Source organism: Saccharolobus solfataricus, assembly GCF_900079115.1.
Taxonomy (GTDB): Archaea; Thermoproteota; Thermoprotei_A; order Sulfolobales; family Sulfolobaceae; genus Saccharolobus; species Saccharolobus solfataricus.
Map to the genome: position 1 here is coordinate 628,414 of NZ_LT549890.1, position 56,190 is coordinate 684,603.

72 protein-coding genes and 8 tRNA genes (1 of these 80 only partly in view) are annotated in these 56,190 nt (G+C 34.7%); 22 read left to right on the plus strand and 58 right to left on the minus strand.

What is annotated here, in order from left to right; genetic code table 11:
• The 10 genes from SSOP1_RS03705 to SSOP1_RS03750 all read right to left on the minus strand — a co-directional run.
• Positions 1-463 carry the 5' portion of a 50S ribosomal protein L22 gene (locus tag SSOP1_RS03705; RefSeq protein ID WP_009991277.1) on the minus strand. The gene continues 11 nt to the left of window position 1, outside the view, so 463 of the gene's 474 nt are visible here — the first part of the coding sequence; it begins with the start codon at positions 461-463; the stop codon falls past the left edge of the window.
• A 6-nt stretch (positions 464-469) separates the two neighbouring features.
• On the minus strand, positions 470-892 hold the full coding sequence (locus SSOP1_RS03710; RefSeq protein WP_009991278.1) for a 30S ribosomal protein S19: 423 nt from the start codon (positions 890-892) through the stop codon (positions 470-472).
• A 35-nt stretch (positions 893-927) separates the two neighbouring features.
• Positions 928-1,644 (minus strand): 50S ribosomal protein L2, encoded by a 717-nt coding sequence (locus SSOP1_RS03715; protein ID WP_009991279.1) that lies wholly within the window; start codon positions 1,642-1,644, stop codon positions 928-930.
• A gap of 11 nt (positions 1,645-1,655) precedes the next feature.
• Positions 1,656-1,901, minus strand: a complete 246-nt coding sequence (locus SSOP1_RS03720; protein WP_009991280.1) for a 50S ribosomal protein L23 — start codon at positions 1,899-1,901, stop codon at positions 1,656-1,658.
• A gap of 1 nt (position 1,902) precedes the next feature.
• The gene (gene rpl4p / locus SSOP1_RS03725; protein ID WP_009991281.1) at positions 1,903-2,706 is read right to left on the minus strand and encodes a 50S ribosomal protein L4; all 804 of its coding nucleotides are present in this window, start codon (positions 2,704-2,706) and stop codon (positions 1,903-1,905) included.
• Positions 2,707-2,712: 6 nt separating this feature from the next.
• Positions 2,713-3,768 carry a 50S ribosomal protein L3 gene (locus SSOP1_RS03730; protein WP_009991283.1) on the minus strand — a complete coding sequence of 352 codons (1,056 nt, stop codon included), beginning with the start codon at positions 3,766-3,768 and terminating at the stop codon, positions 2,713-2,715.
• 50 nt (positions 3,769-3,818) lie between these two features.
• Entirely contained in the window at positions 3,819-4,568 is a 750-nt protein-coding gene (locus SSOP1_RS03735) for an RNA methyltransferase (protein WP_029552575.1), read from the minus strand.
• On the minus strand, positions 4,565-7,714 hold the full coding sequence (gene ileS, locus SSOP1_RS03740) for an isoleucine--tRNA ligase (protein WP_081225707.1): 3,150 nt from the start codon (positions 7,712-7,714) through the stop codon (positions 4,565-4,567). The genes SSOP1_RS03735 and ileS overlap by 4 nt, the downstream gene beginning before the upstream one ends.
• Positions 7,715-7,813: 99 nt before the next feature.
• Entirely contained in the window at positions 7,814-8,824 is a 1,011-nt protein-coding gene (locus SSOP1_RS03745) for an isocitrate/isopropylmalate dehydrogenase family protein (protein ID WP_009991286.1), read from the minus strand.
• Positions 8,825-8,836: 12 nt separating this feature from the next.
• A complete protein-coding gene (locus SSOP1_RS03750; RefSeq protein ID WP_009991288.1) occupies positions 8,837-9,424 on the minus strand; it encodes a DUF447 domain-containing protein in 588 nt (195 codons plus the stop codon).
• A gap of 9 nt (positions 9,425-9,433) precedes the next feature.
• Between SSOP1_RS03750 and SSOP1_RS03755 the strand changes: the two genes are divergently transcribed.
• The gene (locus tag SSOP1_RS03755) at positions 9,434-10,900 is read left to right on the plus strand and encodes a M28 family peptidase (RefSeq protein ID WP_009991290.1); all 1,467 of its coding nucleotides are present in this window, start codon (positions 9,434-9,436) and stop codon (positions 10,898-10,900) included.
• Here the strand turns inward: SSOP1_RS03755 and SSOP1_RS03760 are convergent.
• The 16 genes from SSOP1_RS03760 to SSOP1_RS03835 form a co-directional block, all read right to left on the minus strand.
• Positions 10,883-11,611 carry an HAD family hydrolase gene (locus SSOP1_RS03760; protein ID WP_009991291.1) on the minus strand — a complete coding sequence of 243 codons (729 nt, stop codon included), beginning with the start codon at positions 11,609-11,611 and terminating at the stop codon, positions 10,883-10,885. The genes SSOP1_RS03755 and SSOP1_RS03760 overlap by 18 nt on opposite strands.
• Before the next feature lie 6 nt (positions 11,612-11,617).
• Entirely contained in the window at positions 11,618-13,828 is a 2,211-nt protein-coding gene (locus tag SSOP1_RS03765; protein ID WP_009991295.1) for an elongation factor EF-2, read from the minus strand.
• 78 nt (positions 13,829-13,906) lie between these two features.
• Positions 13,907-14,608, minus strand: coding sequence for a 3'-flap repair endonuclease Xpf (gene xpf / locus SSOP1_RS03770; RefSeq protein ID WP_009991296.1), 702 nt, complete (start codon positions 14,606-14,608; stop codon positions 13,907-13,909).
• A gap of 21 nt (positions 14,609-14,629) precedes the next feature.
• Positions 14,630-15,010 (minus strand): prefoldin subunit beta, encoded by a 381-nt coding sequence (locus SSOP1_RS03775; RefSeq protein WP_009991297.1) that lies wholly within the window; start codon positions 15,008-15,010, stop codon positions 14,630-14,632.
• Positions 14,967-15,242 carry a KEOPS complex subunit Pcc1 gene (locus SSOP1_RS03780; RefSeq protein WP_009991299.1) on the minus strand — a complete coding sequence of 92 codons (276 nt, stop codon included), beginning with the start codon at positions 15,240-15,242 and terminating at the stop codon, positions 14,967-14,969. Before SSOP1_RS03780 ends, SSOP1_RS03775 begins: the two co-directional genes overlap by 44 nt.
• The gene (locus SSOP1_RS03785; protein ID WP_010923055.1) at positions 15,239-15,751 is read right to left on the minus strand and encodes a Brix domain-containing protein; all 513 of its coding nucleotides are present in this window, start codon (positions 15,749-15,751) and stop codon (positions 15,239-15,241) included. The genes SSOP1_RS03780 and SSOP1_RS03785 overlap by 4 nt, the downstream gene beginning before the upstream one ends.
• A complete protein-coding gene (locus tag SSOP1_RS03790; RefSeq protein WP_009991302.1) occupies positions 15,732-15,944 on the minus strand; it encodes a 50S ribosomal protein L37ae in 213 nt (70 codons plus the stop codon). The genes SSOP1_RS03785 and SSOP1_RS03790 overlap by 20 nt, the downstream gene beginning before the upstream one ends.
• 16 nt (positions 15,945-15,960) lie before the next feature.
• Entirely contained in the window at positions 15,961-16,788 is an 828-nt protein-coding gene (gene rrp42, locus SSOP1_RS03795) for an exosome complex protein Rrp42 (RefSeq protein ID WP_009991305.1), read from the minus strand.
• 2 nt (positions 16,789-16,790) lie between these two features.
• A complete protein-coding gene (rrp41, locus tag SSOP1_RS03800) occupies positions 16,791-17,528 on the minus strand; it encodes an exosome complex exonuclease Rrp41 (RefSeq protein ID WP_009991308.1) in 738 nt (245 codons plus the stop codon).
• Positions 17,494-18,237, minus strand: coding sequence for an exosome complex RNA-binding protein Rrp4 (gene rrp4 / locus SSOP1_RS03805; RefSeq protein WP_009991309.1), 744 nt, complete (start codon positions 18,235-18,237; stop codon positions 17,494-17,496). Before rrp4 ends, rrp41 begins: the two co-directional genes overlap by 35 nt.
• A 2-nt stretch (positions 18,238-18,239) precedes the next feature.
• A complete protein-coding gene (locus tag SSOP1_RS03810; RefSeq protein WP_009991311.1) occupies positions 18,240-18,941 on the minus strand; it encodes a ribosome assembly factor SBDS in 702 nt (233 codons plus the stop codon).
• Positions 18,942-18,958: 17 nt separating this feature from the next.
• Positions 18,959-19,684 (minus strand): archaeal proteasome endopeptidase complex subunit alpha, encoded by a 726-nt coding sequence (psmA, locus tag SSOP1_RS03815; RefSeq protein ID WP_009991312.1) that lies wholly within the window; start codon positions 19,682-19,684, stop codon positions 18,959-18,961.
• A 98-nt stretch (positions 19,685-19,782) separates the two neighbouring features.
• The gene (locus SSOP1_RS03820) at positions 19,783-20,214 is read right to left on the minus strand and encodes an Rpp14/Pop5 family protein (protein WP_009991313.1); all 432 of its coding nucleotides are present in this window, start codon (positions 20,212-20,214) and stop codon (positions 19,783-19,785) included.
• Entirely contained in the window at positions 20,189-20,749 is a 561-nt protein-coding gene (locus tag SSOP1_RS03825) for an RNase P subunit p30 family protein (RefSeq protein WP_009991314.1), read from the minus strand. Before SSOP1_RS03825 ends, SSOP1_RS03820 begins: the two co-directional genes overlap by 26 nt.
• Positions 20,715-21,164: an RNA-binding protein gene (locus SSOP1_RS03830; RefSeq protein WP_009991316.1), complete on the minus strand. Its 450-nt coding sequence runs from the start codon at positions 21,162-21,164 to the stop codon at positions 20,715-20,717. Before SSOP1_RS03830 ends, SSOP1_RS03825 begins: the two co-directional genes overlap by 35 nt.
• Before the next feature lie 2 nt (positions 21,165-21,166).
• Entirely contained in the window at positions 21,167-21,817 is a 651-nt protein-coding gene (locus tag SSOP1_RS03835) for a 50S ribosomal protein L15e (protein ID WP_009991318.1), read from the minus strand.
• A 61-nt stretch (positions 21,818-21,878) separates the two neighbouring features.
• Between SSOP1_RS03835 and SSOP1_RS03840 the strand changes: the two genes are divergently transcribed.
• Positions 21,879-23,084 carry a redox-regulated ATPase YchF gene (locus SSOP1_RS03840; protein ID WP_009991319.1) on the plus strand — a complete coding sequence of 402 codons (1,206 nt, stop codon included), beginning with the start codon at positions 21,879-21,881 and terminating at the stop codon, positions 23,082-23,084.
• Here SSOP1_RS03840 and spn read toward each other — a convergent pair.
• The 8 genes from spn to SSOP1_RS03880 are packed head-to-tail and all read right to left on the minus strand — an operon-like array spanning position 23,061 to position 28,107.
• A complete protein-coding gene (gene spn, locus SSOP1_RS03845) occupies positions 23,061-24,284 on the minus strand; it encodes a bifunctional sugar-1-phosphate nucleotidylyltransferase/acetyltransferase (protein WP_009991321.1) in 1,224 nt (407 codons plus the stop codon). The genes SSOP1_RS03840 and spn overlap by 24 nt on opposite strands.
• Positions 24,256-24,882, minus strand: a complete 627-nt coding sequence (locus tag SSOP1_RS03850; protein ID WP_009991323.1) for a 30S ribosomal protein S3ae — start codon at positions 24,880-24,882, stop codon at positions 24,256-24,258. The genes spn and SSOP1_RS03850 overlap by 29 nt, the downstream gene beginning before the upstream one ends.
• Complete coding sequence (gene trmJ, locus SSOP1_RS03855; protein ID WP_009991324.1) at positions 24,872-25,585, minus strand: tRNA (cytidine-2'-O-)-methyltransferase TrmJ; 714 nt, start codon at positions 25,583-25,585, stop codon at positions 24,872-24,874. Before trmJ ends, SSOP1_RS03850 begins: the two co-directional genes overlap by 11 nt.
• Complete coding sequence (locus tag SSOP1_RS03860; protein ID WP_009991325.1) at positions 25,557-26,180, minus strand: HemK2/MTQ2 family protein methyltransferase; 624 nt, start codon at positions 26,178-26,180, stop codon at positions 25,557-25,559. Before SSOP1_RS03860 ends, trmJ begins: the two co-directional genes overlap by 29 nt.
• Positions 26,144-26,728 carry a 16S ribosomal RNA methyltransferase A gene (locus tag SSOP1_RS03865; protein ID WP_009991326.1) on the minus strand — a complete coding sequence of 195 codons (585 nt, stop codon included), beginning with the start codon at positions 26,726-26,728 and terminating at the stop codon, positions 26,144-26,146. The genes SSOP1_RS03860 and SSOP1_RS03865 overlap by 37 nt, the downstream gene beginning before the upstream one ends.
• A 56-nt stretch (positions 26,729-26,784) precedes the next feature.
• Positions 26,785-27,411, minus strand: a complete 627-nt coding sequence (locus SSOP1_RS03870) for a DUF655 domain-containing protein (protein ID WP_009991328.1) — start codon at positions 27,409-27,411, stop codon at positions 26,785-26,787.
• Positions 27,412-27,452: 41 nt separating this feature from the next.
• Positions 27,453-27,794 (minus strand): DNA-directed RNA polymerase subunit F, encoded by a 342-nt coding sequence (locus tag SSOP1_RS03875; RefSeq protein WP_009991330.1) that lies wholly within the window; start codon positions 27,792-27,794, stop codon positions 27,453-27,455.
• 7 nt (positions 27,795-27,801) lie between these two features.
• On the minus strand, positions 27,802-28,107 hold the full coding sequence (locus SSOP1_RS03880; RefSeq protein ID WP_009991331.1) for a 50S ribosomal protein L21e: 306 nt from the start codon (positions 28,105-28,107) through the stop codon (positions 27,802-27,804).
• Between the two features lie 89 nt (positions 28,108-28,196).
• Between SSOP1_RS03880 and SSOP1_RS03885 the strand changes: the two genes are divergently transcribed.
• A tRNA-Leu gene (locus SSOP1_RS03885) sits at positions 28,197-28,296 on the plus strand.
• A gap of 54 nt (positions 28,297-28,350) precedes the next feature.
• Here SSOP1_RS03885 and SSOP1_RS17280 read toward each other — a convergent pair.
• Genes SSOP1_RS17280 through SSOP1_RS17520 form a run of 3 tightly spaced genes read right to left on the minus strand, consistent with a single transcriptional unit; the run spans position 28,351 to position 29,736 of the window.
• The gene (locus SSOP1_RS17280) at positions 28,351-28,620 is read right to left on the minus strand and encodes a hypothetical protein (protein WP_162009864.1); all 270 of its coding nucleotides are present in this window, start codon (positions 28,618-28,620) and stop codon (positions 28,351-28,353) included.
• Positions 28,621-28,626: 6 nt separating this feature from the next.
• Positions 28,627-29,043 carry a hypothetical protein gene (locus tag SSOP1_RS17515; protein WP_010923059.1) on the minus strand — a complete coding sequence of 139 codons (417 nt, stop codon included), beginning with the start codon at positions 29,041-29,043 and terminating at the stop codon, positions 28,627-28,629.
• A 3-nt stretch (positions 29,044-29,046) separates the two neighbouring features.
• On the minus strand, positions 29,047-29,736 hold the full coding sequence (locus SSOP1_RS17520; protein WP_231918201.1) for a hypothetical protein: 690 nt from the start codon (positions 29,734-29,736) through the stop codon (positions 29,047-29,049).
• 331 nt (positions 29,737-30,067) lie between these two features.
• Between SSOP1_RS17520 and SSOP1_RS03895 the strand changes: the two genes are divergently transcribed.
• From SSOP1_RS03895 to SSOP1_RS03905, 3 genes are all read left to right on the plus strand, one after another.
• A tRNA-Leu gene (locus SSOP1_RS03895) sits at positions 30,068-30,152 on the plus strand.
• A 75-nt stretch (positions 30,153-30,227) separates the two neighbouring features.
• Positions 30,228-31,481 carry an adenosylhomocysteinase gene (gene ahcY, locus SSOP1_RS03900; protein WP_009991332.1) on the plus strand — a complete coding sequence of 418 codons (1,254 nt, stop codon included), beginning with the start codon at positions 30,228-30,230 and terminating at the stop codon, positions 31,479-31,481.
• Between the two features lie 48 nt (positions 31,482-31,529).
• A tRNA-Ile gene (locus SSOP1_RS03905) sits at positions 31,530-31,603 on the plus strand.
• A gap of 360 nt (positions 31,604-31,963) precedes the next feature.
• Here the strand turns inward: SSOP1_RS03905 and SSOP1_RS03910 are convergent.
• The 5 genes from SSOP1_RS03910 to SSOP1_RS03925 all read right to left on the minus strand — a co-directional run bounded on the left by SSOP1_RS03910 (position 31,964) and on the right by SSOP1_RS03925 (position 33,585).
• Positions 31,964-32,071: transfer RNA gene (locus tag SSOP1_RS03910), tRNA-Ser, on the minus strand.
• A 32-nt stretch (positions 32,072-32,103) separates the two neighbouring features.
• Positions 32,104-33,009 carry a polyamine aminopropyltransferase gene (gene speE / locus SSOP1_RS03915; protein ID WP_009991336.1) on the minus strand — a complete coding sequence of 302 codons (906 nt, stop codon included), beginning with the start codon at positions 33,007-33,009 and terminating at the stop codon, positions 32,104-32,106.
• On the minus strand, positions 33,009-33,194 hold the full coding sequence (locus tag SSOP1_RS16170; RefSeq protein ID WP_009991337.1) for a 50S ribosomal protein L37e: 186 nt from the start codon (positions 33,192-33,194) through the stop codon (positions 33,009-33,011). Before SSOP1_RS16170 ends, speE begins: the two co-directional genes overlap by 1 nt.
• A 14-nt stretch (positions 33,195-33,208) precedes the next feature.
• Positions 33,209-33,439, minus strand: a complete 231-nt coding sequence (locus tag SSOP1_RS03920) for an LSM domain-containing protein (RefSeq protein ID WP_009991338.1) — start codon at positions 33,437-33,439, stop codon at positions 33,209-33,211.
• A gap of 57 nt (positions 33,440-33,496) precedes the next feature.
• Positions 33,497-33,585, minus strand: a tRNA-Tyr gene (locus tag SSOP1_RS03925).
• A gap of 327 nt (positions 33,586-33,912) precedes the next feature.
• Here SSOP1_RS03925 and SSOP1_RS03930 point away from each other — a divergent pair.
• Positions 33,913-34,620, plus strand: coding sequence for an FKBP-type peptidyl-prolyl cis-trans isomerase (locus tag SSOP1_RS03930; RefSeq protein WP_009991339.1), 708 nt, complete (start codon positions 33,913-33,915; stop codon positions 34,618-34,620).
• Here SSOP1_RS03930 and SSOP1_RS03935 read toward each other — a convergent pair.
• On the minus strand, positions 34,617-35,672 hold the full coding sequence (locus SSOP1_RS03935; RefSeq protein ID WP_009991342.1) for an NAD(P)-dependent glycerol-1-phosphate dehydrogenase: 1,056 nt from the start codon (positions 35,670-35,672) through the stop codon (positions 34,617-34,619). The genes SSOP1_RS03930 and SSOP1_RS03935 overlap by 4 nt on opposite strands.
• A 73-nt stretch (positions 35,673-35,745) precedes the next feature.
• Here SSOP1_RS03935 and SSOP1_RS03940 point away from each other — a divergent pair, with 73 nt between their 5' ends.
• Positions 35,746-37,662, plus strand: a complete 1,917-nt coding sequence (locus tag SSOP1_RS03940; protein ID WP_009991343.1) for a beta-CASP ribonuclease aCPSF1 — start codon at positions 35,746-35,748, stop codon at positions 37,660-37,662.
• Positions 37,663-37,855: 193 nt separating this feature from the next.
• A tRNA-Val gene (locus SSOP1_RS03945) sits at positions 37,856-37,930 on the plus strand.
• Here the strand turns inward: SSOP1_RS03945 and SSOP1_RS16175 are convergent.
• A complete protein-coding gene (locus SSOP1_RS16175; protein ID WP_009991345.1) occupies positions 37,890-38,111 on the minus strand; it encodes a putative integrase in 222 nt (73 codons plus the stop codon). The two genes, SSOP1_RS03945 and SSOP1_RS16175, sit on opposite strands and share 41 nt — an antisense overlap.
• Before the next feature lie 352 nt (positions 38,112-38,463).
• On the opposite strand from SSOP1_RS16175, the gene SSOP1_RS03950 reads away from it, so the two are divergent.
• A complete protein-coding gene (locus tag SSOP1_RS03950) occupies positions 38,464-38,691 on the plus strand; it encodes a hypothetical protein (RefSeq protein ID WP_009991348.1) in 228 nt (75 codons plus the stop codon).
• Positions 38,692-38,936: 245 nt separating this feature from the next.
• Here SSOP1_RS03950 and SSOP1_RS03955 read toward each other — a convergent pair whose 3' ends face one another.
• The 5 genes from SSOP1_RS03955 to SSOP1_RS03975 all read right to left on the minus strand — a co-directional run bounded on the left by SSOP1_RS03955 (position 38,937) and on the right by SSOP1_RS03975 (position 41,521).
• The gene (locus tag SSOP1_RS03955) at positions 38,937-39,158 is read right to left on the minus strand and encodes an integrase (RefSeq protein ID WP_231918203.1); all 222 of its coding nucleotides are present in this window, start codon (positions 39,156-39,158) and stop codon (positions 38,937-38,939) included.
• Between the two features lie 98 nt (positions 39,159-39,256).
• Positions 39,257-39,346, minus strand: a tRNA-Glu gene (locus tag SSOP1_RS03960).
• A 32-nt stretch (positions 39,347-39,378) separates the two neighbouring features.
• Entirely contained in the window at positions 39,379-39,867 is a 489-nt protein-coding gene (locus SSOP1_RS03965) for a hypothetical protein (protein WP_009991350.1), read from the minus strand.
• A gap of 11 nt (positions 39,868-39,878) precedes the next feature.
• Complete coding sequence (locus SSOP1_RS03970) at positions 39,879-40,493, minus strand: hypothetical protein (protein WP_009991351.1); 615 nt, start codon at positions 40,491-40,493, stop codon at positions 39,879-39,881.
• Positions 40,494-40,519: 26 nt separating this feature from the next.
• A complete protein-coding gene (locus SSOP1_RS03975; protein WP_009991352.1) occupies positions 40,520-41,521 on the minus strand; it encodes an acryloyl-CoA reductase in 1,002 nt (333 codons plus the stop codon).
• A gap of 207 nt (positions 41,522-41,728) precedes the next feature.
• On the opposite strand from SSOP1_RS03975, the gene SSOP1_RS03980 reads away from it, so the two are divergent.
• Genes SSOP1_RS03980 through SSOP1_RS04000 form a run of 5 tightly spaced genes read left to right on the plus strand, consistent with a single transcriptional unit; the run spans position 41,729 to position 46,331 of the window.
• On the plus strand, positions 41,729-42,925 hold the full coding sequence (locus SSOP1_RS03980) for an amidase (protein ID WP_009991353.1): 1,197 nt from the start codon (positions 41,729-41,731) through the stop codon (positions 42,923-42,925).
• 55 nt (positions 42,926-42,980) lie between these two features.
• Positions 42,981-43,616 carry an archaeal proteasome endopeptidase complex subunit beta gene (psmB, locus tag SSOP1_RS03985; RefSeq protein WP_029552577.1) on the plus strand — a complete coding sequence of 212 codons (636 nt, stop codon included), beginning with the start codon at positions 42,981-42,983 and terminating at the stop codon, positions 43,614-43,616.
• A 37-nt stretch (positions 43,617-43,653) separates the two neighbouring features.
• Positions 43,654-44,103, plus strand: a complete 450-nt coding sequence (locus SSOP1_RS03990; protein WP_009991356.1) for a YbhB/YbcL family Raf kinase inhibitor-like protein — start codon at positions 43,654-43,656, stop codon at positions 44,101-44,103.
• A 21-nt stretch (positions 44,104-44,124) separates the two neighbouring features.
• Entirely contained in the window at positions 44,125-45,117 is a 993-nt protein-coding gene (locus tag SSOP1_RS03995; RefSeq protein ID WP_009991357.1) for a replication factor C small subunit, read from the plus strand.
• Positions 45,114-46,331, plus strand: coding sequence for a replication factor C large subunit (locus SSOP1_RS04000; RefSeq protein ID WP_009991358.1), 1,218 nt, complete (start codon positions 45,114-45,116; stop codon positions 46,329-46,331). The genes SSOP1_RS03995 and SSOP1_RS04000 overlap by 4 nt, the downstream gene beginning before the upstream one ends.
• Here SSOP1_RS04000 and moaC read toward each other — a convergent pair.
• From moaC to SSOP1_RS04020, 4 genes are read right to left on the minus strand one after another with little or no spacing between them, the layout of a single operon-like run.
• Positions 46,328-46,777, minus strand: a complete 450-nt coding sequence (gene moaC / locus SSOP1_RS04005) for a cyclic pyranopterin monophosphate synthase MoaC (protein WP_009991359.1) — start codon at positions 46,775-46,777, stop codon at positions 46,328-46,330. The two genes, SSOP1_RS04000 and moaC, sit on opposite strands and share 4 nt — an antisense overlap.
• On the minus strand, positions 46,761-46,997 hold the full coding sequence (locus tag SSOP1_RS04010; RefSeq protein WP_009991360.1) for a hypothetical protein: 237 nt from the start codon (positions 46,995-46,997) through the stop codon (positions 46,761-46,763). The genes moaC and SSOP1_RS04010 overlap by 17 nt, the downstream gene beginning before the upstream one ends.
• Positions 46,998-47,014: 17 nt before the next feature.
• Positions 47,015-48,256: an ORC1-type DNA replication protein gene (locus SSOP1_RS04015; RefSeq protein ID WP_009991361.1), complete on the minus strand. Its 1,242-nt coding sequence runs from the start codon at positions 48,254-48,256 to the stop codon at positions 47,015-47,017.
• A gap of 35 nt (positions 48,257-48,291) precedes the next feature.
• The gene (locus tag SSOP1_RS04020) at positions 48,292-48,807 is read right to left on the minus strand and encodes a THUMP domain-containing protein (protein WP_009991362.1); all 516 of its coding nucleotides are present in this window, start codon (positions 48,805-48,807) and stop codon (positions 48,292-48,294) included.
• A gap of 35 nt (positions 48,808-48,842) precedes the next feature.
• On the opposite strand from SSOP1_RS04020, the gene gins23 reads away from it, so the two are divergent.
• Both gins23 and mcm read left to right on the plus strand, forming a co-directional pair.
• A complete protein-coding gene (gins23, locus tag SSOP1_RS04025) occupies positions 48,843-49,382 on the plus strand; it encodes a DNA replication protein Gins23 (protein WP_009991363.1) in 540 nt (179 codons plus the stop codon).
• Complete coding sequence (mcm, locus tag SSOP1_RS04030; protein ID WP_009991364.1) at positions 49,369-51,429, plus strand: minichromosome maintenance protein MCM; 2,061 nt, start codon at positions 49,369-49,371, stop codon at positions 51,427-51,429. Before gins23 ends, mcm begins: the two co-directional genes overlap by 14 nt.
• On the opposite strand, the gene SSOP1_RS04035 is transcribed toward mcm, so the two are convergent.
• The 4 genes from SSOP1_RS04035 to SSOP1_RS04050 are packed head-to-tail and all read right to left on the minus strand — an operon-like array spanning position 51,426 to position 53,013.
• Positions 51,426-51,644 carry a hypothetical protein gene (locus SSOP1_RS04035; RefSeq protein ID WP_009991365.1) on the minus strand — a complete coding sequence of 73 codons (219 nt, stop codon included), beginning with the start codon at positions 51,642-51,644 and terminating at the stop codon, positions 51,426-51,428. The genes mcm and SSOP1_RS04035 overlap by 4 nt on opposite strands.
• Positions 51,645-51,655: 11 nt before the next feature.
• A complete protein-coding gene (locus SSOP1_RS04040) occupies positions 51,656-51,985 on the minus strand; it encodes a hypothetical protein (protein ID WP_010923067.1) in 330 nt (109 codons plus the stop codon).
• Positions 51,986-51,994: 9 nt separating this feature from the next.
• Entirely contained in the window at positions 51,995-52,495 is a 501-nt protein-coding gene (locus SSOP1_RS04045) for a CDP-2,3-bis-(O-geranylgeranyl)-sn-glycerol synthase (RefSeq protein ID WP_010923068.1), read from the minus strand.
• Complete coding sequence (locus SSOP1_RS04050) at positions 52,486-53,013, minus strand: AAA family ATPase (protein WP_010923069.1); 528 nt, start codon at positions 53,011-53,013, stop codon at positions 52,486-52,488. Before SSOP1_RS04050 ends, SSOP1_RS04045 begins: the two co-directional genes overlap by 10 nt.
• Before the next feature lie 32 nt (positions 53,014-53,045).
• Here SSOP1_RS04050 and SSOP1_RS04055 point away from each other — a divergent pair, with 32 nt between their 5' ends.
• The 3 genes from SSOP1_RS04055 to tmk are packed head-to-tail and all read left to right on the plus strand — an operon-like array spanning position 53,046 to position 55,215.
• Positions 53,046-53,579 carry a hypothetical protein gene (locus tag SSOP1_RS04055; RefSeq protein ID WP_010923070.1) on the plus strand — a complete coding sequence of 178 codons (534 nt, stop codon included), beginning with the start codon at positions 53,046-53,048 and terminating at the stop codon, positions 53,577-53,579.
• The gene (locus SSOP1_RS04060) at positions 53,576-54,658 is read left to right on the plus strand and encodes a Clp1/GlmU family protein (protein ID WP_010923071.1); all 1,083 of its coding nucleotides are present in this window, start codon (positions 53,576-53,578) and stop codon (positions 54,656-54,658) included. Before SSOP1_RS04055 ends, SSOP1_RS04060 begins: the two co-directional genes overlap by 4 nt.
• The gene (tmk, locus tag SSOP1_RS04065) at positions 54,646-55,215 is read left to right on the plus strand and encodes a dTMP kinase (RefSeq protein WP_010923072.1); all 570 of its coding nucleotides are present in this window, start codon (positions 54,646-54,648) and stop codon (positions 55,213-55,215) included. Before SSOP1_RS04060 ends, tmk begins: the two co-directional genes overlap by 13 nt.
• Here tmk and SSOP1_RS04070 read toward each other — a convergent pair.
• Positions 55,193-55,549, minus strand: a complete 357-nt coding sequence (locus tag SSOP1_RS04070) for an Sjogren's syndrome/scleroderma autoantigen 1 family protein (protein ID WP_010923073.1) — start codon at positions 55,547-55,549, stop codon at positions 55,193-55,195. The genes tmk and SSOP1_RS04070 overlap by 23 nt on opposite strands.
• A gap of 50 nt (positions 55,550-55,599) precedes the next feature.
• Here SSOP1_RS04070 and SSOP1_RS04075 point away from each other — a divergent pair, with 50 nt between their 5' ends.
• Both SSOP1_RS04075 and SSOP1_RS04080 read left to right on the plus strand, forming a co-directional pair.
• Entirely contained in the window at positions 55,600-55,869 is a 270-nt protein-coding gene (locus tag SSOP1_RS04075; RefSeq protein WP_010923074.1) for a stationary phase-response protein, read from the plus strand.
• A 33-nt stretch (positions 55,870-55,902) separates the two neighbouring features.
• Positions 55,903-55,987 (plus strand) — tRNA-Leu (locus tag SSOP1_RS04080).
• The last annotated feature ends 203 nt before the right edge of the window (positions 55,988-56,190 follow it).

A 56,190-nucleotide genomic window follows, 5' to 3' on the forward strand; every position in this document is an offset into this window, starting at 1 on the left:
CCTCTAAGATTACTTCAATATTAGATGTCCTTCTATACTTTGCAGTAGCCCTCCCAAAAGCTCTTGGCATGTATCTTTGTAATGTTATACCTTTGTGGGCAGCTATATGTCTTATAATTAATTTATCAACATCTAGCCCTTTATTAGTCGCATTAGCCTCCGCATTTTCTAATACCTTCAACACTTGCCTTATAGCTTTCTTTGGATATCTACCAGCTTTTATTTTCCACTTGGCAGATATATTAGACTTGTGTGATGCACCTTTATTATATCTCCAGAAAGGTAAGGCTTCCTTCTCCTCTAAAACTCTATTTAGAAAATCTTTCGCATCATTAAGATACATTCCCCTAATAGCTTTACAAACATTATAAAGATCTCTTATAGATGCAGGAACATCTCTTATTACAGCCTTTGCAATTTTTAACTCGTCAACATCTAATTGAGGATACTTCCAACTAGCCATAATTGATCATCCTTTCATTGCTAAGAATAAACTTGATCTCGTAGCCTTTAATCCTGGTTCTCCATGTTCAACTTTCTTAGTTGTTATTGAATACTCTCCTAGATAATGACCTATCATCTCCGGCGTAACCGTAAACTCAACAAATTCCTTTCCGTTATATACAGCCATTTTAAGACCAATTAGCTCTGGCAATATAACTAAGTTTCTGACATGTGTCTTAATGGTTTTATTAAACTTTCCTTCTCTTCTGTACTTCCTTACTTTCTCTAGCAAGTGTCTTTGCGCATCAGTAAATCCACGCTTTAATGATCTTCTTTGCCTTGAAGGCAATAATTTGATAAACTCATCCATTGGCATATTTAGTAACTCATCTATACTCTTACCTCTGTATTTAAAGTTCTTCCATTCAGGTGGTATTTCTAATGACATCTATTATCACCTATTCCCCTTTTCATTTATAAAATTCACTTACCCTCCTTCCTACCCGTTCTCCTTGCTGCAATATGACCAACTTTTCTGCCTGGAGGAGCATTTCTAGATACCGTAGAAGGCCTACTTACACTCTGATGTAGCCCACCACCGTGAGGATGATCAACCACGTTCATTGCAACGCCCCTCACAATAGGCCATTTCTTAGCTTTTACTTTGTACTTCCAATAATTAGCTCCAGCCTTTAATAGTGGTTTTTCTATGACTCCACCTCCGGCTACTATACCCACAGTAGCTCTAGCCTTATTCGAAACTGCTTTTATTTTATCTGAAGGTAATCTAATTAGCACCCTATCACCGCTTTTGCCTACTACTACCGCATACGAACCGGCACTTCTAGCGTATTTACCTCCATCTCCAAAATTTTCTTCAACGTTACATACTATTGTACCCTCTGGTGCATCGCCTATTTCTATAACGTTGCCGTTAGCTATTGGAGATCCCTTACCAAATTCTATCTTCTGATTAACAACAAGCCCTTGAATCGCTTGCATTAAAAACTTAGTTCCATTTTCTAATTTCACTAAAGCAACGGGTGCATTCATACCTGGATTATGCACTATGTCTATTACCTTGCCTATAAAATGCCCAAAAATGTTAGGATATCTTACCTTACCTATTCTTAACCAGCCTGGATTTCTAAAAGTTGGAGAACCCTTGCCTGCCCTTTGCTGTAACAAATTCTTACCCATTTTATATCACCTCAAAATATGCCCAATTTATGGGCTATATCACTTGCCTTATATTCTGGTGCTAATTTTACATATGCCTTCTTGTAACCTTGAGGTGTTATAACTACGTTGACTTTTACCACCTTAACGTTAAATAATCTCTCTACAGATTTCTTAATGTCGTCTTTAGTATCACTCTTATCTACTATTAATGTAAGCGTATTATAGGACTCAATAAGTTTTAATGCCTTCTCTGTAGCTAAAGCCATTTGAATCATTCTAACTCACCACTCTCTTACTTAATCGTTCGTCTAAAATCTTTATACTACTTTCGGTATAAATAGTAAGTCTACCCGGATGAGCTCCGGGAGCCAAATGAATAACGCTTACGTCTTTAGCATTAACTACATCAACTCCAGCTAAGTTTCTTGCAGCCTTAATTATTGGGGAATTGCTGTCATGTACAATTATTAACGGACCTATTGGTTCCTTATACTTTCTTCCCCTCATTTTGCCCTTTCCAGCCCTTATCCTAATCCTTTCTTTCACTCTCTCTACATCATCGTAAACACCTATTTTCTTTAAAAACTCTTCCACCTCACTTGTGGTTTTTAGATTAACAATATCGTCAGTTACTACTATAGGGAAACGTACTGAATCTTTAAATACATGTCCCCTAGCTCTGACGAAAGCTATGTCCGCTGTAGCGCTTAGTGCACTAATTACAGCTAATCGTTTCTCCTTAACGTTTGCCTCTTCTGCAAGTTTTTTGTTTACTGAGGGGGGAAATGCTAATCTTCCGCCTACGGTATTAGGTGCTAAGGCAGCTTCACCAGAATTTTTAACTCTAGGAACTCTGGCCATACCAAGATTTATTCCAAAACTCTCAGCTGATGTCCTTTTGCCTGCATTAGGATCTCTACCTTTTGGTTGTAGCGAATGTGTAAACTCAGCTATAAATACTCTTCTTATTAGGTCTTTTCTTACTGGAAACGAAAAAATAATGGGTAATTCAACCTCTTTTATTCTATTTCCATCTTTATCCAAAATATCAGACTTCTTCTTAACTAGCTCTAAATACATTCACTTTCACCCTTGTTGACTTAAAAGGTTAACATAAGTTATCTTAGGAGGATTTTCAAAAACATAAGAAGGCCTAACGGGTTCTCTTAAGAATATTGGCCTCTTCTTTGAACCTAATATTGAGCCTTCTAACAAAACATATGTGTTCCTTACTATTCCATATCTTACAAAACCACCTGCAGGATTTATCTCTTTAGGCTCATCACCAATTTTTATAATCCTCTTATTATATTCAGTTCTCCTATGAAAACCTAACTGTCCAGGCTGAGGCGTATAACTAGGTGTTCCTAAAGATGGACCTCTAGTACCTATTTTCCTACTTCCTTTTCTATGCTTATGCCACCTAGGTAATTCTACCACACTATATCTTTTTATCACACCAGCAAAACCCTTACCCTTAGTAACTCCTACCACATCTATTAGTTGACCCTCTTTGAAAACGTCTCTAATTGTGATTTCTTTTCCTAGAATGTTTAATGCATAGTCCAATTGTGATTTCTTTTCTCCTCCACCTATCTGAATCTCTACTAAATCTGGCGCTTTTTTACCTAATGATGGTATCTTCCTAGGTTGAGTGGAGACCAAAAGCCTAAAGTAGACTATTCTATCTAGGTTAGATTTGATAAGATCCAACTTAGTATTAAATCTTTCATCGAACTTCTTTTTACTTTCATCATCTTTCAAAAAAGATGAAATTGAATGAATTCTTCTCGTAATATCCAAGAACTGTAAAGAGGAGGAAGACCAATACTCTGTTATTACGTTTGGTTCGCCTTTACCGTCAATTGCATAAGCTCTTAACGCCAACGGTATAATTGGAGGTACTTCTAAGACTGTAACCGGCATATATATCTCTTTACCATTAGTAGGAGAGTTAGGCCAATCGTCAATCATAAAAACGTGTGTCATGCCAACCTTATATCCTACAAAGCCTAACAATTTTGGATTCTGTGAATTTATTTGAGGCCATGTTCTAGGTGTTGGTAATAACTCGGATGATCTTTTTCTAGGTCTAAGACCAGCTGACCCACGTCTAGGTGAGGCTAACTTTCGATGACCCATTCTTAATCCCCACTAATTGCTATTTCACCTATCACTCAAGCATTATAAATCTAACTTAACAGAAGGTTTAGAATAGACAGAGAATAAGCTAATGCCTCTTCCGCCCTAATATCTGAAACTCCTTGTTTAATAACAAAGTTATACGACTTATCTAAGTATTGCTTACCTAATCTTTGTAATAGATTTCCAGTTGGTGGTCCAATCATCAAGGTAAGGCCATATTTATTGTACAAATTGGTTAGCTGTTCCTTAGCTTGTAAGGGATTTTTCCCACTCCTACTAGCAATTATAAGATTATCAAAATTAAATACCTTTTTAAAGTCTATAAACTCATTTTTTACTCCAGTATAATAGAAACCACGATAGTCGATATAACCAGCTTTTAGTGAGTCAGTAATTAAAATAGTCTTCGATGATGAATTTAATTTCTTGTTCAGACCAAAATCACCCTTATATCCTAATCTTATCTCACCTTCAACAGCTTGTTTAAAAATAAAGTGATACGGTATCCCTAGTGGACTCATTAAACCAACTTTCTTCAAATTACGACTAATAGGAACGTATTTTTTAAGATACGGTGGTAAAAGAGCATATTTAGTAATATCTGTAATTATTTTTTCTAGTTTTCTAGAATTTAGGGAATCTGTTATCCAGTAAATTTTATTCACTCTAAATGTAGTTGTGACTCTAAGTATAAATGAAAGTTTTAACGTAACTTCAAGAAGAGAATTTTCAACATCAAATATAGATAAAAAAAGGACAACATTTAAAGGTTTGTAACGTGGAAAAGGAAACATCATGTAGACTTCTTTATCCCTATTATATAAGATTCCCCTTCTATATCCCAATCCATTGTAATATCTCCCTTAGCTTCACCTAGAATTATGTTACTAGCCCTTGTCTCACTCTTAATAAATTCCTCCCATTTCTGAATAGTTTTTACTCTTTCTTCTGGTACCTTCATGCTAATCTCAATATAATCTAAAACATTTAGTTTTAGTTGTTTCCTCATGAATTGTATCCTCCTTATAATGTCCCTAATTAATCCCTCTTCCTCTTCACTCTCCGAAATTTCCTTACTTATAACCACAATACCCTTACTAAATTTAGATGAAATGAATCCTTCAACTGTTTCTTCTGAGATAATCACATACGAAGCATTAAGTATTATATCAAAATTATCTATCTTAGCGACATGCTGCTTTTTATTAAGTATATCCATAGCTATTATATCTCTATTATTCTCAATATATTCTACTATTTTTGGCGACATACTCTTATATTCCTTCCCTATGATCGACCTATTCGGCTCGACCTTATATTTACTGAAACTCTTAAATCCTTCTATTTTGCTTATTTCTATATCTTTAGCGTTTAGCATAGATATCAAGACATCTTTTATTCTACCAACCTTAGCCAATGTATCCTCGTTTTCTATGAAGATATAAACTTTAGCCAATGGCCATCTTAATTTTATTCCAGCTTTAGCTCGAGCGTTCAACGAAGCCTCGTTTATTTCTCTAGCAACTTCAAAGGCTCTTTCCAATTCATTATCGATAAATCTCTCATCATAATTGATACTAGATTCCATTGAAACTGATTCTTTAGCATTAACTACAAAGGATTTATATATTTTTTCAGAAATAAATGGAATTATAGTAGAAGCTAATATAATCCATTGTTTTAATATATAATAAAGAATATAATACATTGCTATCTTATCTTGAGTATTAGCTTCTATCCACGCCCTTTTTCTTATTAGCCTTATGTAAAACCTACTGACATCCTCAATTAGAAAGTTTATCAAGTAATTAGTCATTTCGTGAACCTTGTAATCCTTCATGGATTCATTTACTTTCTTTAGCATTGAGTTAAACCTTGATAATATCCATAAATCCTCTATCTTAGCATATTTTATAATATCATCAAGAGTATACTTATCGGGTTCAAAGTTATCTAAATTCATATACATTGACGCGAAGACGAATGTGTTCCAAATTATTTGTAAATCCCTTTTAGTTAGCTCTAACGCTTTCCATGAAAATTTTGCATCTTCCCATGTAGTATTCCTAAGTAACCATAAACGTAATATGTCTCTCCCATATTTTTCAACTACTACTGAAGGTTCAACATAATTACCTAGACTCTTATGCATTTCTCTACCTTGTTCGTCTAGCATAAATCCATGAACCAATACAGAAGTATATGGAGCTCTATCTAGTAATATTAGCCCAGATCTAAGCAAACTAAAGAACCAACCCCTCAACTGATCATGACCTTCTAGAACTAGATCTACTGGACCTAACTCCTTCCACTTCTCTTGCCAATCTTTACCTAAACTAGCAAAGAAAGCCACACCACTATCAAACCAAACATCTGCAACATCAGGGATTCTCTTAGCAACTCCACCACACTTGTTACATTTTACCCTTACATTATCTATCCACGGTCTATGTAAGTCATTAGGGACTGGATCTATTGCTATACTCTCTAATTCTTCTTTACTCCCAACTACCATAACATTATTACACCTTTCACAGATCCATATGGGAAGAGGAGTTCCCCAGAACCTTTGTCTACTTATAACCCAATCTCTGAGTTCCTTAACCATGTTAGATATTCTGGATTTACCCCAATCTGGAATCCAGTTTACTTTCTCTATTTCATTGAGCATTTTATCTTTTATTTTTGTAACTCTTATGAACCATTGATCAATAGCTCTAAGTATTAGTGGAGTCTTACATCTCCAACATACCGGATAACGATGAACTATTTTCCCTTCAAAGAACAACGTATTTTTAGATTTCAAATCGCTAATTATCGCCTTAGATGCGTCCCTAACTTTCAATCCTTTATATTTTCCACCTTCTTCAGTAAATTCTCCTCTATCGTTAACGAACATCACTACTGGAAAACCGTATTTCTGACCTACCGTGAAATCCTCTTCTCCATGTCCAGTAGCACTATGAACTAGACCGGTACCATCAGTTAATGTGACTATATTACCAGCATCAACGACTTGATGAAAGTCATCTAATTTAGTCTGGGCACTAACAAACTCTCTTAGGGGATGCTCGTACTTTATTCCTATTAACTCACTACCTTTATAGGTTCTGAGTATCTTATAATTAGTTATACTTGCCTCTTTCATAACAGCTTCTACACGATCCTTTGCAATTACGAGTATCTCACCATTAACCTCTACATCAGCATAATCATAGTCCTTATTTATCATTACAAAGACATTAGATGGTATAGTCCATGGTGTGGTAGTCCATATTAATAGATATCTGTTTTTCTCACCTTTGATTTTAAATTTGACATAAATGGAGGGATCCTCTAAGTCTCTATACTCAGACACCTCATAATCTGATAGAGTCGTTTCACATCTAGGACACCAATGCAATACTGCAGTGCCTTTATCTAGCATCCCTTTTTCATAAGCTTTCTTAATTACACTCCATGAAGAGCTTATATAAGAAGGGTCTAATGTATAGTAAGGCCTCTCCCAGTCCATAAAGACTCCAACGTTCTTGAAGTTCTGTGTCATTTTATCTGCATTGGATAATGCAAACTCTTTGCATTTATTAATGAAAGTTTCAACTCCGATTTTATCTATAATCTCTTGCTTATTTGATATTCCAAGTAGTTTTTCAGTTGCAACTTCTATAGGTAATCCATGTGTATCATATCCTGGCTGGTCATGAACCCTTTTGCCCAGAACCCTCTGATAACGCAGTATGCAATCCTTTATCACCTTATTCCAAATCGTCCCTATATGAGGAGTAGGACTTGAAGGGTATGGAGGACCATCTATAAATAGAAACTTTTCCCTTCTTTTGCTTACAATATCTTTTAGTTTATTGTAAATTTTATTCTCTTCCCAATACGAAATTATTTCTTCTTCAATCCTCTTAGGATCATAATTACCAGTAAGGGGCTTGATAACGGCAGATAATTCAACTCACCATACCCTATTAAACTTGACAAGTTTATAAAAATTAAACTTCGTTGTCAATTAAACTTTACATTATATACGTTCACGTTACATATATTTATAAATTTCATCCACCATATCCTTTAACTTAGCACTACCACCAACATCCTCCGTTAACTTATTCCCACTTTTGTAAGTCTCTATTATCGCATTCTCTAAAGACTTTGATGCCAGAATGTATTTATTCTCCTTAGATAACTCATACATTCTACTAAGCATCATGGAAACAGATAATAGAAATGCCGTAGGATTAGCTATCCCTTTTCCCGCAATATCAAAAGCAGCTCCATGAACTGGCTCGAACATAGATTTCCTATCTCCAATATTTGCAGATGGTGCTAGACCTAAACTTCCCGCTATTTGGCTGGCCTCATCGCTTAAAATATCACCATAAACGTTACTAGTTACTATTACATCAAACCGAGTTGGATCTCGTACTAAATTAGCTGCAGCTGCATCAACATACATCTCCTCAAAATTCACCTTACCTTTCAAAATTTCTCTGCAAACACTAGCGAAAAGTCCGTCTGTAACTCTCATAACATTAGCCTTATGGACGCATGTAACTTTACGACGTCTCATTAAAGCATAATTTAATGCCACGTTAACTATTCTTTTAGAGGCAAACTCAGTAGTTACTTTAATAGCTATTGTGACTCCAGTAGATGTAACGAATTCAAACCCCTTATATAGATCTTCTGTATTTTCCCTGACGATTACTAAATCAACGTTCGGATATTTCGACTGAACATTAGGCAGTGATTTAGCCGGTCTAATATTAGCGTACATATCATACATTTGCCTCAATTTAACTACAACATCCATTGCGGTCTCTCCAACCGGACCTTTTAGAATCATATCCGCCTTTTCTATAACGTCTAAGGTGTGTCTAGGTAAGGCTTCACCATATTTATTTAATGCGACATCTCCAGCTTCAACTTCAATTAAGTCTATATCAAGATTATATTTCTCTATTAACTTAGCTATAATTCTTTTACTTCCCTCATATAACTCAGGGCCTATTCCATCACCAGGAATTACAGCTACTCGAAAAGTCATATGTAAAGAAAACTAGTCTAGCTTAAAACCTTTTGATCTCATCTTATTTAATATCTCCTCTAAGAGACTAGAAGTATATTGAGATGTACGCTTTATAACACTCCACTCGTACTCTAGAATTCTAACAAGTTTTTCCAAATCTTCACCTTTGTATATATCTAATCTAGTATAATTCACTAGAAAATCAACCGAAATGTAATCTCCCCTATTATATGCTCTAGTTAAGTTAGAATTTATTTCCAAATCTAGCGGATTTATGGTAAATATTGACGGATCAGTACTAGAAGTTTTCATACACTCAGCGTAAATGACATTCAGATTCTTGAGAACTGGAACGTTATAATCACTATCTATACTAAAGGTTAGTTTATCTAGCATGGAAAGGATGAAAAACGTTGTATCTAAGGTTACATGTATAGAACATTTATTATTTTTTTCAAGATTAGAATAAGTTAGTGTGCTCTTGTATATTTTAGACCTAAGTTCATTTGCTTCAACTATTATGCCAAGTGGTTTTATTATAGGTTTTATCCCTGAAGTACCAACTAACACTTCGTATATTCCATCATGAGGAAAGAACATTTTTAAAAACTTCTTCATAAATGACTTGTGCTATTGCATTATCTAAAAACCTTATCTAATTACGGTGAAATAATAACGGGATCGAAGAATGAAACAAAATTAGTGAAAGAAATTAGAAAAATACTAGAAGATAATAGTGACGAAATTAGATTAATCCCAATTAGAGTGCTCAATTGGGAACAGAAAGAACTAATATTTGAATGCGAGTCAAAATTGATAGATGCCATTTCGCTACCCTATTCTTTGTCTACCGAGATTGAAGCAGATGTAGTAGATAACTTTAAAGATTGTAATGGTAGAAATTTAATTAAAGTTAGAATCCAAAATCTCTATGAAATAAATAAATTGTATATAGAGGCAGTAGAGAATAATTGTTTAGGAATTATCTTTTCACTAGACAATGAGAAAAGAAAATTCATGATAAAGTACGGAGATCTTCTAAGTCATAAACCCAGTTATCCACCACCAATACCAGCATTTTATGTTAAAGAGAACGATTTTCCCTATATAAAGGGTAAGTGCAGAATCTCGCTGAAAACTGACTTAAACCCTTTTGCGACAGGTTATATCGTAGAAGCCATAAGAAATTCTAGAAATGAAAATAAAATAATACATATTACTGCACATCACGATCATTGGTTTATAGGGGAGAGAGACAATCTTTTAGCAGTAGCTTTATTAAGACAATTTAGGTCTAATATCTATGAAACCCATTTAATCTCATTTACTGCAGAAGAATCCGGCTCTTTCAATTTCTCAACATTCTCATGGTCTCACGGTTCTAGAGAATTTTTGAAAAATTACAAAAACGTTGATGATATTCTGCTTAACATCAACATGGATAATATAAGTGAGGAAAGTTTAGTTTTAAAAACTGTACCTGGACTTCTAGAACTCTCTAGAAAATACTTTAAAAACGTTGTTGAAAGTCCAGAAATTTATAGCGATGGGTATTCATACATAAAAGCTGGAATTCCAAGCATTACAATAGAGAGTTTAGGAAATATCCACTATCATGGGGAATACGATATTATAGAAACTGATAAACCAAATGTATTTTCAAATGTAACTACAATATTAGATACAATTAATAAAATAATTAATGAAAATATAGAGTATAAAACACATGAAATGAGAGACCAACTTAAAAACAATCTTTGGGAATTACCAGCAGAACTAAAATCATACTTAGTGAATGTGAAGGACATACTCGATAAAAATTATACGGAGGTGTATAGAAAAATAGTAAAATTATACGGAGGCATACTAGCGTTTAATCAACCTTATTCTAAAGTTGAATTATTTCACAAAATTAAGGGACTAAATATAGCAAGAAAAAATGATGTTTGTATTGAGGATCTAGGATGTATTAAGAGACTAAGAAATGATGAAATATATAATAGGTTTTACTTATATTATATTAATGAATTAAAGGAATTAATAACTACAGAATATATTAATCAGCTTTATTTTATATTAAAGAAATTCTTCTAATTGCTTAAGACTGGATAACACGAAGTCTGCATAAAGTTCGGCGTCCTTCACTTTACCTTCTCTGTCTATTAGCACACTAATCATATTAGCCTTCTTAGCTGCTAAACAATCTTTTACTGGTTCATCTCCCACAAAAACACACGAACTAGGCTCCACTGAAAGCTTTTCGCATGATATTATAAACGGCTCTAGATTAGGCTTTGGTCTAATACCCCCCTCTCCAGCTATCAATATCAAATCGAATTTATCTATTAAAGGAAAAGTTCTTAATCTACTACTTTTATTCCCGCCTTCTCCATCACTATTTGTAACTAGACCAAGTTTATATCCCTTACTATCTAGATATTCTATTATTTCCTTTGCATCTTCATAAGGTTCAGTTTGACTTGCAATTGACCAATACAAACTAGTCCAATCATAGAGCTGAGACTTATCTATGTGAACGATGTTTAATGATTTTAGAATATTTTCCCACCATTTATTTCTATTATACTCTCCTTGACTATCTAATTTCCGACTTTCCTCTTCTACTAATTTTCTAATTATATTTATGTTAATCTCTTGTTGATAATTTTCCTTTATGTAAGTATATATATCCTTACTTACTGCATCTAATGCCTCTTTCGCCTTAGAACTAAAGTCAACTAATGTATCATCAAAATCAAAAAGCACTGCCTTTACATTGTTAAATAATTTGTAATTAATTGACAATTTGACTCACGACAAGAAATCTTCCACTTTTGGCAATTCTTTAGGTAACCCTTTCCTCTCTCTAATCTTAGTAACTACATCCAGTAAGATACTATCTGGAACTGGAGCCCATCTGCTAAACTCAGTACCCCAGAATGCTCTACCTCCAGTGGAACCTCTTAGCTCACTTGCCATATCATATGACTCCGAAACGGGGATCTCAGCAGTTATCCTAGACATGTTAGCTATTTGAGAAACATCAAGGATTTTACCTCTTTTTCTAGTTATGACTGCAGTGACGTTGCCTATAAGATCTGCAGGTACTCTTATATCTAGTTTCTGTATTGGCTCTAGTAAAGTCGGCCTTGAAGTTAAGAATCCAGCAAATATAGAGTTTCTAACTGCAGGATATATCTGTGCTGGTCCTCTATGGGCTGGATCTTCGTGTATTACAGCATCATGTAGGATAACCTTAACTCCCCTAATTGGCTCATGAGCTAAAGGACCTTCTTTCATAGCTAACCTAAATCCTTGAAGTACTGTATCCATAACTTCCCTCAAGTGCTGCACGCCACTAGTTAAATCTACAAACACGTTAACGTTTTCATCTATTGCAATAATCCTCTTAGCCTCATCATAGTCCCAACTGGCTTCATCTCTTAATATCTTTGCCATTTCTTTGCTATCCATATCCTCCCTTATCGTACCATTACTTATTAGCTCTATAGTCTTGTCATTCAAAGGCTCTACACTCAAATAGAACTTATTATGCTTATTTGGAGACTTCCCTTCAAATACTTGACTCTTGGCTCTTATACTTTCCCTATAAACAACAATTGGCGGAGTAGTAACTACATCAATACCGTAATTTTCACGTAATAATTGTAATGATACCTCCAAATGTAAGAAACCCATTCCAGATAGCAAGTATTCTCCAGTTTCTTCATTTATCTTAACCACTAAGTTTGGATCTTCGATACTAAGCTTCCTCAATGCATCAATCATCTTAGTTAAATCTTTAGGATTCTTAGGCTCTACAGCTATAGTAACCACGGGCTCAGATATGTAATGTAATCTTTCAAAACTTCCTTGGACATTACTGAAACCAACAGAAATTGCTGTCTCTCCGGATCTGGCCCTGTCTAAACCTAATACTGCCGCAATATTGCCTGCTGGAATTTCCTCCGCAAGTTCTCTAGTTGGACCCATGTATAAGCTTACTTGAAGTATCCTCTGTGAAGTCTTAGCGTTAACTAACCATAATTCCTCACCAGATCTAAGGGTACCTGAGAATACTCTACCTGTTGCCACTAACCCTGCATGAGGATCAACCTTCATATCGGTTATCATAAATACTATGGGACCATTCGGATCAGCATTTAACATTGCTTTAGCTAATTCATTATCTAGATCCCCTTTCCAGATTTTTGGAATCCTATACTTCTGCGCTTCAATAGGATTAGGAACGAACTTTATAGCAGCATCTAATAATGCTTCATTAATGGGAGCTTGTGCGGCTAATTCTTCAAGTTTAGACTTATCAGAAGCAGTGTACGCATCAATAACATTCTTCATATTAATTCCTTTTTTCTGTGCCATAGGTAAACTAAATCCCCATTTATCTTTTGCAGACCCAAATATCACATTTCCAGCTTGTGGATTAATCATCCATTTTTCTTTAAATTCCGGTTCTCCATACATATCAATTAAATTATTAACTTGTCTAATTATATCTAATAACCTATTTAACATTTCTTGGGGACTTAACTTTAGTTCCTTTACTAATCTATCTACTTTGTTTATAAATAGAATTGGTCTAACTCTCTCTTCTAAACTTTGCCTCAATACTGTCTCAGTTTGTGTCATAATTCCTTCTACTGCATCTACAACTACTATCGAACCATCTAAAACCCTTAGACTTCTTGTAACTCTTCCGCTGAAATCAACGTGCCCAGGAGTATCAATTAGATTAATGACGTAACCTTTACCCTCCGCTTCGTGATATAAACTAATGTTAGCAGCCTTTACTGTTATACCTCTCTGTTGCTCTACGTTTAAATAATCTAAAGCCAAAGCTTCGCCGGCTACTTTAGGAGATATTATACCTGATGCTGCCAGTAACGTATCGCTAGTTGTGGTTTTTCCGTGATCCACATGAGCAATTATACCTATATTTCTAACTCTTGTTCTATCTTTCATTAGGCTTAGAACTTGCTCTACTGTCTTATATCTAGGCAAATGAAATCACCAACTTCTTGCACTTAAACTTATTTAGACCCATATTAAAAGGTAATGCTAAAAAAGAGACTAAAAAATCTAAAGGAAATCAAATAAAGAGGTAGTTTTCTTACTATCATTATCTAAGTTAGTTTTAGAATAATGCGTCCTTAAAATTTTATAAATATCTTCAGCTTTTTTCCTACTACCTAGTGCTTTTTCCAGTTCTGATATAGATGCATTGCAAATATTCTGTATAGTTCCAAACTTAAGTAGTAGCCTTTCGGCTAGGATAGAACCAACATTAGGAAAAGACTCTACAATGTAAAGTTGTATATCAGAAACACTTTCCAATTTAGCCTTATTATGTAAACTAATTCGATTACTCTTGTTTTCACCAAATTGGAATTTTTCAGCTATTTTTTTCAAAACTTCTGCCGTATCTTTTTTGTCCCTAGAATAAAACACTTTAACATCATAATCAATTGTAGCAGAAATTAACGCATTGTTAATTGCTCTCCACTTTTCAGTTATCTTCCTAATATCATTAATATCGCCCTCTACGAGTAATATTGGAAAACGATAAACCTCTGAAAGCCTGCTAATTTGGTCAAAAAACCTTTTGTCAAAAACTGAATTTACTAGATCATTTACTGATTTCCTCTCTACTGCAACATCATCAGTTATTACATAATCAGCTACAGTAAGTTGAGAAAATATTACTGTAATTCCTAACTCCTTTAATAATTCTGGTATGCCACTAGCCTTTTCCCTATCATCAGCATAAATTCTAATTACCATAACACTAATAAGTTACTTTGCTTAAGCTTTTATACCTGTTTGGCCACCTTGCGGATAATACTTCGATAGCATGTCATTTATTTTAGCCTGCAAGTCTTCTAGTTGCTTTCTTAAAATACTTTCTTGCTTCTGATAAGTCCTCGATCTGAGTTCTAACAATTCCTTCCTATCATTAAGCTCCTTTTCTACTGATGTCTTATCTGACTTAACTAATAGATTCCCAACAATCTTATAAATGGTTGCATCTGCATTGAGAACGGATAACTCTTCCAATACCTTATTTATCTCCCTTAACTCATTCTCTATGGTAGACTTTTCTAACAATAATCTATCAAGCTGATCTTTTAACTGTTGAAACTTAGCTAGTTGAGCTTGAACTTCTGGAGGTAATTTCTCGGCCACTTTTTTCCACCTCTTCCAGTGACTTTAGAATTGTATAGATCCAAAGTATATAAGAGTTCATTATAGCCCTAGCTCTTGTAATTGATGGTGCATCTATCTCAATCTGCAAAGGAGATTTCCTAATTTTTACATATTTAGTATCTATCTTTTCAATTATTATTGAATTATATATAATTTCTTGTAGTTCGATCTTATTGGAATTATCTACATAGAGCGAAATCTGTATTTTCACGCTTCTAATATCATCTTCAAAAACTTAATATTTTTCGTAGTTAACATAAACAGAAGTTCACAAATATTGGTATGGATAAGCCTTGAGTTCACAACAACGTCACAATTATTTGTTAAGTTGTACATATTCATATCAACTAGAAAATCCCTTAGAAAATCACATTCGTTTAGTTTTATGCACACATTACTATGCCCTTTTATCTGGTTTAATGATACGTTGTAGTCAGAAGGTAACGACAAACCACTTAATTTAAAAAAGTATTTTATAGAGAGGCTCTCTAAATCATAAACAATTATCCTTAGTGGATTCCCATTCTTGGCTAATACGAACAATAAATATAATGCCCCTAAATTAATAGCCCTTTCAAATATTTCTATCTTACTTTTTTTACCACGCGTAATTTTAACTGAATCTGGCAATACAAAAGTTAAAACATTTAAAAAATTTCTTGTCCTAATACTAGGGTCTCTAGACGAAGTTATAACTATTCTAGTACGGTGTATATGCAAGACCTGCCCACTTAGAATTACATTTCTTGCAATACCATATCCCGGAAGCTAACCTGATAACCTTACCGGTAGTCTTACAATAGGGACATTGATGTTCATCGTACCTCTTCTCCATTATTTCTTTCCACTTTTTCCTTAGAGTAGATCCATATCTAGCTCCGAACCTTCCCGAAATTCCCGTGACTTTACCCATAATTGTCACCTAATAATTAGATTCCTAGATGCTTTTTAAGTTCTTCTAAAAGCTTAACTGCTGTTGATCTTGCTGTATTCTCAGCTTGATCAATGTCTTGTAAAGACATACTGCCCTTTCCACTCTTTTGAATCCCTACTATTTTTAGATCAGGAGTATAGGAAAAGGAAATTTTAGCATCCATTATTGATTCTTCATCCAAATCTGGATCTACTACCAAATATTTATCAACTTTTGCTACAGAAATTGTAACTACTGGATAGTTCAATGGTAATTTTCCCACAACCTCATTTTTATTAACGCTAATCCCGTTAGAATGTTGTTCTACCTTGTACACTTTAGTATTATACAATGCTGCAACTGAAGCTAACGTGCATGCGTCTAGTACATTTCCACCATAATCCAATACATAAACATCTAGCCACACTGTCCATACGCTTTTACCTGGTTCTATCACAAGTTTAGTTAGATCTAAAGCTTTGGAATCTCTTAAACTTCTATCTACTACTCTAGCTAATTCAATTGCATTCTCATCTGGAGGTCCAGGCTCGAAGGTCTCATAAGCTAACGGTAAAAGTTCAACGTTCACGATAAGGTTGCCTTGGTTAGGAGTATCTTCGTAAGGTTTGTCTATTTCGAGTTTGGTCCCAGCTAATACCATTGTTGTGCCTAACTTAACTAAAGCAGAACCATCAGCTTTTTTTGCGTAATCTAGTGTTATCGAAAGAGGCCTATAATCCGTTAATTTTCTTCCATCTTGCCTAATGCCTTTCTCAAAAAGACTTACTATACTTTCCTTTTTAATTATAGGTATAATATTCTGGTTTGATGGAGTAGAAGACAACGCTATACACCCTCTTCTTTAAACTCTACATACTTACTTTTTAGAGCCTCTCTCTCTAAATTATATATTATATTTATACCCTTAACTGCTAGATCAAAAGCTTGCCTAAACTCATCTGGTGTCATACTACCATTTAGTTGAAATAACGTTACTTGGTTTAAAGATGGCATCATTGCAATAGGCATGTCAGCCTCTCCCCACATATCCTCGGTTTCATTTAAATCTAGAATTATTACACCATCAGCCTTCCCTACAGCCACTCCAGCTATTAAATCCCTCATAGGAATTCCAGCATCTGCTAGTGCTAAGGAGGCGGCCATTAATGAAACTAATCTGGATCCAGCATCTGCTTGTAATATTTCAGTAAATACATCTATAGCAGTTCTAGGAAACAGCTCTACTAAAACTGCTGATTCTAAAGCCTCTCTTATAACCTTAGAAAGCTCAATCTCTCTTCTGCTAGGTGCTGGATTCTTTCTCTCATCCGTAGAGAATGGTGTCATGTGATATCTCACTCTAAGTACTGCCCTATCTGGAAGAGATAGGTGCCTTGGATGCATCTCCTTAGGACCGTAAACTGCAGCTATAGCCTTCGTATTTCCCATTTCAAAAATTGCCGAGCCATCAGCATTTTTGAGAACACCTAATTCTATCTTTATACTTCTTAATTCATCTGGCTTTCTACCATCTGTTCGCTTTCCATCATCAAGAATTAGTTTTGGTCTCTCCACTTGAAGCATTTCTCTCACCTAATTTTTCCTCAATGAATTGTTTTATTCTATCTGTTAATCCTTTTATATGTGACTCATTCTCGATCTTCCTAATTGCCTCAATTAAAATTTCTTCAGAAAAGCGTGAAGGGCAAGTAGCCCATATCCTACCATTGTTAGCAACAAAAATACTACATCCGCTTTTTGAGGTTAAGGTCTCATACATACTTTTATTCTTACCTATAACGCGTGGGACTTTAACTGGCATTATATCGATGACTATACCATTACTTACACGCCCTAGATCCTTGCCTTTAACGGATAAGACGGGATCTATTGACCTATCAAAATTTTCAATTCTAGCTATAACATAGTCACCTACATCTAAATATCTCCTTAAGTCCTCTCCAACATTAATAGACCTCCCTAAAAGATTTGAAGCTGGTAAGTAAGCCTTATAAGGTGCTTTTATATCAACCACCCAGCCATAGATCTCAACGTCCTCCACTAAACCTATTACTATGTCATTAATCTTAGGATAATAAAACGAGCCTTCCAAGGGAATTACCTCAAATTGAGTATCTTTTACATCAAAAAGCCCAACAACTGTGGAGTAGTATTTGCTGTTAATCTTTAGTATATAAGGAGACCAAGGAATCTGAAATTCGCCTTCTGCTAATAACTCACCAGGAACTACTATTGACCTTGGCTGTAAGACAATTTTCTGGGACTGACTCATGTTCATCTCACTTGCAATACTTTAACTTCAACTTCTCCTTTTGTAAGACTATTTAACTTATCTATAACGTCTTGCTGTGCACCGGCAGGTATTTCCAATTCCGCAAGTAGCGTACCATCTTCTAACCAATTGGCCTTTTTTACCTCCCCTAAGTTATGCAATTGAGATTTAACCTTAGAGCTATATTCTGATGGTACTTTAATACTAAGCAAAGCCCTTGCTATTTTAATTGGAATTATCTTAGAAATCTCCTTTACTATTTGCATAGCTTGTGCTTCCACGTCTTTGTTTAAATCGATTTGTATTCTAGCTTGTTCCATTGCCATCTCTAATCTGGTTGGCGGAATTGGCAAATTAGTTTTTGGATCAACTGCGTTCCTATGAATAAAATCAATTATTTGCTTTCTCTTAGTTTCTAGCATTTCTTTCCTTTGTTCTGCAGTTACTGGTAATTCACCTTTAAGTAAAATTTCTTTTACAATTGTCTCGAAATCGGTAGTACCAAAAACTTTTTTAAGTGATGCTGGAGACGCTTTTAAACCTTTCTTTACGTCCTTATAAATAGTATCAGAAACCACTACATCAGAAAGACTTATGCTCTTCCCACTTCTAAAAGCTAATGCTTCTTTTGGCTTAGCTAATATCTCAAACCTCTCTCCATGTGACTCATATTTAACTATTACATAATCACGCTCCTTCGTCATGAAAAAAATCCACCTTATTATAACTTCTGTAAATACATATTCTTATCTTCATTAGTCATTTTCAGAAATAACCCAGTCTGGGTTGAGGCATATCCTATTTCCACAGTATTTGGAGTTAACTTTTCATTAGGCTTTAGAGTAGCCGATAAGGCCTTTAAAGCAAGCAATATAGTCTCTTCCACATTCAAATCCTCCTTATAATTCTTCTCTAAAAACTCAGTAGCTGTATAGTAACCCTGCCCTATTGCAACAGCTTGATATGGCATATATTGCCCACTAGGTTCAGTCATAAATAATTTAGGAACTGATTTATCTATTCCCGCAATTACTAGGGCAACGCCAAATGGTCTAACTCCTCCATGTTGTGTATACATTTGCTTAACATCAGCAACTGATTTGGTTAGATAATCAATGCTAACTGGTTCATCATATATTAACCTGTGTTGTAATGCTATATTCCTTGCATAGTCTATTAAAACTCTTCCATCAGAAGCTAATCCAGCAAAACTGCACCCTACGTGATCGTCGATTAAAAATACTTTCTCTATGCTATCTACATCTAGTAAAGATTGAGCTTTCCTTTTCTCACTTGCAATAACAACACTAGACTTTGATTTAATACCAATTGCTGTCCATCCCTTTTTTACAGCTTCAAATGCATAGTCTACTTGATATAGTGATCCGTCGGGCGAGAATATGGTTATTGCCCTATCATATCCCATAGCGGCTGGTCCGAACGCCATATACTATTCACTCATGAAATACTGAGTAATCCCTAATTTTAAAAATATCGTTCAGCTCGTCGCAGAGAACATCATCGATACAGTCCGGAGCGGCTTCATCACTTTAATCCGATTAGTTTTTTCGCCTTTTTTAAGCTACCGGTTGTCCTTCTAGGAACTATTAGAATTTTATTATTATTAATTTCCTTAGCAAAGGGTAAACTAGCTAAAACTGCCTTGTAACCTACCCTATTAGTGGATATAATTCCTTCTTGAGTATCTTCTCGATAGGTAACAACTTTGGGGTTTGCAATGTTAAGCCACACACTACCTAATAAGTCCTTCAAGGAGTTGCGAATAACTCTCTCTAAATCATCGCCTTTTACTTTATATTCAGAGATTACATAAAATACTATATACCTTTTAGCTCTTATTATTTTCTTATTTTTTACAATATCAACATTTAATTGTCTTCTTTTAAAATATAATACAGTTAATATAAGAATCCATAATATTAATATAATGTCAATTATTAATTGAATTGAGTTCATTCAACAACTTTATGGGATTTATTATAACAAACTTATAAGCTTCCTCTTCATCAGCTCCCAGTACAGTCAAATAACTTATTTTGGAGATTGGACTCCAGATTTCATCAAAAGAGCTTGCATACGAGGAGAAAATAATATTAGGTATCCATTTATATGCAAACAGTATAGCGTTATATAATAACCCGCTAGAAGATTTAAGGGAAATCTCAACAAATTTGCCATAAGATCTTAACAGATTTAGCATGCTTTTCTTAAATATTCTAATATTATCATCATCTAATACCACAGCATTAACCCTCTTATTGATAACAGCGTACTTTAAGGCATCTATTGAAAGGGGTTTTACAAAAACCAAAACTTCCTTACTAACAAATTGCTTCTTAAACGCCTTTTTCAGTTGATTTCCATTTTCTACTTTTATAGTAACTCTTTTTATACCAACTAAACCATCTTCACTAAAAATCGTATTATAACCTAGCCTTTTTGCATAAGGAAACAGCTTAGAGTTTAGAATGCATGATTCGACTATTAACAAGTTTCTTTATCTCCTCCTTTATATTCTCCAAGGAAGTATTAAACGAAATTATACATTTAATGACATCATCGCCCTCTTTAAGAACAAGTCTATGCTCAGCAATTAAATATTGTTTATCGAATCTCAAATATAACTTACTTCCATCTATATGAGAATCTATAGTTGTAAGAATAAGCATTAGTTCTGATGTTTCAATTTTCTCCAATATTATTTTAAAAAATTGCTCCCCACTCTTCCTATCAAATCTGTATTCCAATATAATTATTTTATTACCGTAATGACCTTGAGCAGTTGTAACATTTTTCTTTGAGTTAGAGATAAGAGGAGAGAAAAAACTCTCTATAGTATTTACTATTTTATTGTAATCCTCAGTCTCATGAATAAAAACTGAAATTATTGCTTGATTTATTTTCATACTTACTTTCCTGGTATTTTATCATACTCTTGTAATTTATAATACTTACTTGCCTCATGTCTTTTCTTTTCTTCTCTTTCCTTCTGTTTTCTATTCCACTTATATCTTACGGTACCCTTAAGTCCTCTAGATTTCCTCAATCCCCTGACCTTCTTACCTGCAGACGTTAGACCTCTAAATACTCTATTTCTATTGCTAGGATCTTGAAGCCACTTATGCTTAGGATCACTCTTTATTACCGGGTGAGAAGGATCCACCATGACGATCTCATAATACTTATAGAGACCATCCTCTCCAACATAATAACTACCAAGTACCTCTAAATTGGGATATTTCCTTGCAGCCCTTTCCTCAGCTATCCATCTATATCCTTTAGCTGGACTATAACCATAAACACCCATTCTTTTTGGCCTTCTACCCTTATTTGGTCTAGGCTTATTTAGACCTCCTCTTCTAACTCTAACTCTAACTATAACAAACCCTTGCTTAGCCTTATAGCCTAAACTTCTAGCCCTATTTAGCCTAGTTGGTTTAGCTAACCTAACTATCGAAGGTTCTTTTCTCCATTTGATAAGTCTTTGCCTTAATACACTTTTTTTCCACTCTTCTGAATTCCATGTATTCTCTATATAGTGATACATTGATAATGCCATCTATTCTCAAAATACTATGCTAAGCATCTAATTAATAAATGTGTCCACTAAATCAGAACATATGATTACCATTGGAATTATAGGAAAGACCAATGTGGGTAAAAGTACGTTTTTTGCAGCAGCAACGCTAAAAGATGTGGAAATAGCTAATAGACCATTTGTAACTATAAATCCAAATGAAGGCATAGGATATGTAAAAGTAAAATGCGCTCATACTGAATTCAATGTGAAGTGTAATCCAAAAAATTCTATATGTATTGAAGATTACAGATTCATACCAGTAAAACTAGTAGATGTAGCTGGATTAATACCTGGCGCTCATGAAGGAAGAGGATTAGGAAATAAATTCTTGGATGATTTACGTCAAGCTGATGCACTAATACACGTAATCGACGCAAGTGGGTCCACAAATGAAGAGGGCGTCCCAGTAGAGCCCGGATCTAGAGACCCTGAAGAGGATATAAAATTTATAGAAAGTGAGCTAGATGAATGGTTTTATTCAATTATTAATAAAGATTGGGCTAAATTTGCCAGAACATCAGATTTATCTGGAAAAGATCTAGTAGACGCGTTATTAAGCAAACTATCCGGAGTATCTGTAAATAGATCACACATTATTGAGACTTTAAAAGTTACAAAATTGGAAAACCTAAAATTAATGCAGTGGACGGAACAAGATCTAAGAGTATTTGCTAAAACTTTACGATCAGTAAGTAAACCTATGATAATTGCTGCGAACAAGAGCGATCTACCGCAAGCTAGAAATAACATTAGGAGATTAAAAGAGAAATACAAGTGGGCTATTCCAACTAGTGCAGCATCAGAAATGGCTCTACGGAAAGCCGCAAAAGCTGGAATAATATCTTACATTCCCGGAGATAGTGATTTTACCATACTTAAACCATTAAACGAGAAACAAAAGAGCGCTCTAGAATATATTAGAACTAGTGTACTACAAGTATATGGAAGCACTGGAGTTCAGCAAGCAATAAATACAGCAATCTTTGATGCGTTAAACATGATTGTAACATATCCAGTTGAAGATGAGAGAAAACTAACTGACAAAAATGGAAATGTTTTGCCAGACGCAATACTCTTAAAGAAAGGGTCTACTCCAAAAGATTTAGCTAATGCCATACATACGGAACTAGCTAAAGGTTTCTTATACGCTATTGATGTGAAAAGAAAAATGAGAGTGGGAGAGAATTATCAACTACAGAATAATGATGTAATAAAGATTGTTTCAAGTACCGCTAGACCTTCTTAGGTAATATGGAACATATTTCTCTCCTTTCTCAACATCTCTATCAACAACAGCTCCTGGATAAATCCAAGCATATGCACCAATCTTTACCCCAGGCAATATTGATACATTAATCCCAGTTCTTACATGGGCACCTACTATTGCACCTAATTTCTTTCTACCACTGCTTACCCTTTCGTTTTTTATATTAACCTTAACTTCCTCTTCATCAAACCGCAAATTCGCGGTTATAGTTCCAGCTCCAAAATTTACACCCTCACAGATTACACTGTCTCCGACATAACTTAAATGCGGAATCTTTGCGTTTTCCATTATCACGCTTTCCTTTATCTCGTTAAACGCACCAACCTTAACGTTACTTCCTATCACACTATATGGCCTTATATACGCATTAGGTCCGATAACAGAATTTTTACCTATATAAACGGGACCCTCTATATAGGTACCAGATTTTATTATAACCCCATCTTCAATAACTACTTTACCTTTGATTTTAACATTTTCTTCGATTACACCTAGATTTCGATCCTTCTCCTTATCTAAAAGTACCTTATTAGCTTCTATTAAATCCCAAGGCCTTCCTATATCTAACCATATTCCATTGTACGTAACTACCTTAACCTTATTTCCGATAAGATTTACAGCATCTGTAAGCTCAAATTCACCTCTACTTGATAAACTTATTTTATCAATATATGAGAAAATATCATAGGTAAACTTATAGATACCTGCGTTAATTATATTTGACGGAGGATTCTCAGGCTTTTCGACTATTCTCACTAATCTATTTTCTGAGTCTTTCACTATAACTCCAAATTTTCTAGGATCTTCAGACTCTCTAGCTAGAATTGCCTCCCCCTCAGTATTTACTATTTTATCCAATGCATCTTCTTCAAAAAGAAGGTCTCCGTAAATTACTAAAAATTCTTCATCTCCCTCAAGATATTTCTCGGCTGCTCGTAAAGCTGCAGCGGTACCTTTTCCTTCAGTCTGTTCAACTAGACTAACTCCTTCAATAGTTTTGAAATAATCCTTATGGTTAGAGTTTATTACAATTATAATCTTATTTATATATTTCTTTAATATCCGAATATGCCTTAAAATTAAGGGAGTTTCAAGAACAGGAACAAAAGGTTTAGGTCTTGTATGGGTTATTGGTTCTAATCTCTCTCCTTTACCCGCTGCTAACACTACTGCTTTCAACTTGTTTACCTAAATTTTCTGGTACTTTAAGCACTTTAGTTTTTTCTATCTCAGCCTTCCTTAGTGGATATATCTTCTTTGCTGCTTCAAATATTTCGTTAGCTAATCTCCCAAATACTACCTCTTGCGTAAAATCATCGAAAGAAAGTTCACTGGCTTTTTTAGATACGGTCTCATTAATTATTTTTCTAATCGCTGTTTTTTGGGATTGATGGCATTTATACGTAGTCAGAACTAATCCCTTAACCCTTACCACATAACCATCCTTAGTAGTAACATCGAATATACTATTTATTTTAGAACTTTTTCTCCTAATTAAAGATCTTAAGTAATCCCTTGAGAGTTCATGCCCTACAAATCTTGTAATTAATCTATCCCCTTCATTACCTATAATTTTAAAATATAAGTGGACATAAACTTGGCTGAAATCACCAGTGAGATCGTATAGAGTCGTCTCAACTCTTCTTCCTATAGTTTGAGTTATGTCGTAGGCTGGGGTAGAGCCTAGCGAAACCTCTCCAAAGGCTTTAGGCGTTATTACGCTGTACCATTTCTTCATTTTCCACTTATCCTTAATTGCTCCTCCTTTAGCTGACATTATTCATCTCCTTTTCATTGTGGATTATTCTGGTATAAAGTTTTCTCAAAAAGTGCACGATGACCCTAGCCTCTTCCTCGTCCTTTACTCCCTTTATTATTGCGCGCTTTAGTGCTATATACATCTTATAATCATCATCAGACCTTTTAAGCAATTTATAAAGGATTTCAGTATATTTATCTATTAATTTTATGGATTGATCTGAAATTGTAGAAGTCTGAGGATTGGTCAATAATTCTCTATTTTTCCAAATTTCATATAATACTATGCCGACAGCATGTGAAAGATTAAGAACCGGATAACTAGGATTAGCTGGAATATAAAGAAGAAAATCGCATTTGAATATTTCTTCCCTAGTTAAACCAACGCTCTCTCTACCGAAAATTAATGCGATCTTCTTACCTTGAATTAAAGGCAATATTTCCCAAGGTCTTATGGACTTCCTTAAAATATCTCCATTATTATCTGCTATACTAGAAGTAGCTATCTTAATATCAACATCATTTATAGCTTTATCAAAAGTATTCACAATTTTAGCTTTCTCTAAGATCTCTCTCCCGCCAGCGGAAAACCTAAAAGCTTCGGAAATGTTAGCCCTTGGATTAACTATATAAAGTTCATCAACCAAAAAATTTTTACATAATCTAGCAACAAAACCAATATTGTATTCACCCTCAGGCTCCACTAATACTACCCTTATCATACTCCTTCACCAACTCTAATCCTATAAGTCTCTCATAACCGATAACCTTCTCGTACTTCTGTGAAATTTTGAATCTCCACTTATTAATAGCATATACTATCTTCTCTTCATCACTTAAAGAAGAATACAGAGTATAAATTCTATTAGCTTTTACAGTTTTCAAAAAATCAATAAGAACTTTACTTCCATCATTTCCACCAGACCAGCTATACTCTATCCACTCATTATATTCCTCCACTGGTAAATAGGGAGGATTAAAAATAGCTACATCGAAATCATATTTTCTGAGACAAGACAACAAATCGCAATTAAGAACACCGTAATAGTTTGGAGTATTATATAAATTATTAACTTTTAAGGAGCATAATGTAGATAATGTTGCATATGGATTTATATCAACAAACACTACCTTTCCTCCCATCATTAGAGACCATATTCCTAAAATCCCAGAACCAGATCCCATATCTAAGACCTTATCTCCTTTACCTACTCTGAGTAAGCTAAGGAGAATATCAGTATCGTCAGAAGGTTCGTATGTCTGATCATTTAAACATAATCTTATCCCACGGAATTCAATAATTCTAACACTTGCCAAGGTTTAAATTCCCTCACCTTTAAGTCGTTATTAGAACTAAAACCACACAACTTGGAGGCCTTTCTTAGGGTTTTATTCCTATATCTACTAATACACGAAAGTATGCTATCAACCTCCTTATCATATTCTCTTATCCTATTAAAAATTGTAATAATCGAATAGACTTTCGGACGAGGACTGAAACAACTTGGCGGAATTATGTCTTTGATTTGTATATTATAAATGTAGTTAAGCAAAAAAGAAATATAGGTAGAATCGTTAAAAATCTTATCTACAAAATCTTTTTGCAAAATTAATGTAAGTTTACGTATATTATTAAGTTTAATCACTTCTTTGAAAAAATCTGAAGTTATCTGATAAGGTAGAGAAGAAACTAATTGTCCCCTTAATACTGGTAAATATCTTGCATCAGCTATTACAAGATTGAAGTTTTTCAAATACTCTATCATTTTATCATCCAATTCGATACAAATATCCGGTTCTAAAAACCTTGTAATATTTCCCTTTCCACAGCCAATCTCTAAAATGGGCCTAATCCCATTATCCACATATGAAATAAACTTCCGTATAAAATTCTCATCAATAAGAAAAACTTGTGAAAGCCTTACTTTAGCTTTTCAATATAGCCCACATAAATGAATTGCTGCTCCAATCTTTTATTTTCATCTGGTATAAGAGGGTATACAAACAGATAGTATTTCTCTCCACCTTGCATCTCCTTTATTATCCTCTCTACTAGTATTGAAGCTACATCCTTAACACCTATTCGGGATTCTATATCTTTAAAACTCTCAAAGGGTTTTTTCTTTCTCTCCTCCAAAATTATCCTTAAAGTCTTTTTACCAATATTTGGCAGTAACTCTAATGCATGAAGCCTTAACGTTAATGGCTCAGCTTTATTAAAAATCTCTACGAAAACTTTTTCTTTCTCGAAAACAATTTTATATAAAATCTTAGGTAAATTATCCCTAGATACTGATGTAAGGTCTTCGTAAGAAATATGAGCGTCTACTTTAACGCTGGAATTTGAGTCTAACTCTATCTTATCCTCCGGAAGGAAATCTAAATTATAAGATAAGGGAGTTAGTTCAAGCAACAAGAAATAATCTTCACCTACGGCTTGAATGAGAGGCTTATCCCTATGAAACTTATGCTTATCTAATGGATTACCCTCTCTCATATAATCTAAAACATAAACTACTCGCTCTCTTACTATCCTTTTTCTTTGCAATTCTACTTCCCTAAGTAGTAATAGATTCTAAAAGTAAAAACTCAACTCTTGATGTATTTCCTAATTATATCAATTATTTTTTGTATATCCTCAGAAGTATATGTCTTATTAGTATCCATTACTAAAATACTCCTTACCTCATCAGATGTAGTAGGACAGATACTAGCTAGAATAGCTCTAACATCTTCTCTACTTACGATATTACTTAATTCTTCAATAACCTTCTGAGCAGACTCCGCATCACATTTCTCCACACTATTTAAATAATCATAAGTCCTTTGCAATAAATTAGACGAACCTCCAGATCTAATTACATCAGTTAGTAATTTTTTCGCTACTGAATAAGGAATATAATGCTCCTCAACTATATATACAGATGACAAATACTAATCACCCACTTGAATTAAAAGGAACTAAATGTTCCGGCCTAACAATTATCACCTTTTCCTTATCACCCAATGTAACCGAAACTAAATATGCTCTACCTCTTTTTCCAATAATCTTCCCTACTTTACCTTGATAACGCCTATGAGGCATACCTTGATGTACTGATGGATTTATCTTTACCACTACATTATCACCTTCCTTATATTCAACCATTAGCTTGCTTAGAGATGGAACTGCACCCCTTTCTCTAGGACTCTTTCTTAGTAGACTCCTTGACCTAGTCCGATAACCCTTCGAATGTTTAACCATAATATTCCCTCATACTCATTATATACCACATAATTAAGATTTTTGTTGGAAAAACATATAAGGTAAAACTGAACTCAGTATAATAGATTGCGGGGGTGCCCGAGCCTGGTCAAAGGGGGCGGACTTAAGACCCCCAAGTAAGAGATCCGCTGGCGAAGGCCTGCACGGGTTCAAATCCCGTCCCCCGCATGATAGTTCTATTCGTTCAATTTTTGGAAAAAGAGTAAATTAATACTACAAAAATTAACACGAAATCCCATGATTTGACAAGTAATTCGTGACCTCTTGTAGTAAATAATCCTTTAACTCGTTGGGACTCCAATCTGGATTTGCAAGTGGTAAAACGTCATTCAGATAATCCCTTACCATTTGCTCATACATTGTCTTCTGATTCCTAGTTAAACCGGGATAAGCTTCAATGCAGTCATTTATTGTAGATAAAACCTTATTATACACGTTTTGTAATTCCCTAGCCCTCTCCTCAGCTTGCCTATAACCCTCTTCATAAGACACTTCAGACTAATCAATGGCAAGTACAGCTAACTCAGCAATGGCTAATGGAAAAACTGCAGAAATCCCAGCAATAGCCTTTTTCTCCTTATTAAGGGCATCTATTATCACGCCAAATCCCTTGCTTATGTTCAGCTCCTTAGTGTAATTTGCGATACCAGCTGTAGTTAAATCAGTGGGAGGCTTAATAACGTCCAAAAAGACGAATTCTACTGGATATTGCAAATTATTACCAAGTGGCACATTAATAGCTCTTGTCGAGAAGGATTTGATTAGTCCCACTAATCCAAATTCTGAACAATAGGTCGCACAGAATTGTCTACTGAACAATGGAGCACCGATATCAATATCATTAAACTTGAAATCGAGAGTAAACGGTTGAAATACAGTTCCTACTACAATTCTTGTACAATACTCACTAGGCATGATTTAATTACAATTATTTAGGACCACATCAATTGGACCATTAACCGTAACTGCAAGATAATTTGATAAACCTAACCCACTAGCTACTTGCTTAAATGAGGCCAAAGCCAGATAGATGAAAGGATATTGATCAGAAATAGTACGAAGTTCATCAGAACTCTTTGCTCCTAACGAACTCCCTATGAGCGTTTTTGAAACATAATAACTACCACTACTACCGGGATAGACTAAATCATCTATACTTCTTGGAGAAGAAAGCGTTATTTCTGATGCTAAACTTGCAATTGCAACCACTAAAGCAACACCTACTGTAGTTATGTAATCCCAAATTGCACCAAGTAGACCTTGGCAAGATTTAAACCTAGCTGGATTGTACCATTCGATCTGTGCTGATACCCTTTTTAACGGTATAATTCCAATTTCTCCATTACTTATAAAAATATCCCTAGCCTTAGCAGGCAATTTTACTAAACCCCTAAACGCCGCACCACCTTGATATACTGCAATATTACTACCACCTATCCACACTGGTGATATTCCTCCAATGTAATAATATTCTCCAGTATCCTCAGTCCTAATCACAATGCCTTGTCTAAAAATCTTAGTTTTCAATTCATAAGCACTTGAACTGTTTGACACGGCAACAGCTAATATTCTTTCAGCAACAGCTATGGCAGGGTAAATCTCATACATCTTTTTGTTACCCTCTCTTTTATATTTATAATACTCTTTCAGTGAAATCATCTCACACTGTTGCTGTGCTATGTCTAATGAAGCACCTATTGCTCCAATAATCCCGCCTATTGTACTTAAGATTGAACTTAGAGATATTCTGGCCGCAGTTCCTATAGCTATATGAAATTTAACTGGTCAATGTTTAAATATTTTCTCATAACAATAGACAGTTGATATATATACGCATTCATCCATGTAACCATTAAAATCATGTTTAAAAGAAAAATGTAATCCTTCTGCAGTTATAATGGTAATAATTTATTACCAAAAACTTCTACTTTATTTAAGTGCGGGGGTGCCCGAGCTAGGTCGAAGGGGGTAGGCTCAGGCCCTACTGGTGAAGGCCTTCGCGGGTTCAAATCCCGCCCCCCGCAGTGATAAAATTTGCATACTTGGATAAACAGATAAAAATCCTAAGCTTTTTATGTTCTTTCGATAAAAAACTTCCGATGAGCTACAAAATAAAAGACCTTTCTCTCGCAAGTGAGGGAAAAAAGCAAATAGAATGGGCAGAAAGACACATGCCAACATTGATGGAAATAAGGAAGAGATTTAAAGCTGAAAAACCACTAAAAGGTATTAACATATCAGCAGTGCTTCACGTTACCAAGGAAACAGCAGCACTAGTTAAAACACTTAAAATAGGTGGAGCTAACGTTGCTTTAGCTGGAAGTAATCCCCTTTCAACTCAAGATGATGTAGCAGCAGCCTTAGTAGAGGAAGGAATCTCAGTATTCGCATGGAAAGGAGAAAATGAGACAGAATATTATTCCAATATTGAAAGTATTGTAAAGATTCACGAGCCAAATATTGTAATGGATGATGGTGCTGATTTACACGCTTACATTCATGAAAAGGTAAGTTCTAAACTTGATATTTATGGCGGAACTGAAGAAACCACAACTGGTGTTATTAGACTTAAGGCAATGGAGAAGGACGGTGTCCTTAAGTATCCTCTCGTCGCAGTAAACAACGCGTATACCAAGTACCTTTTCGATAATAGATATGGAACTGGACAAAGTGCCATAGATGGAATACTTAGGGCTACAAACATTCTAATTGCAGGGAAAATTGCAGTTGTAGCTGGATATGGATGGGTAGGCAGGGGCATAGCTAATAGATTAAGAGGAATGGGCGCTAGAGTCATAGTAACTGAAGTAGATCCAATAAGAGCTCTTGAAGCAGTGATGGACGGCTTTGACGTTATGCCTATTGCAGAGGCCTCAAAGGTTGGTGACATATTCGTAACAGCTACCGGAAATACAAAGGCTATAAGAGTAGAGCACATGCTCAATATGAAAGATGGCGCAATATTATCTAATGCAGGTCACTTTAACGTAGAGGTGGACGTAAAAGGGTTAAAGGAGACTGCGGTTAAGGTAAGAAACATAAGACCTTATGTTGATGAATATACTTTACCTAACGGTAAGAGAGTATACTTGTTAGCAGATGGTAGGTTAGTGAATTTAGCTGCAGCAGAGGGTCATCCTAGCGAAGTAATGGATATGAGCTTTGCCAATCAAGCTTTAGCTGTAGAATACCTAGTTAAGAATAGAGGAAAATTGGAGAAGAAAGTATACAATATGCCAATGGAGTTGGATTATGAAGTGGCTAGAATAAAGTTGAAATCTATGGGCATTCAAATTGATGAGTTAACAGAGGAGCAAAAAGAGTACTTGGAACAATGGAAATCAGGAACCTAAAGGTTTAAACGCAAGTCTTAAAAACAGTTTTTCGGTTATTGTATATGTGGGCCCGTAGCTTAGCTCGGTAGAGCGCTCGGCTCATAACCGAGTGGTCAGGGGTTCAAATCCCCTCGGGCCCATGAAATTTTTACTTTGAATTTGCTACTACACTGCTTGCAAATAAGAAGATTAAACCTAAGGCTAAATTAGGAAAAGATTATAAATTAAGATTTACAAGTTTCAAATTTCAATTGGACTCTCGGAGAGGCTGAAAAATCATCCGTTAGATGTTGCCAACTATTATTTTGTGTGTTATAGAATAGAATATTTTAAAAAGTAGAGAGTAGGCGGTGGTTAGACTAAAACTCATTGCTAAATACGATAAGATCTGTTAAATGGAAAAATAGGATTATAACAATGAGGTAAAGAGGAACTATTACCTTAAATGTCATGCATAATTGTGACCTTATCATTTTAAAAATTCTATAGGAATTGATATACGCCGGGGACGGGATTCGAACCCGTGTGCCTCAGAGAGGCAGTAGGTCCCTCGCAGTAACGCTGGAAAGGTCTCGAGCCTACCCCCTTGACCGCTCGGGCACCCCGGCAATTAAATATATATCGATAAAAATTTAAAAAATTAAGCAGGAACGTAAATCGGATCTTTTTCTGTGGATATTTTAGTTATCTTCTGGAATTCACTTTTTATATTCTTAGGCAAACTAAACGAAATCTTATGAGAATAGCCGTCATAGAATCTTAGCTGTCCATCAATACGTTCGTTTATTTTGGAATCTACTTCATCCTCCGAAAGTAGGTCTGGCCTTACTCCTCCATAGACGAATCCCCATAATCCATCAAAGGATGCCATATAGGTGTATGAAGCTGATGCTTCCTTAAATACCTCCTTTATAGTGTTATAAATCGTCACATATACTTCTAGAGAAAATGATGGAGATGTGGCTTGTGTTACTATGCCTCCTCTCTCATTCAATATTTCTCTTAATTTCTCATAGAACTCCTTAGTATAAAGCATATATGATGTAGAATTCTTGATTGGATCTGTTAGGTCTAGAATTATTGCATCATATTTCTCCTTTGTTTCTTTTATAAACTTTAAACCATCAGTAATTACTAGGTTAGTCCTCTTATCCTCAAAAGCTCCCTGATGCCACTCATATAGATACTTCTTAGCAAACTCTATAACCTTCTCGTCTATATCAACCATTACTGCTTTTTCTACAGACTTATACTTAAGAACTTCTCTAAGCGTTGCTCCTTCTCCACCGCCTAAAATTAACACACTCTTAGGAGGTTTTGTTAATGATAGTAATAATGGATGAACTAATAATTCATGATAAATATGCTCATCATATAGTGTTGATTGCACTTTTCCATCTATGATAAGCCCTTTTCCAAACCTAGTGAATTCAACTAATGTAACATGCTGATATGGAGTCTTCTCTTCAGCTAATACTTTTTCTATTAGGTGACCGTGAAACTCATATGGCGTTTGCCATTCTAGGAGCCAATGCCAACCAAACATTATCTTATTCTGACCCCATTAACCTTCTTATTTTGCCAGCTATATCTCCTTATCTTCTTCGTCCTTCCAAATCCACAAGCTGCACAGTAGTGCTTACTTACATTATAAGCGTTCCGGCCACATCTTCTGCATCTTATGTGAGTGTGAGATTTGTTCATCTTTCCAAAGGACGGTGTACCTTTCACTTTAGCTCACCTAACTAAGAAGTTTGTAGAGGAGAAATTAAAATTACATTATCTCCTCTTATTACTATAGTCCCTAATTTTTTACCACTACCATCACTTTGTATCTCTTCTGAGTCTGATAGGACTAAATTCATATGTTGATCATAGCTCCTTAACATACCTCTTACTTCCTTATTTCCCTTTAGTTTGACTAATACTAAGTTGTTTAATGACTCTGCTAACACCTTATGCGCTGTTTCTGCCAAAAAATTCACCTATCAAAATCATCTTGAGCCGGATTTAAAAATTATTGGGTAAAGAAGTCCCGCCGCGGGGACTTGAACCCCGGACCACCCGGTTACTGTCCCCTATCTACAGCCGGGCGCTCTAAACCGGGCTGAGCTACGGCGGGTCTAATTAGAGTTATTTAAGTTATCAATTATAAGTTTTATTGCCGTCTTGTACATGAGAAACGTTAATATATTTTGAAAAGAATACTAAGGTATTGTCAGCTACTTTTTTAATATGTTATGGTTTCTAACTCTAGAAAGGCAATATTCTATAACATCATAATAAAAAGTTCTTTAATTTCCCTAAAGGTGTTCAAGAGTTTAGATGATCTTCACATTACCTTATAGTATTTACTTATCTTGAGGGCTTCTGCCTTGTAGAGACATTTTGCTGGTTGTTTTTCAGTAGTTTTAAAAACTAACTCAGAATGTATTTTTAGGGCTGGATAATGTTTAAGAATAACGACTTTATTTATATAGAATATACTGCAAAAATCAAGGATACTGGAGAAATTGTTGATACAACTAATGAAGAGGAGGCAAAAAAGGCTAATATCTACGACGAGACTAGAAACTATGGTCCTAGGCTTGTGATTTTAGGTGAAAATAGATTAATTAAGGGATTAGAAGAGGCTTTATATAATTTTAATTTAAACGAAGAGAAAACAATAGAAATCCCGCCGGAGAAGGCATATGGAGAGAGAGATAACAGCAAAATTAAGATTGTACCTCTGGGGGAACTAAGAAGGCAAGGTATAACAGCAGTTCCAAACAGAGTGTTAAGATTAAGCGATGGTAGTCTTGCAGTAATAAGGAGCGTAAGTGGAGGTAGGGTGGTCTTAGATCTAAATCACCCGCTGGCCGGAAGAACTTTAGTTTACAATGTTAAGGTCGTTAAGGTTCTTAATAACGCTAAGGATAAGATTATGGCTTTGATAGAGCGTAGGTTTTCCTCAAAATACGCAAATGGTTTTAACGTTGAGTTAGATGATGGAAAGAAGAGTGTTAGAATTACTATACCAAAGGATCTTTACTTAGTAGAGGACTTACAGATTAATGTTTACTCTTTAGCTTATGAGATAGTAAACTATGTTCTTGCAGATTATACTGTTGAGGTTTTACAGCAATATAATAAAAGTACTTTCTCTTCCTCTTAATCTATAATTTTTGTTACTCTTGCTATTTTTTCTGCAGAACTCCAAGTTAGACCCCTATCCCCTAAAATTGTGTACCTCTCTGGTCTTATTGTATGGGCTATTGTTAAGGCCTTTATCACTTCCTCATCAGAAAGACCTAAGTCTTTCGCTTTCACTGGGAATCCTATTTTTTTAAGTCTATTTCTTATTATTTTCCAATTTATACCATGCAAGTAAGCCATAATAATTGTTCCTAAACCAACTAGTTCACCATGCAAAATTCCCTCTGGATGTATTAACTCAACTGCATGGGCAAATAGATGTTCAGAACCACTTGCTGGTCTGGTGCTTCCAGCCATTCCCATGGCTACTCCGCTACTTATTAACGCTTCCATTAACATTCTTACCCCGTATTTTATGTCCTTATTAATAATCTTAGTGCATTGAAACGCGTGTTTAGCAGACATTAATGCTAAAGACGCTGTGTAATCACCATAATATTCTCCTCTTAACTTAGCCGCTAACTTCCAATCTCTCACTGCTATTATCTTCCCTATTGTATCACCTATTCCTGCATTGATTAATCTTCTTGGGGAGAGGCTTAGAATTTCTATGTCCGCAATAATTGCTAATGGTTCTTTTGCCTTTACTGAAACTGGCTTCTGTAACCCCTTTATGGAAGCAAATGGCGATGTAATTCCATCATGTGATGGAGAAGTAGGTATACTAACGAATTCTAAGCTATTTCTAAATGCAGCATATTTCGTGACATCTATAACTTTACCCCCACCTATACCTAGCAGTAAACTAGGACTAATCCTCTTGATAACTTCCTCTACCATATATACATCGTCTAAAGTAGCACTATCTATTTCGACTACCTCATATTTAGCATCTTTTGGGAGATTTTCTATGACTTTATCCGCTATTTTTTTAGTATATTTTGTTCCAGTCACTATTAGAAATGGAGGAGTTACACCTAGTTGTGAGAAGTAGATAGAAATGTCATATACTATATCATGTCCTACGAAAACCCTTCTCGGTAGACTAATCACGTGTTCTTTTACATTCACATATAAAAGGAGAAGATTTAAATATTAAAAATTAGCATAGATAAGTTCAGTTGTAGCTATTTCTTAAAAGTTGGTGAATAGGTTGGCATCTCTGGATAGGTTTAACAGAATATCGTTAATATATTCTGAACTAAAGGAATTAGGGATAACCAGAATTGAATATGAAGGACCGACAATAGCTGTGTATGTAAAGAAACCAGCACTGATAACAGAAAAGGGAGAAGTAATAAAGAAAATTGCAAAGGATATTAAAAAGAGAATAGTAATAAAAGCCGACCCTTCAGTAAGGAAAGATAAGAAGGAAGCCGTTGAAATAATAAAGAACCTTGTACCCGCCGAAGCTGAAATTGTAGATATAAAATTTGATGATGACTTAGGTGAGGTATTAATAAAGGCAAAGAAACCAGGATTAGTAATAGGAAAAGGTGGCTCATTACAGCAAAGAATATTTGCTGAAACCTTTTGGAAGGCGGAAATAGTTAGAGAACCACCAATAAAATCTAGAACATATGATAGTATCTTAGAGCATATTTACAATGAGACTGAATATAGAGCTAAAATACTAAAGGTTTTTGGAGAAAGGATACACAGAGAGACGATATTTCAAGATAAGTACGTAAGAATTACGGCATTAGGAGGCTTTCTAGAAGTTGGTCGGTCTGCAGTATTAGTAGAAACTCCAGAAAGCAAAGTATTGCTAGATGTGGGACTTAACCCTAGCGCGAATATGTTTGGAGAGAAATTATTCCCTAAGCTTGACATTGACCAGTTGAAGATGGAGGAATTGGATGCTGTAGTTATCACACATGCACATTTAGATCATTGCGGAATGGTGCCTTTTCTATTTAAGTATGGATATGAAGGGCCAGTATACACTACTGTACCAACTAGGGATATAATGGCATTAATGCAATTAGACTCGCTTGACGTTGCAGAAAAAGAAGGCAAACCCATACCTTACTCCGCAAAAGAGGTAAGAAAGGAGTTATTACACACAATAACGTTAGATTATGGAGAAGTTACTGATATTGCACCTGACATAAGATTAACATTCTACAACGCTGGCCACATATTGGGATCTGGGATGGCTCATTTACACATTGGAGATGGAAAACATAACATAGTCTATACTGGTGACTTCAAATATGCAAAAACTAAACTGCTTGATAAGGCAAACACGGAATTTCCAAGAGTTGACACGTTAATTATGGAAACTACTTATGGTGCACAAGATCAGCCAAATAGAGAGGAATCGGAATTAGAGTTGCTAGAGATTATAAATAAAACACTTAATAAAGGAGGAAAAGTCCTAATTCCAGTACTAGCTGTAGGAAGAGGACAAGAAATTATGCTCATAATAAACGATTTTATGAAAAAGAAGCTAATTCCAGAGGTACCGGTTTACGTAACGGGATTAGTTGATGAAGTTACAGCTATACATAATGCGTATCCAGAGTGGTTAGGAAGAGAAGTGAGAGAAGAAATATTGTATAAAGATGAAAATCCGTTTACCTCAGAACACTTTAAGAGAATTGAAGGATATAAAGAGGATATAGCAAAAGGTGAGCCATCTATAATTTTAGCAACTTCTGGAATGTTAAACGGAGGACCCGCTGTGGAATTCTTCAAGACCATGGCACCAGATCCTAAAAATGCAATAATATTTGTAAGTTATCAAGCAGAAGGTACATTAGGTAGAAAAGTGAGAGACGGCGCAAAAGAAGTACAAATTCTTGATAGGGACGGAAGAGTAGAGTCAATACAAATAAATATGGAAGTCGAGGCAGTTGAAGGGTTTTCTGGACACTCCGATAAAAGACAACTCCTTAACTTCCTTAGAAATATCGAACCTAAGCCCAAAAATGTAATATTAAATCACGGAGAAGCATCTTCAATAAGAGCTTTTGCAAACTATATAAGAGAAGATAGATTAGGGTATAAGCCCAATATATATACACCAGCTATATTGGATAGCCTAAGAGTAGCCTAAATGCTTTATTAACCTATTGAATGTTTTTCCACTAAAGACTATATTATTTTCCTTTCAATAATGATCAATAATGATTAGATGCATAATTTCTTTTCTTCACACCTCTTAACTCTCTGTGAAAATTCAACAAGTCCGCAAAGCATAGCCCAAAGAAAACTTTTAAAGTGAAATCGTTATTAATCAAATAACTAGTGGGCCCGTCGTCTAGCCTGGTTAGGACGCTGCCCTTACGAGGCAGAGGTCCTGGGTTCAAATCCCAGCGGGCCCATTGTGGGGGATACCCACACTCCATTTTCTTTCAATTTTTCATATGTTTTGACTACGTCAACTAAAGGACCAACGTAAGTTTCCTTTACCTCACCGTTTATCGTTTCCAATTTATAGACGTAATACCTACCTTTTCTTTCCCTTATTATATCGCCATATTTATAACGCGACGTCTCTTTCACATTTCCACGTCCAGCATTATAGTTGCCAAAACGCGTTTATAAGCTATTGGCAATCGTTAATTTTTGTCGTTAAAAATCGTTGAATTGAAAGTAGACGGCAAAAATTCCTTAGTTTCGCAAAAATTCAGATAGAATTAAGAAACACCTCGCTAACTAACGCCTCATGCCCGTCTTTGCGGATTAGATAATAAACACCAGGCCGATATTTCCCTCCGTCGTAGATAAACCCGCCGTCGCTCGTCATTTGAGCCCGCTATGTACCATATTGTACTTTAACATATTTAAATTTTGTGGTAATTTGTGGTACATTAAAGTTTTTATATTGAAGTACAATAAAGTATATTGAGGTAAAATGCCCAGGCCAGGTTATAAGTCGGTCTACTTCCCAGATGAGGAGCTATGGAAGAAAATAGTGGATGAGGCAGAAAAAAGGAAAGTAAGTGTATATGAGGTGTTAAAAGACGCTTTCAATTGCTATATAAGGGAAAAGGAAGGGAATAAGGTAAGTATGGAGGAAATAGTAAAAGAGCTCCAGGAATTGAAGAAGAGGGTTGAGGAACTGGAAAAGAAAGTTAAATAGAATTTTTTATTGATAAACTGGGGAGTTAACTAATCTTCTTATTCAAATAATAATTCTATAGGGATACTAACTTAGTATAAATAAAAACAGAAAGATTTTCAAATCCCAAAAAATAAGAACTAAATTGGGGAGCGGGGAAATGATGAGGGTTCCAGAGCTGAAGCGTGATGAATGGTTGACACGCTGACCCCGCTCCCCTAATTTCCTTTGAGTTAGTGACAATAAAGTTTTCTCAATTCACTATATTATCTTCCTTTTCTATTTCTAGAAGAAGCCCTGCTTACTATGTCGTCCGGGACTTTCCTTATTTTACCCACAACATACCTGTATAGAGTACTCCTACCTATACCTAACTTCTGTGCAACATAACTCAGCTTGTACTTTTCTACTACCTTTTTGAGTACCCGAATTTTTTGCTCATTATCGAGTCTATCTAAGTCAATCTTTACCATAATCTCATATACCAATATTAAATGGTGAGAGTGTTGCAAAAATATCCTTTGCTGTTGCAAATCTCTTATCTCTGTAGAGAACGTAATTTTCTTTCAAATTATCATAAAATTAGTGCCGCGGCCGGGATTTGAACCCGGGTCACGGGCTCGAGAGGCCCGCATTCTTTCGGTGCCTGCGCTTGACCGGGCTAAACCACCGCGGCGTTTTCGCTATAAAATAAGTAGAGGATGTAATTTAAAGTTTAGTGTTTTTTAGTATCTCGTTAATAACATCGTCTTTGTTACCTTCAAAGAACTCTGCATATATTATTTCGTCGTAAAGAATTAGATATCCTTTTGCACTAGTCAGCAGAGAATATTTATATCCTCTACATCCCTCACAATAACCTCTAACCTCTTTAACTAGTAAATGTTCAATCACAGATAGTTTAATATTTCCTTTTTCAATTATTTCTATATCATTATCTTTTTTAACTGATAATCTCTTAGCTAAATAATAAAGTGCGACCTGAATTAGGTCGGTAGTATTTATACTTTCTTCCCTTAGTTTTTTAGATATCTTGTATTCTCTATCCGCTTTCTTTAATACTTCCTTTACTTTTCTCCTTATCTCCACAGAATCTGAAAGAAGTTGCATACATTCCCTTGCTAATTCACTTGCTGTTTTATAATCTCCAATCCACGTTAAGATATAAGCCTTATGAAGATTCTCAATACAGTTCATTTTTTCTCACTTTACGGTTTTATTAATATCATTAGATCATATAGTTGATTATTGTATTTTATAATGTAAGAAATTAGACCGTAATTGTCTGGATACCTCAGATTTTCTATTGTAACTAAACTTTTTGATATCGTATTAACGATTTGTGATCTCCTAAAGGTCATTGTTGCCTTAGCTTCTACAAATAGTAAACCACTCTTAGCATTTAAAAATTTTCTTAATGTATCGTATTTTTCTATATTTATAGCCAAATCCGATATTGTTCCTAGGAACTTTACATTTCTAAATGGTAATATATCATTAATACTTATGTTAAACAACTGATTTAGAAGAGCATATGTTATGGTTTCTCCTATAACAGTGACTACGTCTCCGGATAATAGCTTACCCCATCTTCCCATTTCGTAAATTCTTATTGACTTTGGAATGTCTTGTAGTAGTTTTGATGAGAAAATAGAAGTTATTGTCAATATTTTATCATCCAATTCGATTTCTTCTGAGTGCCCTCCTATTTCGAAGGCCTCAAGAATTTCGTTACTTATCAATTTTAGATCTTCTGGGGAGTCTAAATCTGAATGTGGTAATAAATCTTGACTAAGCTCTATCCATGAAATTTTAAGTTTCACAGTAACTTATAGAAAGGTTTAAAAATTTAAGGCTTTACTAGTACCTTCCCAATCTTATGCTTATCCTTTAGTATTTCATATCCCTTATCTATCTCATCTAACCCTACTGTTGCTGCTATTACGGGATTTATTTTCCCTTCTCCAGTTAACTTGAGAGTTTCTTCTGCATCCCTCTTAGTTGCAGAGGCATGACCTATTATCGCTATATCTTTCAATATGACGTAGCCTAACCTTAGTTGATATATTTGAGTTGGATCTACGTTACCTATTTGTACCAGTCTACCTCCCATCCACAAACTTTTCAGACTTTCATCTATGGTTGGTGTACCTACTGTATCGATAACCACATTTACATCACCTATCTTCTTTGCCTCTTCTGAGAATTTACTACCTACTATTACATGATCAGCGAATTTCCTTATGAAAGCTGCTTTTTCCTCTGATGTAGTTACTCCTATCACTTTCGCGCCAAGTGCTTTAGCTACTTGTATGGCATGAATACCAACACCACCGCTAGCCCCCGTAACTAAAACTGTTTCCCCCTTTTGCAACTTTGCCCTTCTCAAACTTCTATAGACCATTCCAGTTACACAAGGTACTAAAACTGCTCCCTCGTCTGGAACGTTAGTGCCAACTTTTACTATGCTTGTAACTTTTACTTTTGCTTTTTCAGCAAAGAAGCCGTCTAATTCCTCTGAATAACCTACCCTAGAGTGACAATATGCTTCCTCACCCATTTGACAATAATGACAAGTTCCATCAGGTGCATAAAGAAGTGAAATAACCTTATCACCTTCTTTAAAGCCTTTGGCGTTTTCTCCAATTTGTTCTATCGTACCAACTACTTCATGTCCTAAAATTACTGGATATTTCATTCTGGGATAGAAACCTTGCAGTTGCAATAGATCTCTATAGCAGAGTGCCGCTCTATTTACTCTAATTACAACTTCATCTTTTCCTGGAATCGGATCCGAAACTTCTTCTATTCTATACCCTTTTTGCTTGCCCGGAACTACTACAGCTTTCATCAGTTAGATTGTGTTTAGACTGTATAAAAAATATTATCTATCATAGTAGGTTCGATGTATTTTTAAAAATAATATACATATAGTGTTCCCATAAGAGATTATTTGCAAGCTTTTATTACCAAACTAATAGTATTATAACGATGAGGGAAAGCAATAAAGATCCAATCCTTAAAAAGTTACCTGAACCATTATTCTGCGTGAGGGAAGATGAAATTAGAAGAATTAAATTCAAAATATAATGCATTTATAACCCTCCATACTATCGAAGAAGGAAACGATAAAGGCAAATTAAAGGATGTTACATTCGGAATAAAGGATGTTATTTTAACTAAGGACGTAAGGACCACTGCTGGATCAAGAGTTTTAGAAAACTATGTTCCACAAAGAAACGCATACGTTGTGGATGCTATACTTAGAGAAGGAGGAAAGATAATAGGAAAAACTAATACTCACGAATTTGCGCTAGGTGCTACTAATACATCAAGTATAGGAGGACCTGCAAGAAATCCTGTTGATCCAGAAAGAATAAGCGGTGGTTCTAGTGGCGGTTCCGCTGTTGCGGTAAAGTTAGATATGGTCGACGTGGGAATTGGTACTGATACCGGAGGATCTGTAAGGATCCCTTCGTCTTTATGTGGAGTAATTGGATTTAAACCAACTACTGGGTTGATACCTAATGATGGCGTAATACCCTTTAGCTGGTCATTAGATACTGTGGGGATAATCGTAAAAGATAACATTAGATTATTACGAAGAGTTTTTGACGTTGTTCTGCCAAATGAAAAAAGAAAAGTTGAAATAGCTAAATTAAGAACAAGACCGCGTCTAGGTTTATTTCTATTCGATGATATGGAAGTTTCAAGAATATTGCTGAAAGATATATATGCTAAATTATCTTCACACTTTGATATAGTCGAGGTTGATCTTCCTTTACTAAGGCAATATGGCTCTAAAACTAGAAGAACTATATCATTAGCTGAAGCTGCTTCTTATCATAAGGATTGGATAAGTGAATATAGTGATAAATACTTCAAAGATACCTATACCTTACTCCTTGATGGTATGAAAATATCTGCTACCGACTATATAGATGCGCTTAGACATAGGAGAGTATTAATAGAAGAGTATGTAAAAGTATTTAAGAATATTGATTTCATTTTATCTCCTACAACAAAAATTGTTGCACCTAGAATTTCTGACGTAATCTCTAACCCTCTTCAATTTAGAGAATATCTAATAGCTAATACTGAACTATTTAATGTAGTTGGAGCACCATCAATAAGTGTACCATTCTCTACCCTTAATGACTTACCGGCTGGTTTAATGATAAGCGGAGAATTGTATAAAGACGGGGATTTACTTGAAGTCGCTGAATATATTTTAAACATTGTAGGAAAACATTAACGATCTACTGGGAATGAACCCTAAATTAACTGTCACCTTTTTATTCTTGCTTTTAATGGTAATTATGGGGAATGAGTTGCAATTAGAAAATAAGATACTTAAGGGAACTACAACTGTAGGAATTAGAGTAAATGATGGAGTAATCCTTGCGGCAGATAGAAGAGCTAGTGCAGGGTTTTTCGTAGCTAATAAAATGGTTAGAAAAGTATTATATATTACAGATAAAATCGGAATAACTACCGCAGGTAGTGTAGCAGATTTACAGTTTATATACGATGTATTGAAAAATATATATCATTATAATAGTATTACTAAATACGGGCCAATTTCTATAAAGGGAATTGCAACCAGGCTAGCAAATGTATTATCTGCAACAAAATATTTTCCCTATATCGTTCAAATCTTGATAGGTGGTTACGATGATCAGCCAAGATTATTCAACTTGGATTATTTAGGCGATATAACTGAAGAAAATTACGTCGCAACTGGTTCTGGTTCTCCAGTAGCTATGGGAGTGCTAGAAGATGAGTATAATCCCAAAATGACTTTAGATGAGGCAGCTGACCTAGCTAAGAGAGCTGTGTTCTCAGCAATAAAGCGGGATTCCTTTACGGGTACAGGTGTTATAGTAGCAAAAATTCACAGTAAAGGACACGAGGAATTAGAGTTCTACTTAAATAAGAAGATGTGAAGCGTTTTTAATTTTGAATAGTGAAAGTATATATTCGATGAGAGTAGTATCTTCAGCCTTTAAGAATGAGGATTTTATACCTATTAAATATACTTGTGATGGACAAGATCTGTCTCCGGAGTTAGAGTGGGATCTTGTTACTAACGCTAAAAGTTATGCGATAATCGTAGAAGATCCAGATGCGCCTGGAGGAACTTTCATACATTGGGTAATATACAACATAACTACCAATAGATTGCCAGAAGGAGTGCCAAGACTGTACAAATCACAATATGGTGTACAAGGTGTAAACGATTTTGGGAATATAGGGTATAACGGTCCGTGTCCTCCTAAGACACATCCACCTCATAGATATTATTTTTATGTTTATGCAATTGATACAATACTACTTGAAATTAAAAATATTAATGCTGATAAGTTAAAATCACTAATGGAGGGACATGGGATAGAGAGAGGATTCGTAATGGGTAAATATAAGAGAAAATAATTTCACTTATGTGGTGAGATAATGAGCACGAAGGTCGAAGAAATACTTTGGGCTGAAAAATATAGACCTAAGACGTTAGATGATATAGTAAATCAAAGAGAGATCATAGATAGGTTAAAAAAATTTGTCAAGGAAAAGAATATGCCTCATCTACTTTTTGCTGGGCCACCGGGTACCGGAAAAACTACCGCTGCTTTAGCTCTTGTACATGACTTATATGGAGATAATTATACAGAATATTTCCTCGAGCTAAATGCAAGCGATGAAAGAGGAATAGATGTAATTAGAAATAAAGTAAAGGAATTCGCTCGTACGGTAATTCCAGGTGATATTCCATTTAAGGTGGTTCTTTTAGATGAAGCAGACAACATGACCGCTGATGCCCAACAAGCTTTAAGGAGAACTATGGAGCTGTATACAGAAAACACTAGATTTATTCTAGCTTGCAATTATTTAAGTAAAATCATTGAGCCAATACAATCTAGAACTGCATTATTTAGATTTTACCCGCTGAAAAAGGAAGATGTCGTTAATAGATTAATCTATATAGCTAAAAATGAGAAAGCTGAATACGATCAGAAAGCTTTGGAAACGATCTACGATATAACTATGGGAGATATGAGAAAAAGTATAAACATTTTACAAGCCGCCTCAGCTTATGGCAAGATTAGTGTAGAGGCCGTATTTAAGGTTTTAGGATTAGCACAGCCTAAGGAAGTTAGAGAGATGATTAACTTAGCTCTGCAAGGTAAGTTCACACAAGCAAGAGATAAACTCAGAACTTTACTTATTACATATGGCCTATCTGGAGAGGATATAGTAAAGCAAATACACAGAGAGATAACTTCCTCAGAGATTCAAATAAGTGAAGAGTTGAGAGTTTTACTACTAGATTATATAGGAGAGACAGAGTTTAGAATAATAGAAGGTGCTGACGATGAAATTCAGTTATCTGCATTATTAGCTAAAATGGCAATTTATGGAAATAAGTATATAGGCAGTGAGAATAGATGATACAATGGTTTTTAAAATATAGGCCGCGTTCTCTAAAAGATGTGGAGAATCAAGATGATGCGAAAAAGCAACTACAGGAGTGGATAGAGTCTTGGCTTAACGGAAATTCTAACGTTAAGGCTGTACTATTACACGGTCCTCCAGGTGTTGGAAAAACTGTCTTAGCTGAGGCATTAGCTCACGATTATAATTTTGAGTTATTAGAAATGAACGCTAGCGATTCAAGAAAATTGCAAGATATAAAGAGCATAGCGGAAAAGGCAGCAGTTTATGGCAGTATATTTGGAACAAAGGGTAAATTAATACTTCTAGATGAGGTTGACGGAATAAATGTTCGTGAAGATACTGGAGCTATTCAAGGTATTTTAGAACTTATTGAAAAGACAAAATATCCTATTATAATGACAGCTAATGATCCATGGAATCCTGGATTAAGAGAATTAAGAAATAAGGCAAAAATGATCGAATTAAGTAAGTTAGGTAAGTATCCTTTAAGAAGAATTTTAAAAAAGATTTGCCAAGCAGAAAAGATTATTTGTGACGATGAGGCCTTAAATTATATAATTGATAGCAGTGAAGGAGATGCTAGATATGCAATTAATATTTTGCAAGGAATTGGGGAAGGATACGGAAAGGTTACTCTTAATTTGGTTGAATCATTAGCTAAAAGAAAAGAACGTGAATTAGACCCATTTGAAACGCTAAGAGATATATTCTGGGCAAGATATGCATGGCAAGCTAAAAATGCAGCTACAAGTGCTCAAATAGATTATGATATGCTAATCAGATGGATATCAGAAAACATACCTATACAATACGATAATATTGAAGATATTTGGAGAGCTTTTGATGCTCTCTCTAGAGCTTCAATATTCCTAAAGAGAGCAAAAAGCGGTGATTGGGACTTATTATCTTACGCGTATGATATGATGAGCTCTGGAGTAGCTTTTGCAGAACCTGAAAAGAAAAAGCCAAATTGGAAACCAAAATGGAAAAAATATCAATTCCCGTCGTATATACAACTACTATCTAAGAGTAAAGATATAAGGGATACAAGGGACGAAATCATTAAGAAACTAGCAATACATTCATCCTTTAATAAGGCACTAAATGACACATATCCATTTTTCCTACTATTCTATAAAAAATACGATAAACATCTTAATTTAAATACGAAAGAAAAGGAGTATCTTAGTTCCATATCTAAATCTTAGTCTTTCTCCTTTATTTTATCTATTACTTTTATATCATCAATCATGGTATATGGATATTTTCCGTTCTCATCTTTTTCATATTTTTTTACCATATCCCAAATAGTTAACAAGGAGATAGATGTAGCAACTAGTGCCTCCATTTCTACTCCAGTCTTATAATGGGCCTTCACCTTAGATCTAACTCTTATACCACTATTCTCAATTTTTATATCAATATCAACATTTTCTAATGGTATTAAATGGCATAGAGGTAGAAGCTCAGAAGTTTTCTTTGCAGCCATAATCCCTGCAGTCTTAGCAACAGTAATTACGTTACCCTTCTCTATTTCATTTTCTATAATTCTCTTTATAGTATCGTTCTTTAGTTTAATGAATCCCTCAGCTTCAGCCTCTCTTAATACAGTTTCCTTTTGAGATATATCTACCATCTTAGCTTCGGAACTCATTTTTATCCAGCTCTTCTAATAGGTTAATCAAGATTACTACTTTAGGGTTAGAGTAATTTAATCTTACTATTTTTTTATCACTACCTATTACTTCAATTAAATCCATCTTCTGTAAATCTTCCAGTTCTCTTCTTAGTTTATCATAGTGGATTTTAGATAATCTATATAATTTAGTGATGTTCATATCACCGTTTTTTATCAATATATACAATATTTTCATTTTAGATGGATTATAGATTAAGCTCTCGATTTTAACCTCACCATTATTTGTTGCATAATATAATCGTCTAATCTTTTATCTAATGGAAGAGAAAGAGAAACGAGAGTCGTTCTTCCTCTCATTCCTTTTCCACTCTGTCTTGTATTAATTATCCCTATTACCTTAAGTTTTCTCAGATACTCATAAACTTGCGTATGTCTTCTAGGTTCCTCATTAAACTCTCTTGATAATGATATGTATTCCTCTTCTAAGGTTCCCATTGTGATCTCATCAGCTTTAGTCTTATTTAAAGCTCTTATCAACGCTTTTAAGAGTATAAGTTGATGCAAATCGAGATACGATAAACTATCTATAATCTCTTGAATCTCCGGATTTATTGTAGAATTAGCCTTCTTAGCATGATCTAACAATACCACTGGCGATCCCTCCTTCTCTGCTATCTCTCCAGCTAAACTTAGAGTCTCTATTGCAATTCTAGCATTACCATTACCTCCTTTATCATAACCATAAGTATTGGATATAAATTGTAATACCTCATCGTCTACAGCATTGTCATTAAAAGCCTCATCCACTCTATACTTCAAAATATCGTAAAGTTCCATAGACTTATAAGGAGGAAATTCAATTAACCTTCTAGCTATATGATCCCTTATACTTCTATCTAATTTATAAATTGAATGACTCTCATTAACTATAAATATATAACTAATTCTCTTTATTATTGCAGATATTTCATCATACAATCTTACTAAGAAGTATATTTCCTCAGTATTTGCTGTATTTAGAAAATGCCCAAATTCATCTAGTGCAACTATTAGATGTATATTTCTTCTATCTAGATATTCATGGATCATCTTAAATACTTCTTGTGCCGATAGTCCCCTCGAAGGTATAGGTAGTTTTAACGCGTTAGCTATTTCTTGGCTTATTAAATACAGCGTTCTATGTCTATAACAATTTATATGAACATACTTTACTTTAACCCCATATTCTCTCTCCGCAATATCTTCAAAATTTTTACCAAACAATCTAACAGTAGCTGTTTTCCCAGTACCTGTCCTACCTAGTATTACAACTCTTTCAGAATCTTTAGCGTCTCCAGCTAATAGATCTTTGAATATAAATCCTAACTCCTTAATCTTCTCTTCTCTATGTGGTAAATTTTCCGGTACATAATCTGGTGAAAGCTTGTCCTTATGTTTAATTATCAATACAGATGATCTTAAACTATCTGAAAGTATGTCCTTAGCTGAAACCAAAACTTTTACCCCAATCTAAATTAAGTGGTATTACCTTATATTTTATCTAAGAGAGTAGCCCGAAACTTTTCTTGATTCTTTCTCAAAAGCGATATCCCAGCAAATTCCTTTAGTACATTAACGTGAAGTACAACCTCAGGATCTTTAAAATCAACATTAATTAAACCCTTCAGCCCTATTCCTACTCCCATTTCAATTTCTCTACAATTTACGTCAATTCCCCTATTATAACAGCGAACGTAAAATGTTTTGAGATCTTTTGTCTTATTTTTTATAAAATTTATTACATTAACAACAATTTCCTTTTCATTGGTGGAATTTATAATCAACTGAAATGGATATACTTTTTCAGCACAAGACGGAGGAGAAGCAAAAAGTAAACCATAAACCACTAATGAATCTAAATTTGAGTAAACAATAGCTACGTTTTGCACATATTCTATAACTCTAGCATCAATATCCTTTATAAGTATCCTATTCAAAATCTCATTTATACACTTTCGACCTTTACCAGGCTTTGTAGTTACAAGAGCCTTTGGGTTCTGCCACATCAAATATAAGGTTTTGTATTAAGAAAAAATATATTATGATCGAAGTAAAACTCAGAGCTATTAAAAGATTGTCAAATGTTTACACTCGCCGAGTTATGATAATAGAGGATTGGAATGGAAGCTCAATAACAACGGGTAACATTGAGTTAGTAAAAGGAAGCGAAAATCAGTTACCACAATGGTTAGCTATTATCTTAGAAGGAAAAAAGGTAGCTAAAATAGAAGATAAAATCTCAATTGAAGATTTAGGAAGAATTCTTTTCCAAGAAAGGCAAAATATGAACACGCCAGCTTCTTTAGTTCCATTAGGTAAGGATTTCACAAGCAGAGTACAACTTTATCTAGAAACCTTAAGGAAAGACAACAATGTTGAGAGTTTAGAAAAACTTAGAAAATCAATAGGCATACTGAATGAAATCATTAAAATAAGACTAAGAAAACTAATCCAACTCGCATTTCTTAACATCGATGATCAGAACTTAATTAATGGAATGACAGAAGAAGAGCTTTTAATCTATAAGACAATAAAACAACTTATTAAGGAATTATATGGTGATATAATTGGAAATTCCTAGTAAACAGATTGACTATAGAGACGTATTTATAGAGTTTCTGACAACTTTCAAGGGTAACAATAATCAAAACAAATATATCGAGAGGATAAACGAGCTAGTAGCGTATAGGAAAAAAAGTCTTATAATAGAATTTTCTGATGTACTTTCGTTCAATGAAAATTTGGCTTATGAGATAATAAATAATACCAAAATTATTCTACCAATTCTGGAAGGTGCATTGTATGATCATATCTTGCAATTGGATCCTACATATCAACGAGATATAGAAAAAGTTCATGTTAGAATTGTAGGAATACCTAGAGTAATAGAACTTAGAAAAATAAGAAGTACCGATATAGGTAAACTAATAACTATTGATGGAATCTTAGTTAAAGTTACTCCGGTAAAAGAGAGAATTTACAAGGCAACTTATAAGCACATTCACCCAGACTGTATGCAGGAGTTTGAGTGGCCAGAAGATGAAGAGATGCCAGAAGTATTAGAAATGCCAACTATATGTCCAAAATGTGGTAAGCCTGGACAGTTCAGACTAATCCCAGAGAAAACAAAGTTAATTGACTGGCAAAAAGCGGTAATCCAGGAGAGACCAGAAGAGGTACCCTCAGGTCAGTTACCTAGGCAGTTGGAAATAATACTTGAAGATGATTTAGTTGATTCTGCGAGACCTGGAGATAGGGTAAAAGTAACGGGAATTTTAGATATAAAACAAGACTCCCCGGTCAAAAGGGGAAGTAGAGCAGTATTTGACATTTATATGAAAGTAAGTAGTATAGAAGTTTCACAAAAAGTATTAGATGAGGTAATCATCTCTGAAGAAGACGAGAAAAAGATTAAAGACTTAGCTAAAGATCCTTGGATACGTGATAGAATCATATCATCGATAGCACCATCTATTTACGGTCACTGGGAACTAAAAGAAGCTCTAGCATTAGCATTATTTGGAGGAGTTCCTAAGGTTCTAGAAGATACGAGAATAAGAGGAGATATTCACATACTGATAATAGGTGATCCCGGTACTGCCAAATCACAAATGCTACAGTTTATCTCAAGAGTAGCCCCAAGGGCAGTTTACACGACCGGTAAAGGATCCACAGCTGCAGGTTTAACAGCTGCTGTAGTAAGAGAAAAGGGAACTGGAGAGTATTACTTAGAAGCTGGTGCGTTAGTACTTGCTGATGGTGGAATAGCAGTTATTGATGAAATAGACAAGATGAGGGATGAAGATAGAGTAGCCATTCATGAGGCAATGGAACAACAGACAGTCTCAATAGCAAAAGCTGGAATAGTAGCTAAATTAAACGCTAGGGCTGCAGTTATAGCTGCAGGGAATCCGAAATTCGGGAGATACATAAGTGAAAGACCAGTGTCTGATAATATCAACCTACCTCCAACAATCTTGTCAAGATTTGACCTAATATTTATACTAAAGGATCAACCAGGTGAACAAGATAGAGAACTTGCGAATTACATATTAGATGTACATTCAGGAAAATCCACAAAAAATATTATAGATATAGATACATTAAGAAAATATATAGCATATGCAAGGAAATACGTTACACCAAAAATTACTAGTGAGGCTAAGAATCTGATTACAGATTTCTTCGTAGAAATGAGGAAGAAAAGCTCAGAAACACCTGATAGCCCAATATTGATAACTCCAAGACAATTAGAGGCTTTAATAAGAATTTCAGAAGCCTATGCCAAGATGGCTCTTAAGGCTGAAGTCACTAGAGAAGATGCAGAAAGAGCAATAAATATCATGAGACTTTTCCTAGAGAGTGTAGGAGTTGATATGGAAAGTGGAAAAATAGATATAGATACAATAATGACTGGTAAACCTAAAAGCGCTAGAGAGAAAATGATGAAAATAATAGAAATAATAGATAGTTTAGCTGTAAGTTCTGAGTGCGCAAAAGTTAAGGACATACTAAAAGAAGCTCAACAAGTAGGCATTGAAAAAAGTAATATAGAAAAATTACTTACAGATATGAGAAAGAGTGGTATAATATATGAAGCAAAACCAGAATGTTACAAAAAAGTCTAGGCTAATTTCTTATATATTGGCAGAGGAGACCACATTACCCATGCTGGTACTTGCTTTATTAATTCGTAAGCTTCCTCCCAACCAGAGAGCCCTAACCTTTTTGATAGTTCTTCTAATGTCATCTGTGTTCTTACGTATTCGTTAAGAACCGCTATCGTATCATCGTTTATCTCCACTTCTCTACCACTTGAGAGCTTTATCTTTAACATTTCCATGGATAATCATCTCATATCCCAAATATAGATTTTACTGCATTAATTCCGTATATAGACCATATGGCTAAAACTAAAATTATAAGCGAAATTAGAATTGACATTGCACCTAAACTATGCTCATTTCTCTCCATGAAGTAAACTCCCAGGAGCAAAAATATTATTATAATAACTCCTAGCGCAAGGTAACCAGCACTATTTAATGCTTGTCCGTTATTTAACGGTGAAATATAATAGGGAAAAGCAATGACTCCCAATATACCAATAATTAAAATAAATATTAGAATCAAAATTACATAGCTATTTATAACCTCGTTGTAAAGTCTGTTATACTTTTTTGGCATGATATTACTTCACCATGGGACATTTTTAATTTTTAGCAAATAAGCAACGTAGTTTGTCCCTTGATGCAAAAAGAAAGCTAATCCACATATGAACAAAAACTGATACCACGTAATATTTACACGCATCAACACAAGTATTAGAGAAGCTCCTAAGACAAAATCTAATTGATCTAAACCTAAAACTCTTCCACCCCTAGGTATACCAAGTCTCCTCTTTATAAAGGCACCAATCATATCCCCTATCATTGCGAATAAGGACTCTAAAAACGATATAAGAGTCCACTCAGCTGTAAAAAATTTAGATATAATAACACCTACTGTAGTACCGAAAGTTAATGCAACAATTAGGCCCTCAAAGGTCTTCCCATCTCCAAATAGTCTCCTCCCATCTACGAAATTCTTACCAAAATCTATTGGAGTCCCCCTTTTAATGAATGGACCACTTCCATTAGCGACAAATGCAGGTAGATATATGAGAATTGATAATAAAAGATCGTATGCTATAGACAACCAATTACACCCCTTTCAGTTATCTTAAATTTACATCTCCTAAGGTTACCTATAATATAAGATTTAGTAATCCTCAAAACATCATCGGAGAACTTTCGCATAAATTTTTCCCCAGCCACCTTATTATTGGCTGATACTTCCCAAACTAATAGAATTTTTACGTTAGACTGGGCGATCGACCTCAAAATAATTAATAGCTTTAAGAAACTATGTACATTCCGTTCATATCTATAAAACGTATTAATTGTGTCAACTACTATAAGACTGGGCTTATATTCCAAAGAATTGATTATTCCATTAAATAGTTCAATATTGCTTTTAACAGAAGCGAAATAAACTCCTTGACCAACCTTAATCTTTTCTAACCTAGCCTCGAAAAGAGAACCTTCAGTCGAGATGAAAACGGAAGTCCTTATTTCCAAGGCCAATTCTAACGAAAGACTAGTCTTTCCTACCCCAGACTCGCCGTATATTGACACCAAATTTCCCCTTTCAAATACAAATGTTGACAAATTCAAAGCTTATAACTCACTAAATAAACATCTTACATGTGAAAATAAAAAATGTAGCAATTATCACTGATTCTCCTAAAGTATATAAGAACATATTAGATGAACTAAAGAGAAGAAATATACAGATTTCTGAGAATGGAGAAGTGAAAATAGTAATAGATTCAGTAAAGGAAAGAAGTGATATTCTTAGATATGTGGGCCGTATAATAGCTATCTCAAGGGGAAAACAAGAATTCAACGAACTACTAATAGGCATAGATACCAATTCACCCTATCTAACTGTTGTTGCACTCATAGATGGAGAATTGATAGAATATAGAAGATCTTATGGACTTCAACCTTTAATTAACGCAATTAGTGAAATCCTAATTACATACCCAGCAAAAAGAAAAATAATAGGAGTAGGTATTGGAAATAAATATGGAAAAGAAATATATAGTGTTCTCTCAATGATCTATGAAAATGTAAAGAGTATAGACGAGAAGTACACAAATGCGAAATCACCCTTTAATCAGATAAAGGATAAAGACATAAGAGCAGCGTATAGTATAGCCTTAAGGGCATCTTCATGAAAAAAGAACAGATAATACAAGGGCCTTGTACAATAAAAGTTTTAGAGGGAGAGGCTAGAATACTCGGAATAGAGATACAGAAAAACGATTTGTTAACAATACCATCAGATAAGACGTATACTCTTGTTTATGATGAAAATACAAGGTTAGAGACGGATTGTAAAAAGCTGTTAGACAATTTAAATTTAAGATGGGATGAAATAGTTGAAGAGATTATAAACACAGTAGGAGTAGTATTGCTTCTAGGAAATGTAGATTCCGGAAAGACTTACTTGACCAATCTATTCACCAATCTTGCCACTTCTTACTTGAAGATTATAGATGCAGATGTTGGGCAATCCACTTTATTTCTACCAACCTTCATAGCAGAATTAAAACCGATGAGAAAAACCCTTAATCTAGAGGAGCTTGGATATGATACTCTAGAATTCTTTGGAGATATAACACCTTCAACGAATCCTAGACTACATGTTCAAAAAATATTGAGACTCTATGAAACAACACCAAAGGAAAGACTAACAGTAATAGATACTGATGGGTGGACTGTTGGACTAAATTCAATGTTACACAAATTCGAATTAATATACACAATTGATCCTGATTATATAATAGTATTTGATCAGAAAATAAAAGATTCATTACCTGAAAATTATAGAAACAAAGCAATTCTTTTAAAAAGTGTAAATCTGCATAAGTCTAGATCTGAAAGAAAAGCAAATAGAATAGCAAAATATGAGAGATATTTTAAGGAAGCAAAAAACATAAAAACCCTATCTGAAAATTTATTAGGAAAACAAATATCAAACATTCTATACTGTGCATGGGGAGAGTATATACAATTATCAGACGAAGAACCATGTACAGACTATTATATACCACTTAATTTACTAAAAGGAGCATTACTAGGCATAATAGAAAATAAGAAAGTCATAGGAGCCGCCCTATTAGATGACCTAAAAGAAAACGAAATAACAATACTAAGTAGAGTAAACAAGTTTACAGGGTTAGTTTTAGGGTATATTAGCTTAAATGATAAATTTGAGGAAAGAAGAATTAGATTTAGAAAATGCAAAAGCTAATTGCAATTGAAGGAATAGATGGGTCAGGCAAAACAACACTTGCGAATCTATTAAAGGAGCATCTAGAATCTAAAATGAAACTGAACGTGATTGTTACGAGAGAGCCATTTTCTGAAGATATAATAAAGTTAATAGAAAAAATTGGCTGGAATGATCCAATCCTATTAGTATTGCTCTTTGCAGCAGACCGAGAAATACACGTTAATTGGCTATCTAAAATAAAGGATGCTGATCTAATAATACTTGATAGATATTATTTCTCCAGCATAGCCTATCAAGGGGCTCTAGGAGTAGATGAGCAATGGATAAAAATGGTGAATTCCTATTTCCCTAAACCAGATATGGTAATATTATTAGACTTACCAATTGAGGTTGCTATCAGTAGAATAAAAAATGATAAATTCAACTTCGAAGAAAAGATTAAAAGCCTTGCAAAAGTTAGGGAAAAATACCTAAAACTTGCAAAAGAATATAATTTCTACGTAGTAGATGCAAGCAAGGATAAGAATGAAGTATTAGAACAAGCAATAAAAATTATTCAGAAGAATTTATTTTAATCTTCCTTAATCGTTCTAATGCATCTAAATACCTTATGATCTGAATTATCCTTTCAGAATCTAATGGATCCTCCTTCATCTTTTTTGCGCTTAAATATAGACCATCAATCAATATACTTTCTATTTCATCTAACTGCAAATTTCTCTTTACGATCTTCTCCTCATCATCACTCTTCACTATATAAACTTTCCCGTGAACTGGACATACAACATCACCATTTTTCAATTTAAATAGCGGCATTTTGCATATAGGACAAGCCTCTTCTAACATTGTAGCGCCTTGACGTAAAAGTTCAGCAGCCTTCTTAACACCTACCTCACTTTCGTTAGTCATAAATAATTCTTAAACTCCCTAATATTAAAAAGTAATAGAGGTGTTTTGACATGTCAATGCCTTATGACAATGAAGCTAAGATAAAACAAGCAGTAATTTTATTACAGAAGATAGTTAATGATACGAGCGTTCCCAGAAACATTAGAAGAGCAGCAACTGATGCAATAAGAAATCTTCAAGACCTTGGTTTAAGTCCTGCAGTAAGGGCTGCAAACGCGATTGGAATTTTGGAAGATATAAGTCAAGATCCTAATATGCCTACTCATGCTAGAATTTCCATCTGGAACGTTGTTTCCATTTTAGAGACAGTAAAGGACTAGCTTTTTTAAATCTCAATTTTTATTTTATAATGCGCGGGGGTGCCCGAGCTAGGTCAAAGGGGGCAGGCTTAGGCCCTGCTGGCGAAGGCCTGCACGGGTTCAAATCCCGTCCCCCGCACTGTTTTTAAACTCAATTAAATTTCATCTATAAGATTAAATGTTTTAGAATATATTGAATGAATACTAATTCTCAGAAATAATATCTAAATATCACTATATTTCAAGAATTAGTAAATAATTATCTCTAGTTGGTTAATTGCTGAAATATTTTACTTTTTTAGACTATAGCTGGAGTTTGCAAAAGCTTATAGCCCGTAATTA

Bases quoted from the DNA above. Each gene is read 5' to 3' on its own strand.
- SSOP1_RS03710 (WP_009991278.1), bottom strand. From the start codon at position 892: ATGTCATTAGAAATACCACCTGAATGGAAGAACTTTAAATACAGAGGT.
- SSOP1_RS03715 (WP_009991279.1), bottom strand. From the start codon at position 1,644: ATGGGTAAGAATTTGTTACAGCAAAGGGCAGGCAAGGGTTCTCCAACT.
- SSOP1_RS03720 (WP_009991280.1), bottom strand. From the start codon at position 1,901: ATGATTCAAATGGCTTTAGCTACAGAGAAGGCATTAAAACTTATTGAG.
- rpl4p (WP_009991281.1), bottom strand. From the start codon at position 2,706: ATGTATTTAGAGCTAGTTAAGAAGAAGTCTGATATTTTGGATAAAGAT.
- SSOP1_RS03730 (WP_009991283.1), bottom strand. From the start codon at position 3,768: ATGGGTCATCGAAAGTTAGCCTCACCTAGACGTGGGTCAGCTGGTCTT.
- SSOP1_RS03735 (WP_029552575.1), bottom strand. From the start codon at position 4,568: ATGATGTTTCCTTTTCCACGTTACAAACCTTTAAATGTTGTCCTTTTT.
- SSOP1_RS03745 (WP_009991286.1), bottom strand. From the start codon at position 8,824: ATGACTTTTCGAGTAGCTGTAATTCCTGGTGATGGAATAGGCCCTGAG.
- SSOP1_RS03750 (WP_009991288.1), bottom strand. From the start codon at position 9,424: ATGAAGAAGTTTTTAAAAATGTTCTTTCCTCATGATGGAATATACGAA.
- xpf (WP_009991296.1), bottom strand. From the start codon at position 14,608: ATGGTAATTAGAATTTATGCTGATGATAGGGAAAAGGCTAGTGGCATA.
- SSOP1_RS03790 (WP_009991302.1), bottom strand. From the start codon at position 15,944: ATGGGTAAAGTCACGGGAATTTCGGGAAGGTTCGGAGCTAGATATGGA.
- rrp41 (WP_009991308.1), bottom strand. From the start codon at position 17,528: ATGCTTCAAGTGGAGAGACCAAAACTAATTCTTGATGATGGAAAGCGA.
- rrp4 (WP_009991309.1), bottom strand. From the start codon at position 18,237: ATGAGTCAGTCCCAGAAAATTGTCTTACAGCCAAGGTCAATAGTAGTT.
- SSOP1_RS03810 (WP_009991311.1), bottom strand. From the start codon at position 18,941: ATGACGAAGGAGCGTGATTATGTAATAGTTAAATATGAGTCACATGGA.
- psmA (WP_009991312.1), bottom strand. From the start codon at position 19,684: ATGGCGTTCGGACCAGCCGCTATGGGATATGATAGGGCAATAACCATA.
- SSOP1_RS03820 (WP_009991313.1), bottom strand. From the start codon at position 20,214: ATGAACTCAATTCAATTAATAATTGACATTATATTAATATTATGGATT.
- SSOP1_RS03830 (WP_009991316.1), bottom strand. From the start codon at position 21,164: ATGAAAATAAATCAAGCAATAATTTCAGTTTTTATTCATGAGACTGAG.
- SSOP1_RS03835 (WP_009991318.1), bottom strand. From the start codon at position 21,817: ATGGCATTATCAATGTATCACTATATAGAGAATACATGGAATTCAGAA.
- SSOP1_RS03840 (WP_009991319.1), top strand. From the start codon at position 21,879: ATGATTACCATTGGAATTATAGGAAAGACCAATGTGGGTAAAAGTACG.
- SSOP1_RS03850 (WP_009991323.1), bottom strand. From the start codon at position 24,882: ATGTCAGCTAAAGGAGGAGCAATTAAGGATAAGTGGAAAATGAAGAAA.
- trmJ (WP_009991324.1), bottom strand. From the start codon at position 25,585: ATGATAAGGGTAGTATTAGTGGAGCCTGAGGGTGAATACAATATTGGT.
- SSOP1_RS03880 (WP_009991331.1), bottom strand. From the start codon at position 28,107: ATGGTTAAACATTCGAAGGGTTATCGGACTAGGTCAAGGAGTCTACTA.
- SSOP1_RS17515 (WP_010923059.1), bottom strand. From the start codon at position 29,043: ATGCCTAGTGAGTATTGTACAAGAATTGTAGTAGGAACTGTATTTCAA.
- SSOP1_RS17520 (WP_231918201.1), bottom strand. From the start codon at position 29,736: ATGTATGAGATTTACCCTGCCATAGCTGTTGCTGAAAGAATATTAGCT.
- ahcY (WP_009991332.1), top strand. From the start codon at position 30,228: ATGAGCTACAAAATAAAAGACCTTTCTCTCGCAAGTGAGGGAAAAAAG.
- speE (WP_009991336.1), bottom strand. From the start codon at position 33,009: ATGTTTGGTTGGCATTGGCTCCTAGAATGGCAAACGCCATATGAGTTT.
- SSOP1_RS03930 (WP_009991339.1), top strand. From the start codon at position 33,913: ATGTTTAAGAATAACGACTTTATTTATATAGAATATACTGCAAAAATC.
- SSOP1_RS03950 (WP_009991348.1), top strand. From the start codon at position 38,464: ATGCCCAGGCCAGGTTATAAGTCGGTCTACTTCCCAGATGAGGAGCTA.
- SSOP1_RS03965 (WP_009991350.1), bottom strand. From the start codon at position 39,867: ATGAACTGTATTGAGAATCTTCATAAGGCTTATATCTTAACGTGGATT.
- SSOP1_RS03975 (WP_009991352.1), bottom strand. From the start codon at position 41,521: ATGAAAGCTGTAGTAGTTCCGGGCAAGCAAAAAGGGTATAGAATAGAA.
- SSOP1_RS03980 (WP_009991353.1), top strand. From the start codon at position 41,729: ATGAAATTAGAAGAATTAAATTCAAAATATAATGCATTTATAACCCTC.
- psmB (WP_029552577.1), top strand. From the start codon at position 42,981: ATGGTAATTATGGGGAATGAGTTGCAATTAGAAAATAAGATACTTAAG.
- SSOP1_RS03990 (WP_009991356.1), top strand. From the start codon at position 43,654: ATGAGAGTAGTATCTTCAGCCTTTAAGAATGAGGATTTTATACCTATT.
- SSOP1_RS03995 (WP_009991357.1), top strand. From the start codon at position 44,125: ATGAGCACGAAGGTCGAAGAAATACTTTGGGCTGAAAAATATAGACCT.
- SSOP1_RS04000 (WP_009991358.1), top strand. From the start codon at position 45,114: ATGATACAATGGTTTTTAAAATATAGGCCGCGTTCTCTAAAAGATGTG.
- moaC (WP_009991359.1), bottom strand. From the start codon at position 46,777: ATGAGTTCCGAAGCTAAGATGGTAGATATATCTCAAAAGGAAACTGTA.
- SSOP1_RS04010 (WP_009991360.1), bottom strand. From the start codon at position 46,997: ATGAAAATATTGTATATATTGATAAAAAACGGTGATATGAACATCACT.
- SSOP1_RS04020 (WP_009991362.1), bottom strand. From the start codon at position 48,807: ATGTGGCAGAACCCAAAGGCTCTTGTAACTACAAAGCCTGGTAAAGGT.
- gins23 (WP_009991363.1), top strand. From the start codon at position 48,843: ATGATCGAAGTAAAACTCAGAGCTATTAAAAGATTGTCAAATGTTTAC.
- SSOP1_RS04035 (WP_009991365.1), bottom strand. From the start codon at position 51,644: ATGGAAATGTTAAAGATAAAGCTCTCAAGTGGTAGAGAAGTGGAGATA.
- SSOP1_RS04040 (WP_010923067.1), bottom strand. From the start codon at position 51,985: ATGCCAAAAAAGTATAACAGACTTTACAACGAGGTTATAAATAGCTAT.
- SSOP1_RS04060 (WP_010923071.1), top strand. From the start codon at position 53,576: ATGAAAAAAGAACAGATAATACAAGGGCCTTGTACAATAAAAGTTTTA.
- tmk (WP_010923072.1), top strand. From the start codon at position 54,646: ATGCAAAAGCTAATTGCAATTGAAGGAATAGATGGGTCAGGCAAAACA.
- SSOP1_RS04070 (WP_010923073.1), bottom strand. From the start codon at position 55,549: ATGACTAACGAAAGTGAGGTAGGTGTTAAGAAGGCTGCTGAACTTTTA.
- SSOP1_RS04075 (WP_010923074.1), top strand. From the start codon at position 55,600: ATGTCAATGCCTTATGACAATGAAGCTAAGATAAAACAAGCAGTAATT.